Annotated in this window: 57 protein-coding genes and 2 pseudogenes; 30 read left to right on the top strand and 29 right to left on the bottom strand. The window is 60.7% G+C overall.

Annotation, left to right across the window (positions count from 1 at the left end; translation table 11 throughout):
* Positions 1 to 226: 226 nt before the first annotated feature.
* Positions 227 to 1,321 carry a DUF1615 domain-containing protein gene (locus Q7W83_RS07270; RefSeq protein WP_150634815.1) on the bottom strand — a complete coding sequence of 365 codons (1,095 nt, stop codon included), beginning with the start codon at positions 1,319 to 1,321 and terminating at the stop codon, positions 227 to 229.
* Between the two features lie 221 nt (positions 1,322 to 1,542).
* Here Q7W83_RS07270 and Q7W83_RS07265 point away from each other — a divergent pair, with 221 nt between their 5' ends.
* Positions 1,543 to 3,078 (top strand): FAD-dependent oxidoreductase, encoded by a 1,536-nt coding sequence (locus tag Q7W83_RS07265; RefSeq protein WP_473655838.1) that lies wholly within the window; start codon positions 1,543 to 1,545, stop codon positions 3,076 to 3,078.
* Between the two features lie 33 nt (positions 3,079 to 3,111).
* On the opposite strand, the gene hemB is transcribed toward Q7W83_RS07265, so the two are convergent.
* The 3 genes from hemB to Q7W83_RS07250 all read right to left on the bottom strand — a co-directional run bounded on the left by hemB (position 3,112) and on the right by Q7W83_RS07250 (position 5,906).
* Positions 3,112 to 4,086, bottom strand: coding sequence for a porphobilinogen synthase (gene hemB / locus Q7W83_RS07260; protein WP_150634229.1), 975 nt, complete (start codon positions 4,084 to 4,086; stop codon positions 3,112 to 3,114).
* Between the two features lie 245 nt (positions 4,087 to 4,331).
* Positions 4,332 to 5,174 (bottom strand): PhzF family phenazine biosynthesis protein, encoded by an 843-nt coding sequence (locus Q7W83_RS07255; RefSeq protein WP_150634230.1) that lies wholly within the window; start codon positions 5,172 to 5,174, stop codon positions 4,332 to 4,334.
* Between the two features lie 33 nt (positions 5,175 to 5,207).
* Positions 5,208 to 5,906 carry a glutathione binding-like protein gene (locus Q7W83_RS07250; protein WP_150634231.1) on the bottom strand — a complete coding sequence of 233 codons (699 nt, stop codon included), beginning with the start codon at positions 5,904 to 5,906 and terminating at the stop codon, positions 5,208 to 5,210.
* Positions 5,907 to 6,273: 367 nt separating this feature from the next.
* Here Q7W83_RS07250 and Q7W83_RS07245 point away from each other — a divergent pair, with 367 nt between their 5' ends.
* Positions 6,274 to 6,948, top strand: a complete 675-nt coding sequence (locus Q7W83_RS07245; protein ID WP_150634232.1) for a histidine phosphatase family protein — start codon at positions 6,274 to 6,276, stop codon at positions 6,946 to 6,948.
* A 153-nt stretch (positions 6,949 to 7,101) separates the two neighbouring features.
* On the opposite strand, the gene mnmH is transcribed toward Q7W83_RS07245, so the two are convergent.
* The 5 genes from mnmH to Q7W83_RS07220 form a co-directional block, all read right to left on the bottom strand.
* Complete coding sequence (gene mnmH / locus Q7W83_RS07240; protein WP_150653053.1) at positions 7,102 to 8,205, bottom strand: tRNA 2-selenouridine(34) synthase MnmH; 1,104 nt, start codon at positions 8,203 to 8,205, stop codon at positions 7,102 to 7,104.
* Positions 8,205 to 9,239 carry a selenide, water dikinase SelD gene (selD, locus tag Q7W83_RS07235; protein WP_150653052.1) on the bottom strand — a complete coding sequence of 345 codons (1,035 nt, stop codon included), beginning with the start codon at positions 9,237 to 9,239 and terminating at the stop codon, positions 8,205 to 8,207. Before selD ends, mnmH begins: the two co-directional genes overlap by 1 nt.
* A gap of 180 nt (positions 9,240 to 9,419) precedes the next feature.
* A complete protein-coding gene (locus Q7W83_RS07230; protein ID WP_150653051.1) occupies positions 9,420 to 10,376 on the bottom strand; it encodes a quinone oxidoreductase family protein in 957 nt (318 codons plus the stop codon).
* Positions 10,377 to 10,407: 31 nt separating this feature from the next.
* Positions 10,408 to 10,581, bottom strand: coding sequence for a DUF1427 family protein (locus tag Q7W83_RS07225; protein WP_008035179.1), 174 nt, complete (start codon positions 10,579 to 10,581; stop codon positions 10,408 to 10,410).
* A gap of 93 nt (positions 10,582 to 10,674) precedes the next feature.
* Entirely contained in the window at positions 10,675 to 11,445 is a 771-nt protein-coding gene (locus Q7W83_RS07220; RefSeq protein ID WP_191630097.1) for an AraC family transcriptional regulator, read from the bottom strand.
* Between the two features lie 145 nt (positions 11,446 to 11,590).
* On the opposite strand from Q7W83_RS07220, the gene Q7W83_RS07215 reads away from it, so the two are divergent.
* Positions 11,591 to 11,818, top strand: a complete 228-nt coding sequence (locus Q7W83_RS07215) for a DUF6555 family protein (protein WP_150634237.1) — start codon at positions 11,591 to 11,593, stop codon at positions 11,816 to 11,818.
* A gap of 112 nt (positions 11,819 to 11,930) precedes the next feature.
* Here Q7W83_RS07215 and Q7W83_RS07210 read toward each other — a convergent pair whose 3' ends face one another.
* The 3 genes from Q7W83_RS07210 to Q7W83_RS07200 all read right to left on the bottom strand — a co-directional run bounded on the left by Q7W83_RS07210 (position 11,931) and on the right by Q7W83_RS07200 (position 13,149).
* The gene (locus Q7W83_RS07210) at positions 11,931 to 12,095 is read right to left on the bottom strand and encodes a metallothionein (RefSeq protein ID WP_150634238.1); all 165 of its coding nucleotides are present in this window, start codon (positions 12,093 to 12,095) and stop codon (positions 11,931 to 11,933) included.
* A 107-nt stretch (positions 12,096 to 12,202) separates the two neighbouring features.
* The gene (locus tag Q7W83_RS07205; protein ID WP_150634239.1) at positions 12,203 to 12,655 is read right to left on the bottom strand and encodes a DMT family transporter; all 453 of its coding nucleotides are present in this window, start codon (positions 12,653 to 12,655) and stop codon (positions 12,203 to 12,205) included.
* 2 nt (positions 12,656 to 12,657) lie between these two features.
* Entirely contained in the window at positions 12,658 to 13,149 is a 492-nt protein-coding gene (locus tag Q7W83_RS07200) for a DMT family transporter (protein WP_150634240.1), read from the bottom strand.
* Between the two features lie 240 nt (positions 13,150 to 13,389).
* Between Q7W83_RS07200 and Q7W83_RS07195 the strand changes: the two genes are divergently transcribed.
* A complete protein-coding gene (locus Q7W83_RS07195; RefSeq protein WP_150634241.1) occupies positions 13,390 to 14,325 on the top strand; it encodes a LysR family transcriptional regulator in 936 nt (311 codons plus the stop codon).
* A 97-nt stretch (positions 14,326 to 14,422) separates the two neighbouring features.
* Here Q7W83_RS07195 and Q7W83_RS07190 read toward each other — a convergent pair whose 3' ends face one another.
* The 3 genes and pseudogenes from Q7W83_RS07190 to Q7W83_RS07180 form a co-directional block, all read right to left on the bottom strand.
* A complete protein-coding gene (locus tag Q7W83_RS07190) occupies positions 14,423 to 15,178 on the bottom strand; it encodes a methyl-accepting chemotaxis protein (protein WP_412071768.1) in 756 nt (251 codons plus the stop codon).
* Between the two features lie 102 nt (positions 15,179 to 15,280).
* A pseudogene (locus tag Q7W83_RS07185) lies at positions 15,281 to 16,099 on the bottom strand (cache domain-containing protein); the annotation flags it as partial.
* A gap of 196 nt (positions 16,100 to 16,295) precedes the next feature.
* Positions 16,296 to 17,612, bottom strand: coding sequence for a Na+/H+ antiporter family protein (locus Q7W83_RS07180; RefSeq protein WP_191623760.1), 1,317 nt, complete (start codon positions 17,610 to 17,612; stop codon positions 16,296 to 16,298).
* 303 nt (positions 17,613 to 17,915) lie between these two features.
* Here Q7W83_RS07180 and Q7W83_RS07175 point away from each other — a divergent pair.
* Positions 17,916 to 19,205, top strand: a pseudogene (locus tag Q7W83_RS07175) (methyl-accepting chemotaxis protein); the annotation flags it as partial.
* Between the two features lie 102 nt (positions 19,206 to 19,307).
* Positions 19,308 to 20,063, top strand: coding sequence for a methyl-accepting chemotaxis protein (locus Q7W83_RS07170; RefSeq protein WP_412071767.1), 756 nt, complete (start codon positions 19,308 to 19,310; stop codon positions 20,061 to 20,063).
* A gap of 82 nt (positions 20,064 to 20,145) precedes the next feature.
* Here Q7W83_RS07170 and Q7W83_RS07165 read toward each other — a convergent pair whose 3' ends face one another.
* From Q7W83_RS07165 to Q7W83_RS07150, 4 genes are read right to left on the bottom strand one after another with little or no spacing between them, the layout of a single operon-like run.
* Positions 20,146 to 21,459 carry a sensor histidine kinase gene (locus Q7W83_RS07165; protein ID WP_473655837.1) on the bottom strand — a complete coding sequence of 438 codons (1,314 nt, stop codon included), beginning with the start codon at positions 21,457 to 21,459 and terminating at the stop codon, positions 20,146 to 20,148.
* Entirely contained in the window at positions 21,456 to 22,124 is a 669-nt protein-coding gene (locus Q7W83_RS07160) for a response regulator transcription factor (protein WP_150634246.1), read from the bottom strand. The genes Q7W83_RS07165 and Q7W83_RS07160 overlap by 4 nt, the downstream gene beginning before the upstream one ends.
* A gap of 3 nt (positions 22,125 to 22,127) precedes the next feature.
* Complete coding sequence (locus Q7W83_RS07155) at positions 22,128 to 22,433, bottom strand: PepSY domain-containing protein (RefSeq protein WP_150634247.1); 306 nt, start codon at positions 22,431 to 22,433, stop codon at positions 22,128 to 22,130.
* Positions 22,433 to 22,741 (bottom strand): PepSY domain-containing protein, encoded by a 309-nt coding sequence (locus Q7W83_RS07150; protein ID WP_150634248.1) that lies wholly within the window; start codon positions 22,739 to 22,741, stop codon positions 22,433 to 22,435. The genes Q7W83_RS07155 and Q7W83_RS07150 overlap by 1 nt, the downstream gene beginning before the upstream one ends.
* Positions 22,742 to 22,912: 171 nt before the next feature.
* Here Q7W83_RS07150 and Q7W83_RS07145 point away from each other — a divergent pair, with 171 nt between their 5' ends.
* The 7 genes from Q7W83_RS07145 to Q7W83_RS07115 all read left to right on the top strand — a co-directional run bounded on the left by Q7W83_RS07145 (position 22,913) and on the right by Q7W83_RS07115 (position 29,763).
* Entirely contained in the window at positions 22,913 to 23,992 is a 1,080-nt protein-coding gene (locus Q7W83_RS07145) for a patatin-like phospholipase domain-containing protein (protein WP_150634249.1), read from the top strand.
* Between the two features lie 74 nt (positions 23,993 to 24,066).
* On the top strand, positions 24,067 to 24,423 hold the full coding sequence (gene queD / locus Q7W83_RS07140) for a 6-carboxytetrahydropterin synthase QueD (protein WP_150634250.1): 357 nt from the start codon (positions 24,067 to 24,069) through the stop codon (positions 24,421 to 24,423).
* 131 nt (positions 24,424 to 24,554) lie between these two features.
* On the top strand, positions 24,555 to 25,376 hold the full coding sequence (locus tag Q7W83_RS07135; protein WP_150634251.1) for an alpha/beta fold hydrolase: 822 nt from the start codon (positions 24,555 to 24,557) through the stop codon (positions 25,374 to 25,376).
* Positions 25,377 to 25,566: 190 nt separating this feature from the next.
* Positions 25,567 to 26,838, top strand: coding sequence for a cytosine permease (gene codB, locus Q7W83_RS07130; RefSeq protein WP_150634252.1), 1,272 nt, complete (start codon positions 25,567 to 25,569; stop codon positions 26,836 to 26,838).
* 13 nt (positions 26,839 to 26,851) lie between these two features.
* The gene (gene codA / locus Q7W83_RS07125) at positions 26,852 to 28,099 is read left to right on the top strand and encodes a cytosine deaminase (protein WP_150634253.1); all 1,248 of its coding nucleotides are present in this window, start codon (positions 26,852 to 26,854) and stop codon (positions 28,097 to 28,099) included.
* A 325-nt stretch (positions 28,100 to 28,424) separates the two neighbouring features.
* Positions 28,425 to 29,312, top strand: coding sequence for a threonine/homoserine exporter RhtA (gene rhtA, locus Q7W83_RS07120; RefSeq protein ID WP_150632158.1), 888 nt, complete (start codon positions 28,425 to 28,427; stop codon positions 29,310 to 29,312).
* A 169-nt stretch (positions 29,313 to 29,481) separates the two neighbouring features.
* Positions 29,482 to 29,763 (top strand): hypothetical protein, encoded by a 282-nt coding sequence (locus Q7W83_RS07115; RefSeq protein WP_150632159.1) that lies wholly within the window; start codon positions 29,482 to 29,484, stop codon positions 29,761 to 29,763.
* Positions 29,764 to 29,772: 9 nt separating this feature from the next.
* Here Q7W83_RS07115 and Q7W83_RS07110 read toward each other — a convergent pair whose 3' ends face one another.
* Positions 29,773 to 30,333 carry a TetR/AcrR family transcriptional regulator gene (locus tag Q7W83_RS07110; RefSeq protein WP_150632244.1) on the bottom strand — a complete coding sequence of 187 codons (561 nt, stop codon included), beginning with the start codon at positions 30,331 to 30,333 and terminating at the stop codon, positions 29,773 to 29,775.
* Positions 30,334 to 30,423: 90 nt separating this feature from the next.
* Here Q7W83_RS07110 and Q7W83_RS07105 point away from each other — a divergent pair, with 90 nt between their 5' ends.
* Entirely contained in the window at positions 30,424 to 31,152 is a 729-nt protein-coding gene (locus tag Q7W83_RS07105) for an SDR family oxidoreductase (protein WP_150632160.1), read from the top strand.
* 36 nt (positions 31,153 to 31,188) lie between these two features.
* Complete coding sequence (locus Q7W83_RS07100) at positions 31,189 to 31,779, top strand: 2-hydroxychromene-2-carboxylate isomerase (protein WP_150632161.1); 591 nt, start codon at positions 31,189 to 31,191, stop codon at positions 31,777 to 31,779.
* On the opposite strand, the gene Q7W83_RS07095 is transcribed toward Q7W83_RS07100, so the two are convergent.
* A complete protein-coding gene (locus tag Q7W83_RS07095; RefSeq protein ID WP_150635775.1) occupies positions 31,776 to 32,774 on the bottom strand; it encodes a zinc-dependent alcohol dehydrogenase family protein in 999 nt (332 codons plus the stop codon). The genes Q7W83_RS07100 and Q7W83_RS07095 overlap by 4 nt on opposite strands.
* A gap of 104 nt (positions 32,775 to 32,878) precedes the next feature.
* Between Q7W83_RS07095 and Q7W83_RS07090 the strand changes: the two genes are divergently transcribed.
* The gene (locus tag Q7W83_RS07090) at positions 32,879 to 33,799 is read left to right on the top strand and encodes a LysR family transcriptional regulator (RefSeq protein ID WP_458377175.1); all 921 of its coding nucleotides are present in this window, start codon (positions 32,879 to 32,881) and stop codon (positions 33,797 to 33,799) included.
* Here Q7W83_RS07090 and Q7W83_RS07085 read toward each other — a convergent pair.
* The 4 genes from Q7W83_RS07085 to Q7W83_RS07070 all read right to left on the bottom strand — a co-directional run bounded on the left by Q7W83_RS07085 (position 33,792) and on the right by Q7W83_RS07070 (position 37,966).
* A complete protein-coding gene (locus Q7W83_RS07085) occupies positions 33,792 to 35,600 on the bottom strand; it encodes an aminopeptidase P family protein (protein ID WP_150632164.1) in 1,809 nt (602 codons plus the stop codon). The genes Q7W83_RS07090 and Q7W83_RS07085 overlap by 8 nt on opposite strands.
* A gap of 64 nt (positions 35,601 to 35,664) precedes the next feature.
* The gene (locus tag Q7W83_RS07080; RefSeq protein ID WP_150632165.1) at positions 35,665 to 36,822 is read right to left on the bottom strand and encodes a cysteine desulfurase family protein; all 1,158 of its coding nucleotides are present in this window, start codon (positions 36,820 to 36,822) and stop codon (positions 35,665 to 35,667) included.
* 161 nt (positions 36,823 to 36,983) lie between these two features.
* The gene (locus Q7W83_RS07075) at positions 36,984 to 37,598 is read right to left on the bottom strand and encodes a LysE family translocator (RefSeq protein WP_458377174.1); all 615 of its coding nucleotides are present in this window, start codon (positions 37,596 to 37,598) and stop codon (positions 36,984 to 36,986) included.
* Positions 37,599 to 37,696: 98 nt separating this feature from the next.
* Positions 37,697 to 37,966: a hypothetical protein gene (locus Q7W83_RS07070; RefSeq protein WP_150632167.1), complete on the bottom strand. Its 270-nt coding sequence runs from the start codon at positions 37,964 to 37,966 to the stop codon at positions 37,697 to 37,699.
* Positions 37,967 to 38,446: 480 nt separating this feature from the next.
* Here Q7W83_RS07070 and msuE point away from each other — a divergent pair, with 480 nt between their 5' ends.
* The 4 genes from msuE to Q7W83_RS07050 all read left to right on the top strand — a co-directional run bounded on the left by msuE (position 38,447) and on the right by Q7W83_RS07050 (position 42,615).
* Complete coding sequence (msuE, locus tag Q7W83_RS07065; protein WP_150632168.1) at positions 38,447 to 39,010, top strand: FMN reductase; 564 nt, start codon at positions 38,447 to 38,449, stop codon at positions 39,008 to 39,010.
* Positions 39,011 to 39,020: 10 nt separating this feature from the next.
* Positions 39,021 to 40,166 carry an FMNH2-dependent alkanesulfonate monooxygenase gene (ssuD, locus tag Q7W83_RS07060; protein ID WP_150632169.1) on the top strand — a complete coding sequence of 382 codons (1,146 nt, stop codon included), beginning with the start codon at positions 39,021 to 39,023 and terminating at the stop codon, positions 40,164 to 40,166.
* A 136-nt stretch (positions 40,167 to 40,302) separates the two neighbouring features.
* Positions 40,303 to 41,490: an acyl-CoA dehydrogenase family protein gene (locus tag Q7W83_RS07055; protein WP_473655836.1), complete on the top strand. Its 1,188-nt coding sequence runs from the start codon at positions 40,303 to 40,305 to the stop codon at positions 41,488 to 41,490.
* Between the two features lie 21 nt (positions 41,491 to 41,511).
* Positions 41,512 to 42,615: a sigma-54 interaction domain-containing protein gene (locus Q7W83_RS07050; protein ID WP_150632171.1), complete on the top strand. Its 1,104-nt coding sequence runs from the start codon at positions 41,512 to 41,514 to the stop codon at positions 42,613 to 42,615.
* Here the strand turns inward: Q7W83_RS07050 and Q7W83_RS07045 are convergent.
* A complete protein-coding gene (locus tag Q7W83_RS07045; protein ID WP_150632172.1) occupies positions 42,612 to 42,977 on the bottom strand; it encodes an antibiotic biosynthesis monooxygenase in 366 nt (121 codons plus the stop codon). The genes Q7W83_RS07050 and Q7W83_RS07045 overlap by 4 nt on opposite strands.
* Positions 42,978 to 43,071: 94 nt before the next feature.
* On the opposite strand from Q7W83_RS07045, the gene soxR reads away from it, so the two are divergent.
* Positions 43,072 to 43,539, top strand: a complete 468-nt coding sequence (gene soxR, locus Q7W83_RS07040) for a redox-sensitive transcriptional activator SoxR (protein ID WP_150632173.1) — start codon at positions 43,072 to 43,074, stop codon at positions 43,537 to 43,539.
* Positions 43,540 to 43,624: 85 nt separating this feature from the next.
* Here soxR and Q7W83_RS07035 read toward each other — a convergent pair whose 3' ends face one another.
* The 3 genes from Q7W83_RS07035 to Q7W83_RS07025 all read right to left on the bottom strand — a co-directional run bounded on the left by Q7W83_RS07035 (position 43,625) and on the right by Q7W83_RS07025 (position 46,351).
* Positions 43,625 to 44,395, bottom strand: coding sequence for a MetQ/NlpA family ABC transporter substrate-binding protein (locus Q7W83_RS07035; RefSeq protein ID WP_150632174.1), 771 nt, complete (start codon positions 44,393 to 44,395; stop codon positions 43,625 to 43,627).
* 73 nt (positions 44,396 to 44,468) lie between these two features.
* Positions 44,469 to 45,134, bottom strand: coding sequence for a methionine ABC transporter permease (locus tag Q7W83_RS07030; protein WP_150632175.1), 666 nt, complete (start codon positions 45,132 to 45,134; stop codon positions 44,469 to 44,471).
* Between the two features lie 2 nt (positions 45,135 to 45,136).
* Complete coding sequence (locus tag Q7W83_RS07025; protein WP_473655835.1) at positions 45,137 to 46,351, bottom strand: SfnB family sulfur acquisition oxidoreductase; 1,215 nt, start codon at positions 46,349 to 46,351, stop codon at positions 45,137 to 45,139.
* 264 nt (positions 46,352 to 46,615) lie between these two features.
* Between Q7W83_RS07025 and Q7W83_RS07020 the strand changes: the two genes are divergently transcribed.
* The 9 genes from Q7W83_RS07020 (at position 46,616) to Q7W83_RS06980 (ending at position 53,590) form a co-directional block, all read left to right on the top strand.
* Positions 46,616 to 47,074, top strand: coding sequence for a VOC family protein (locus tag Q7W83_RS07020; protein WP_150635794.1), 459 nt, complete (start codon positions 46,616 to 46,618; stop codon positions 47,072 to 47,074).
* A 282-nt stretch (positions 47,075 to 47,356) separates the two neighbouring features.
* Positions 47,357 to 48,559, top strand: a complete 1,203-nt coding sequence (locus tag Q7W83_RS07015) for a PepSY-associated TM helix domain-containing protein (RefSeq protein ID WP_473655834.1) — start codon at positions 47,357 to 47,359, stop codon at positions 48,557 to 48,559.
* Complete coding sequence (locus Q7W83_RS07010; protein ID WP_150632179.1) at positions 48,556 to 49,098, top strand: thiamine pyrophosphate-binding protein; 543 nt, start codon at positions 48,556 to 48,558, stop codon at positions 49,096 to 49,098. The genes Q7W83_RS07015 and Q7W83_RS07010 overlap by 4 nt, the downstream gene beginning before the upstream one ends.
* On the top strand, positions 49,095 to 49,424 hold the full coding sequence (locus tag Q7W83_RS07005) for a hypothetical protein (RefSeq protein WP_150632180.1): 330 nt from the start codon (positions 49,095 to 49,097) through the stop codon (positions 49,422 to 49,424). The genes Q7W83_RS07010 and Q7W83_RS07005 overlap by 4 nt, the downstream gene beginning before the upstream one ends.
* Positions 49,421 to 49,993, top strand: coding sequence for a DUF6162 family protein (locus tag Q7W83_RS07000; RefSeq protein ID WP_473655833.1), 573 nt, complete (start codon positions 49,421 to 49,423; stop codon positions 49,991 to 49,993). Before Q7W83_RS07005 ends, Q7W83_RS07000 begins: the two co-directional genes overlap by 4 nt.
* A gap of 35 nt (positions 49,994 to 50,028) precedes the next feature.
* On the top strand, positions 50,029 to 50,955 hold the full coding sequence (locus Q7W83_RS06995) for a metal ABC transporter substrate-binding protein (protein ID WP_150632182.1): 927 nt from the start codon (positions 50,029 to 50,031) through the stop codon (positions 50,953 to 50,955).
* Entirely contained in the window at positions 50,952 to 51,788 is an 837-nt protein-coding gene (locus Q7W83_RS06990; protein ID WP_150632183.1) for a metal ABC transporter ATP-binding protein, read from the top strand. The genes Q7W83_RS06995 and Q7W83_RS06990 overlap by 4 nt, the downstream gene beginning before the upstream one ends.
* On the top strand, positions 51,788 to 52,687 hold the full coding sequence (locus Q7W83_RS06985) for a metal ABC transporter permease (RefSeq protein ID WP_046049213.1): 900 nt from the start codon (positions 51,788 to 51,790) through the stop codon (positions 52,685 to 52,687). Before Q7W83_RS06990 ends, Q7W83_RS06985 begins: the two co-directional genes overlap by 1 nt.
* The gene (locus tag Q7W83_RS06980; RefSeq protein WP_473655832.1) at positions 52,688 to 53,590 is read left to right on the top strand and encodes a metal ABC transporter substrate-binding protein; all 903 of its coding nucleotides are present in this window, start codon (positions 52,688 to 52,690) and stop codon (positions 53,588 to 53,590) included.
* The last annotated feature ends 96 nt before the right edge of the window (positions 53,591 to 53,686 follow it).

The raw sequence follows: 53,686 nt of genomic DNA, 5'->3' as shown, positions 1-53,686 counted from the left end.
CCGACCGTCTGATCGAAAACCGCGTTGCCGAAGGTGGTTCCGACCGTCTGATCGAAAACCGCGTCGCTGAAGGCGGCTCCGATCGTCTGATCGAAAACCGCGTTGCCGAAGGTGGTTCCGACCGTCTGATCGAAAGCCGTGCGGTATGAATGAATGGCTTTGCAGTAACACTCGACAAAAAACCCGGCCTCACCCGCCGGGTTTTTTATGCATTTTTTGAGACCGGTTACTTCCCTGCCCGCGCCATGCAACGCTGATAACGCTCGTCGACCCGTTTGGCAAACCACGCCGTGGTGAGTTTTCGGGTGATTTTCGGGCTCTGCAACACGATCCCCGGCAATACCGCTCGCGGCAATGAACGGCCTTCGGCCTGCTCGGCCAATTCGAAAACCCGCTGATACAACACGCTGTCCTCGAAATCGAGGCTTTTGCCCTTTTCCAGTTGATCCCGAATGGTCGGATTACGCATGCCCAGTTGCTTGCCGAGCGTGCGCACGGCCAATTCCGTGGTGCCGGGCATTATCGAGTCGTAGCGCACCAGATCACCATCCAGTGCCAAAGGAACCCCCGAAGCACGGCTCACCGCGTTCTGAAACGCGGCGTTTCGGCTGGCGTACCAACCGGCATTGAAATCGGCGAAGCGGTACAGCGGCTGCTTGTAACTCACCGGATAACCGAGCAAGTGGGCGATGCCGAAATACAGGCCGCCGCGACGGCTGAAGACTTCATGCCGAATCGTGCCGTCCACCGGGTACGGATAATTCCGCGCCTGCTGCTCGGCGAAGTCGATGCTGACCTGCATCGGCCCACCCGTGTGCACCGGATTGAAACCACCGAACAGCGTACGGCCCATGGGCACCATGCCGATGAAGTCATCGAAAATCGCGCTCAATTCCTTTTCACTGCGCGCGGCATTCAGCCGGTCGCTGTAGCTTTTGCCGGTGCTGGAACGCACTTGCAGCGCACCGCTTACCAGCAGACCGGGGATGTGGACTTTGGCGGCGCGGCGGTCGATTTCCTCACGGGCGATCTTGCCCAGGCCCGGCACCGGCGGGTCCACCTGAAAGGTCGACTCCTGTTCCGTGACCGCCAGTACCGAGCACAGGTTTTGCGTGGACGGATAAATATTTTGTGCAGCAAACGCCACGTAGATGTCCGTGGCCCAGCCTTGGCGGTCGACGGTTTTTGCCGGCAACAGGCGCACGATCTCGGTCTTGACCTCGTCGGGTTTGCGGGCCGGGGCCTCCTGCGGACGCTGGGTCCCGCAACCGGCCAGCACCAACAGCGCTGCGGCGCTCGTGATCAATCGGTTGGCTTGCATGGCACTCCATCAGATCCGTTGAACCGGGTTAACCATACGATCAATCGCATGGCGCAGGCTATGACTGTGCCGACGCGGTACTGTTCCCGGGGGAACGAGCTTGCTCCCAGTGGCTGACTCGATGTTAACGGACGGACCGGCTGGCGCAGGCGCCATCGATGGCCTTCAATTAAAGCTCACCGCCTGATCCCACGGCGCCTGCCAATGCGTTGGGAACCCCCATGAACCGTAGCGACGTTCTGATCATCGGCGCCGGCCCCACCGGGTTGGTCCTGGCGTTATGGCTTAGCAAACTGGGAATCCGCGTGCGGATTCTCGATAAGACCTCGGCCCCCGGCACCACGTCCCGGGCGTTGGCCGTGCAAGCCCGCACACTGGAACTGTATCGCCAGCTCGACCTTGGCGACGCCGTGATAAAGGGCGGTCATCGCGTGGCGGCGGCCAATTTCTGGGTCAAGGGTGAACCTGTGGCGCGCTTGCCGTTGAACCGGGTTGGCGAAGGACTGACGCCGTACGCGTTCCTCGAAATCTTCCCTCAGGACGAGCATGAGCGGCTGCTGATCGAGCGTCTGGAGACCTTTGGCATCCAGGTCGAGCGCAACACCGAGCTGGAGAGCTTCGAGGAAACCGGCGACGGCATCACCGCAAGGTTGCGCTTGCCCGATGGTCAACAGGAAACCTGTCAGGCCTGTTACCTGACCGGTTGCGATGGCGCCCGCTCGTTAGTGCGCAAAACCCTCGACACCGGATTTCCCGGCGGCACCTACCAGCAGATTTTCTACGTGGCCGACGTGCAGGCCAGCGGTCCGGCGCTCAATGGCGAGCTGCACCTGGACCTTGATGAGGCGGACTTTCTCGCGGTGTTTCCCCTCACGGGCGAAGGTCGCGCGCGGCTGATCGGAACGGTTCGCGACGAACGCGCCGAGCACGCCGAAACCCTGAAGTTTGAAGACGTCAGCCACCGCGCCATCGAACACCTGAAGGTGCAGATCGAACAGGTGAACTGGTTCTCGACCTATCGCGTGCATCATCGGGTGGCCGATCACTTTCGCAGCGGTCGCGTGTTTCTCTTGGGCGACGCGGCTCATGTCCACAGCCCGGCTGGCGGTCAGGGCATGAACACCGGGATTGGCGATGCCATCAACCTCGCCTGGAAACTCGCGGCCGTGTTGAGCGGCGGTGCTGCCCCGCATCTGCTCGACACGTATGAAACCGAGCGCATCGCCTTTGCCCGCAAACTGGTCGCCACCACCGACCGGGTGTTCAGTTTCGTCACGGCCGAAGGACGCATGGCAGATTTGCTGCGCACCCGTCTGGCGCCGTTCCTGTTGCCGAAAATGGCCTCGTTCGAGACCTCCCGGGAATTCCTGTTTCGCACGGTGTCGCAACTCACCCTCAACTATCGTGGAATGCCGTTAAGCACCGGCGTTGCCGGGCACGTTCACGGTGGCGACCGCTTGCCCTGGGCGCACGATGGTGAAGGGGATAATTTCGGGCCCCTGAAGTGCCCGAACTGGCAGGTGCATGTGTACGGCGACACCAGCGACGAAATGATTGCCTGGTGCAATGAACATCATCTGCCGTTGCATGTGTTTGACTGGCGGCCGGCCTTTGAAGCGGCCGGCCTGGGGCGTAACGGTTTTTACCTGTTGCGGCCGGATACCTATGTGGCGATTGCCGAGACCTGCTCGGACCCGAAAGTGATTGCGCGGTACTTCCGGGATCGCGGGATACGGCCGTTTTTTGGTTCTAACTGATTCACACCGTCCCACAGGGTCTTGTGTGTGGATTCAGATCCCGGCCAGGGCCAGGTCCATCGCGAAGTAGGTGAAGATCAAATCCGCCCCCGCCCGCTTGATCGCCCCAAGGCTCTCGCGCACAACGCGATCCTCATCGATTGCCCCGGCCTGCGCGCCGAACTTGATCATCGCGTACTCGCCGCTGACCTGATACGCCGACAGCGGCAGGCGGGAAACCTCGCGAATGTCGCGAATGATGTCGAGGTACGCGCCAGCCGGTTTGACCATCAGTGCGTCGGCACCTTCCTGCTCGTCCATCAGCGATTCACGCACCGCTTCGCGGCGGTTCATCGGGTTCATTTGATAGCTTTTTCGGTCACCCTTGAGCGCGCTGCCGCCAGCCTCGCGGAACGGGCCGTAGAGCGCCGAGGCAAATTTTGTCGAATAGGCCATGATCGCAGTCTGGGTGAAACCGGCGTCATCCAGCGCCCGGCGAATCGCCTGCACCTGGCCGTCCATTGCTGCCGACGGCGCGATCACATCAGCACCGGCACGGGCTGCAGCGACGGCTTGTTTGCCAAGGTTGATCAGGGTCTGGTCGTTGTCGACTTCGTGGTTGTGCAGCACGCCGCAGTGACCGTGACTGGTGTACTCACAAAAGCAGGTGTCGGACATCACGATCATGTCCGGCACTGCGTCCTTGGCGATGCGCGACATGCGCGAGACCAGGCCATTCTCGCTCCAGGTGTCGCTGCCGCTGCTGTCCAGATGATGAGACACGCCGAAGGTCATCACCGACTTGATCCCCGCACGGGCATAACGCTCGATCTCGCCGGCCAGTTTCGATTCCGGTATCCGCATCACGCCGGGCATGCTCTTGATCGGCACGAAGTCGTCGATTTCTTCCTCGACGAAAATCGGCAGCACCAGGTCGTTCAGGCTGAATTCGGTTTCCTGGAACAGGCTGCGCAGGCTCGCATTGCGGCGCAGACGGCGTGGACGTGCTTCGGGGAACTGACTGGACATGGGGTTTCCTGAAAACGGAGGACAAGACGAAAGTCGTAAGGGGGCGAAAGCTTATGCCCTGTGGGTGCCAGTGACAAACCTCGATGTAGGAAAATCCATTACCTGTTTGGCAACAATTCCCGCATCCACACAAAACACTGTGGGAGCGGCGGTGCGACGATTCGACTTGCTCGCGATAGCGGTGGGTCAGTCAACATAGATGCTGGATGATCCGGCCTCATCGCGGGCAAGCCCGCTCCCACAGGTCATAGCGTCAGGGTTCCGGAGATACAGGTCACGACGGAGCCACCAATCCAGATTTCATCGCCTACCTGATCGACCTGAATACGTCCCGCGCGGCCCATCGTCAGGCCCTGGCTGACCACGTAGGACGCCGGCGCCAGCCCCTCGCCGAGCAACCACTGGGCGATCCCGGCATTCAAGCTGCCCGTGGCGGGGTCTTCCGGCATGCCGTCGCCAGAGATGAACGCGCGCACTTCGAACTGTGCGTCATCGCCGTCACGCTCGGGATGCCACGGCGCGATCACGCCGACCGCGAGGCCAAGCATCTGCGTATGGTCCGGTTGCAGGTCCAGCACCTGCTGGCGATCCTCGACCATCACCGCCAGCCAGCCCGCGCCGTTATCAACCCACTGCGCCCGCACGATGGCGTCCGGTTCCAGCCTGAGCCCGCGCCGCACGCGCGCCATGACATCGGCCTCCACCGGTCCGGTCTTGAGCAGTGGCGGTGCGAGAAAAGCCAGCTCCGCGCCTTGTCGACGCACCCGCACCAGGCCAACACCGCATTCCTGAATGATCTCCTCGCCCTTGGGCACGCCACCGGCTTCGAGCCAGGCATGACAAGTGCCCAGGGTCGGGTGACCGGCGAACGGCAATTCGCTCAGCGTGGTGAAAATCCGCACCCGGTAATCGGCCCGAGGGTCCTGCGGTGCGAGGATGAACGTGGTTTCACTGAGGTTGGTCCACGTGGCGAACGCCGCCATGCGCTCATCGCTGAGCTCGTCGGCGCCGAACACAACGGCCAACGGATTGCCCTTGAGCGCGACGCGGCTGAAGACATCTACTTGCTTGAAATCGAATGAATGCATGGCCTGCCTTGGTCCTGATGAAATCGAAACGTCCTATTTGGGAATTTCCAGCCCGCGCATCACTGCTGGACGTGCGAGGAAGCGCTCCAGCACCCGAGTTACGTTCGGGAAATCCTTGATGCCCACCAGATCGCCCGCTTCATAGAAACCGATCAGGTTGCGCACCCACGGGAATGTCGCGATGTCGGCGATGGTGTAGCGCTCGCCCATGATCCAGTCGCGCCCCTGCAGACGTCCATCAAGAACTTTTAACAAACGTTTACTTTCCTCGACATAGCGATCCCGAGGACGTTTGTCTTCGTATTCCTTGCCGGCGAATTTGTTGAAAAAGCCGAGCTGGCCAAACATCGGTCCGATACCCCCCATCTGAAACATCAGCCACTGGATCGTCTCGTAACGCGCCGCCGATTCCTGGGCCAGCAATTGCCCGCTCTTGTCCGCTAGGTAGATCAGAATCGCCCCGGATTCGAACAGCGGCAGCGGCTTGTCGTCCGGGCCGTGGGGGTCGAGGATCGCCGGGATCTTGTTGTTGGGGTTCAGCGAAAGAAACTCGGGCGACAACTGGTCATTGGTGTCGAAGCCCACGCGATGCGGCTCGTAGGGCAGGCCGATCTCTTCGAGCATGATCGACACTTTGACGCCGTTGGGGGTCGGCAGTGAATAAAGCTGAATCCACTCAGGGTATTGGGCTGGCCATTTCTGGGTGATGGGGAAAGCAGAAAGATCGGTCATCGCAAGGATCCACGAAGAGATTGAGAGACACGATCATAGTGTGAGTGGCCGCAGGCTGCGATGTCCGGCGTATCGATATTGATGATTATCAAGATCAATGCATTGCAGCGTTCTGCGGAGCCGACCCGTGTACCGTGTCCACAAATCCGCAACATCCTGTCGATAACCTCTGCTCCAACCCGTTCATGGTTATCGGTAGATTGCTGCGCACGCCGCCGGAATCGAACCAAACGGGCTTCAGTGGACTCTGAGTGTTGCCCTTTCGGAAACGGACCGGCTCAACGACATGGAAAACACCCGACGCTGGGAGCGCGGGGTGTAAAGGTTTGTCAGCCTTAACCGAATGCGCTGAAGAAACCCTTATTCCATGATGAACCCTATGAAACTGGTCCAACGCTTCAAGCATCGCGCTTATGTCGTGCTGCCCACCTTGCTGGCAATCAGTGCGCTATTCCTGTCGCTTGAAGTCCGTGAAAGCCGCGCCCAGCCGGCTGACGGCACCCAGACGCTGGTCTTCCTGCGCCACGCGGAAAAACCCGCCGGCGGCCTCGGTCAGCTCAATTGCCAGGGCCTGAACCGCGCCATCGATCTGGCCACCCTGCTCCCGGAAAAATTCGGCAAGGCCAACTACGTTTTTGCGGCCAACCCGACGCGCAATGTCGAGGAAGGCGAACTGGATAACTCCTACAGCTACATTCGTCCTCTGATGACCATCAGCCCCAGCGCCATCAAGCTCGGTTTGCCGGTGAACATCAATTTCTCGGCCAACGACACCAGCGACCTGGCCGACGAACTGCTCCATGACAAATATCACAACTCGGTGATCTACACCGCGTGGTCCCACGGCTACCTGCCCGAGCTGATCAACAAGGTCGCGGGCGAAGCGGTCGGCAAGAAACAGAACATCACCGATGACTGGGAATCCAGCGACTACGACTCGCTGTATGTACTCACCCTGACCTGGCACAACGGCAAGGCCAGCCTGCAGAGCCACAACTACAAGCAAGGCCTGGATAACGGTCAGGAAACCTGCCCGACTTGAGGGTGATGGTTCAAATCTTGTAGCGGCTGTCAGGGCCCTATCGCGAGCAGGCTCGCTCCCACATTGGATCTTCAGTGGACATGAATTAAGTGTCCGACAGAAACCAAATGTGGGAGCGAGCCTGCTCGCGATGAGGCCGGAAAAATCAACACATCACCCCGGGCGATGGCCACGCGCTTGCAGGTATTCGATAACCGCTCCCCGCTCCCCGGCAAACTCGATCCGCGCCCCCTTCTTCTCCCGCTGAAACGCATACATCGGGTCGTAATACTCACCCAGCAACCCATCAATCCAGCCCCGGTGCAAATCCACCGCCCCGCTGCGCGCCTGCTCCGCCAGCGCATCCTCCATCAGGATCAACATCCGCCGATGACGCTCGCCACCCAGTCGCTTCTGAACGTTGTTCAGGCTCGCCAGCAAACGCTCGGAAAACAGCGCGAAACCTTCTTCGCCATGCACGTCGTTGAACTCGGCAGACAAGTCCACCACGTAATCACGCAGGATGCGTTCAACCCGCCCTGCACGGCTGTCTTCGAGCCAGACCATCGGAAATTGCTGCATGCCCTGATACAGCGCCAACGGCAACGCGCAACTGCCGATCGCACGGCTTTCATCTTCCAGCACAAACTGCTCGATACCGCGGCTGCGCTTCTTCAGCACGTCCACGGCCAGGCGGTTTTCAAAATCGATGTTGGACGGCTGGCCCGTGGCGCGCTTGCCGAAACTGGAGCCGCGATGGTTGGCGTGGCCTTCAAGGTCCAGGCCGTTACGCAGCTGCGTGAGCACTTCGGTCTTGCCGGTGCCGGTCATGCCGCCCAGCAGGACGAAATCACATTGAGCCATCGTCTGATCGATCGTCTCCAACAGGAAACTACGCATGGCCTTGTAGCCACCGCCGACCCGCGGATAATCGATACCCGCCTCACTCTTCAGCCATTGCTGAACGATCTGCGAGCGCAAGCCACCGCGAAAACAATACAAAAGCCCCTCGGGATGAGCCCGGGCAAAATCGGCCCAGGCCTGAATTCGCGCGGCCTGGATCTCGCCAGACACCAACTGATGCCCCAACGTAATGGCCGCCTGCTGACCCTGCTGCTTGTAGCAAGTGCCGACCCGCTGCCGCTCGCTGTCGTTCATCAGCGGCAGATTGATCACTCCGGGGAAGGAACCCTTGATGAATTCGACCGGCGCGCGGGTATCCATCATCGGCCGGTCATTGAGGAAAATGTCGCGGTAATCGGTGAAATCGCTGGACATCAAAACACCTCGACCGCGTTCGTCTGTCGCTCGACCAGTTCACCGATCGGCGCAAGGGTCAGGCCCAGTTCGGCAGCGACGCTGAGGAATTGATCGTTGCCCTCGGGCGTGACCGCCACCAGCAGGCCACCGCTGGTTTGCGGATCGCAGAGCACGAGTTTGTGCATTTCCTGCAGTCGCCCGAGTTTGCTGGCGTAGCTGTCGAAATTGCGCAGCGTCCCGCCCGGCACGCAACCCTGGTCGAGGTAGTACTCGACACCCGGCAGGCGCGGCACGCGGTCGTATTCGATGCGCGCCGTGAGGTTGCTGCCGTCGGCCATTTCCACCAGGTGCCCGAGCAGGCCGAAACCGGTGACATCGGTCATCGCGGTCACGCCGTCGAGCTTGCCGAAACGGCTGCCGGGCTTGTTGAGGGTGCACATCCAGTCGCGGGCCAGGCCGATGTCGGCGTGGCGCAACTTGCCCTTTTTCTCGGCGGTAGTGAGGATGCCAATGCCCAGGGGCTTGGTGAGGTAGAGCAGGCAACCGGCGGTGGCCGTGTCGTTGCGCTTCATGTGGCGCTTTTCCACCAGCCCGGTGACAGCCAGGCCGAAGATCGGCTCCGGCGCATCGATGGAGTGCCCGCCCGCCAACGGGATGCCGGCTTCATCGCACACCGAGCGCCCGCCGCGAATCACTTCCCGGGCAATCTCCGGCGCCAGCACATTCACCGGCCAGCCAAGGATCGCGATGGCCATCAACGGATCGCCGCCCATGGCGTAGATGTCGCTGATGGCATTGGTGGCGGCGATGCGGCCGAAATCGAACGGATCGTCGACGATGGGCATAAAGAAATCGGTGGTCGAGACCACGCCGCGCTCTTCATCGATGGCATACACCGCCGCGTCATCGCGCGAGGCATTGCCGACCCAGAGCCGGGGGTCAAGGTTCTGCGCCCCGCTGCCGGCCAGAATCACTTCCAGCACCTGGGGGGAAATCTTGCAGCCACAGCCTGCGCCGTGGCTGTATTGGGTCAAACGGATCGGCTCGCTCATCGGGTGCACCTTGTGAAGTCAGTGCGGACGAGTCTACAGCAAGGTCATTTTGAGGGGCTTTAACGAACGACAAAACCCTGTGGAAGCTGGCTTGCCAGCGATGAGGCGCTTGAGGCGCTTGAGGCTTGCATCGCTGCCGAAGCCGCCATCGCTGGCAAGCCAGCTCGCACAGTGGTTGGGTTATGGCAACAAAATCACCTTGTCGCCACTGCCCTGATTCACTTCGGCATAACGTTCCAACCCTTCGGCCAGCGGCGATTCAAACAACCCTTGCGGCAACGGCAACAGGTCCTGATCGAAGAACCGGCCGAACTGATCGAGCATCGCCGCGCACGCCTGCACGCCGTACAGAAGCGAGTTGATCCCCACCACCGAACCGCCCTTGCGGTACAGCGCCAGGGCCGGCAACTGCACCAGGCCATCCACCGGCGCGGCAATGATCGCGATACGGCCGAACGCTGCCAACGCAGGGACGGAGGCCGGTAGCCAGAACCCGGTGGTGTCAAAAATCACGTCGGCGCCGCCGGTGTAGACCGCGTTGACCTGTGCTCCCAAGTCCTCGGGTTTATCCAGTTGCAACGTTTGATACCCCTGAGCCTGCAAGTCCTTGACCTGCTCCGGCCGACGCGCCGCCGCCAGCACCTGGGCGCCACGCACCTTGGCCAGCGCCAACGCGGCACTGCCGACCGCCCCGCCACCAATCACCAATAGCCGCGTTTGTGCGTTCACCAGACTGCGTTCCAGCGCATCCCACGCCGTGGTGTAAGGCACGCCGAGGCTGGCGGCCTGGGCAAAACTCAGGTGCGTCGGTTTGCGCGCCACGCCGTTGGCCGGCAACTTGACGAATTGCGCATGGGAGCCGTCGGCGAAAAAGCCCAATTCACGGCCGGTGCCCCACACTTCCTGACCGATCAGCGCCTGCGGGCCTTTGACGACTACACCCGCAAAATCACGCCCGGGAATCCGTGGCAACGTGGTGTAGGGAAAACGCCCCAGCACATTCTTCACATCGCTGGGGTTGAGGCCGGCGGCCTTGATTTGCACCAGCACTTCATCGGCGCCGGGCACGGGGGTTGGAACCTCGACATAGCGCAGGGCCGAGAGGTCGCCGGTTTTGTCGAACTGCAATGCTTTCATGGGAATGTTCCATCGAACCAGGAAGGTGATTTCAGGAGATCCAGCCAGTGACCAGCTGCCGGCCCATAGGCCATAACTTTTCACCGGCGAGCATGCCCAGCAGGCCCACCAGCGCAATGGCCGGTGGTGCGGGGGAACGAAAATCCAGCGCGCCGTAAAGCAAACCGACGCCCAGACCGATGACCAGTGAGATGAGGTAGCTCATGGCAGACTCCGTGGGCAATTGAGGTATGCCCAAAGTCTAAAGGCCGGTATCAGCGAGCATCGGCCAAGTGCTTCTGAATATCGGCCAAAACACCTACAGAGTCGTGCAGAACTGCGAAGGCGCAACCCCCAGTTCCCGACGGAACATGTCACTGAAGCTGCTCGGCGAATAGCCCAGGTCCCGGGCAATCGCACTGACCGGCACACCCTGGATCAACTCCCCGACCGCGGTCGCCAGTTGCACCTGCCGCCGCCACTCGGCGAAGCCCATGCCCAGACCGTCCTTGAACAGCCGCGCCAGGGTACGCACGCTGGCCCCGGCGCTTTGCGCGTGATGTTCGAAGGGAATGTCCAGCGATGGCGCGGCCATGACCGCCTGACACAGGTTCATCAGGCGTCGGTCAGAATCATCCGGTAACGGGATTTTCAGCAGAGAACGCTTGGCGCGCCTGAGCTCCAGCAGTGCCAGGCCGACCAGCGCCTCGTAATACTCCGCCGCACCGTCGTCGCCTTGCTCCACCAGCCCGACGATGAGTTCACGCAGCAACCCGCCCACTTCGATCACCTGAACCGTAGCGTCCAGCGTCGCTGCCAATGACGGCCGCAAGTAGATGTTGCGCATCTGCAGATCCGAGACCACGCGAATGCCGTGGGGCACGCCCGGTGGCAGCCATACCGCCCGTTGCGGCGGCACCACCAACGCCTCATGCGGCGTTTCGACCCACATCACCCCGCTCATCGCATACAACAACTGGCCCCAGACATGCTCGTGGGGCTCAATGAACAACCCGCGCGGATAGGTGCGCGCCAGCGGTTGCACGGGCACATCGGTGTCACTCAGATCGGGGGGCGCGGCAAGGGCCATGGTCAGCATTCATTGGGGTTTTCAGAAAATGCATGGTAACCAGCCGCAAGCCTTGTCGCCACTGGCCGCAGCCGCCTGACAATCCGACTGAATTTTCCGCCCCCCAAATGATCCTTTTAATACCACAGGGAGGAATACGGGCTTTATGAACAACGCAAAACTTTTCGTCATTGAATACACCCTTCATGGCGACCCCAAGTCTTTCATCATTCGCCTGGACAAAATGGACAATGCGGAGGCATGGCATTGGGCGAGTTGCGACGCCGGCGTAGGCCGGATCCCGCGCTTTGGACGGGAGAAGGTGCAAAAGACCAGCAAGCCGATGGCGGAAAAATTCGGCGTGGAAAACGTAACGTGGCGGCCAGCGAGTTAACGCCCCTTATTTTTCAGGAGCGAGCTTGCTCGCGATGGCCTTGAGAGCGGCGCGTACATTCAGAAAATACGCGTTGTCGTTGAGGCCATCGCGAGCAAGCACGCGCCTACAGTCAGCGCTTGGCGCACTTGCAGCCTTTGCTCGCGCATTCTTCACCGTGTTCATGGTGCTTGGCGCAGGCTTCACAGCAGTAGTGTTTGCCGTGACGCGCGATCGGATGCTGGCCGAGTTTGCAGTTACATTTCGGGCAGTCGCAGATGCTTTCACTGTCAATCATGAGTCTGACTCCTGAGGTGGTGGTCGTCGGGGCTTGAAGCTACAACCCGTCTCACCAGTGTAGGAGTTGCCACAAACGACGCATGACAACTGTAGGAGCAACAGCCGTCAGGCCTGGCGGGTATTGCTGCGATACATCAACACCAACGCCAACCCGAGCAACACCATCGCCAGAATCCGGCTGCCGGACAGCTCGATCTGCGGGTTGCCCAGCCAGCCGAAGTTATCGATCAGCATCCCCATGCCCAACTGCCCGACGATCACCGCGACCGTCGCCACCGCCGTACCCACCCGCGGTACCGCTCCCACCATCACCATCATGTACACCACGCCGAACAGCGCGCCGCTGAGCTGCCATTTCGGCACGTCCAGCAGGCTCATGGCATGGGCCGGCTCGAAAAACAGGATTAGCAACCCGGTGCTCACCGCCCCCACCACGAACGTCAGCAAACTGCTGCGCAGCACACCGACCGTTTCGCCCAGACGTCCATTGATGGCGGCCTGAACACTCAACACCGCACCGGCGGCCACGACCACCGCCAACAAAATAATCAGATTCATCATCAACCCCGCGCAATCAGAACAAGTGCCGCGACAATCAGCAGCAAGGCCAGCCAACGTTCACCGTTGACCTTTTTACGGGTGGCGCCGAACCAGCCGAAGTGGTCGATCAACACGCTTTTACCGACCTGCCCGGACAGGATCGCAATCATCGTCATCGCAATGCCGATGTGCGGCGTGGCCAGGGTCAGCACCACCACGTACATCGGCCCGAGGAAACCACCGAGCAACTGCCAGCGCGGCAAGTCGCTGAAGGCCGGCCCTTTTTTCGGACCACTAAACAACAGCAGTAAAAACAGGATCGCCGAGCCGACGCCGAAGATGCTCAACGTCGCCCACAAGTGACCGACCTGAACCCCCAGCGGCCCGAGGAGACCGGCCTCCACGGACAGCCCCATACCGGCCAGGATCACCAGAGGCAGCAGTAAAAGCCGCAACCCCGGTTTGGTCGCTGGTGTTGTGGCAACGCCCACGTCGATTGAAGAAGATTGCATGAATGAACACCTGCCAGTTATCAGAAAAAACACCGTCCCTTGTGGGGGCGAGCCTGCTCGCGATAGCGATTTGTCAGTCACATTGATGTTGGATGTCTGGCCGCTATCGCGAGCAGGCTCGCTCCCACATGGGTTTTGTGGAGTCAGTGGAATAGGCGCGCATTATCGGCTGGCACTGCTTTGCGATAAATGGGAGCATCCTGACAACACTTTTGCGTAACTCGCACAGCAGGACACTTCATGCACGGGCTCCACGAATTGGGATTCAAGGCACTTCGGCTGTTTGTCGCCGTACTCGACCACGGCAGTTTCTCTGAAGTCGCCCGTCGCGAAGGCCTGGCGCCGTCGTCGATTTCCCGGCAGATCCAGTTGATGGAACAGCTGCTGAACCAACAATTGCTCTACCGCCACACCCGCGCGGTCACGCCCACCGAAGCCGGGCGCATGCTCGGCCACCATGCCCGATTGGTGCTGGTGCAACTGGAAGAAGCCGAGCAAGCCTTGCAGGAACAGCAAAGCGAACCCAGCGGGCTGGTGCGTATCAACGCCCCCGTGGTGTTCGGGCAACGGCACCTGACGCCATGGCTGGGGCGTTTATGCGAGCGTTATCCAAAGCTGCAACTGGATATCCAGCAGACCGACAGCTACATCGACCCGCTACAGGAAGGCACCGACCTGCTGTTTCGTATCGGTCCGCTGCACGACTCAAGCATGCAGGCGCGCATTCTGGCGCCGCATCGTTTTCAAGTCGCAGCAAGCCCGGCTTATCTGGAGCGTCATGGCGTCCCGCAACACCCCGAAGACCTCGCGGCCCATCAGTGCCTGGCCTACAAAGGTGTGACAGGCCAGCAGCGTTGGTTTTTCCGCCAGAATCAGCAGGACTGGACGCCCTACTCGGTGAAAGGCCCGATCACCGGCAACCATGCCGACACGCTCACCCAGGCCGCCGAACAAGGTCTGGGGCTGGTGATGTTTCCGTCCTGGCTGATTGGTGAAGCGGTGCGCAACGGCACGCTGGTGCCGGTGCTGGGGGCGTATCAGGTGTCCAACAGCCTCGAACCGCAACAGATCGCCGTGCTCTGGCCCGGGAGCCGGCGGTTGTCGGTCAAGGTGCGCACGGTGATAGATTTTTTTGTCGAATGCTTCGGGACCGTGCCGTACTGGGACAGGCCGTAGAACCTGCAACAACGCAATAACCTGTGGGAGCGGGCTTGCCCGGGTAGAAACCGGAGACATCCTTTACGTTTTAAACCGGAGACATCCTTTACAGGTGTCAGATACGGAACTGTCCGACCAGACTGCCAAGGCGCTGACCCAGATCAGCCAGGCTGCGGGACGTCTGGGCGCCGAGCTGGGTTTCGTCCGCCACGTTGTCCACGGCCACCGCGATCTGATGCACGCTACGGTTGATCTCTTCAGCCACGGCGGTCTGCTCTTCGGCCGCGCTGGCGATCTGCGCGTTCATCGAGTTGATGGTGCCAATCAGCTGAGCCATGGTGTCGAGCGACGCGCCGGCTTGATTGGCCTGTGCGGACGTGCCGTCGCCGGCCTCGCTGGAACGGCGCATCGCTTCCACCGCCGACTGAGTGCCGGCCTGCAAGCGGTCGATCATGCCTTGGATTTCCTGGGTGCTGATTTGCGTGCGGCTGGCCAGCGCCCGCACTTCGTCGGCCACCACCGCGAAGCCACGACCGGCCTCACCGGCGCGAGCAGCTTCGATTGCGGCGTTGAGCGCCAACAGGTTGGTTTGCTCGGCAATTGAACGGATCACCCCGAGCACGCTGACAATCGAAGACACGTCTTTTTGCAGGCTGTCGAGGGACACGCCGCTGCTGCGAATATCGTCGACCAATGCATGAATCTTCACGATGCTGCCGGCCACCACACGCTTGGCGGCCTGGCCTTCTTCGTCGGTCTGCTGCGCCGCCACTGCCGCGTTTTGTGCACTTTTCGCCACTTCCTGCGCGGCGGCCGACATTTCGTTGATTGCCGTGGCCACCTGATCGGTTTCGTGACGCTGACGCTCCATCGCCTGATCCGAACGCTGGGCCTGATCGGACACCTGATTCACCAGCCCGGTCAGTTGCGAAGTCATTTCGGTGATCTGGCGCACCAGGCCGTGGATCTTGTCGACAAAACGGTTGAACGAACCGGCAAGCTCGCCCAGCTCATCCTGGCTGGTAATGGTCAGGCGCCGGGTCAGGTCGCCCTCGCCCGCCGCGATGTCGTCGAGGTTGGCTTTCATCAAATTCAGCGGCCGCAGAATGGTGTTGGCCAGCAGCATGCCGGCGGCGGCAATCAGCAACAGCACGACGACAGCGATGCCGATGATGCTCAACAACACGCCTTCCATACGCTCCTGAACCTTGGCTTCGACCACGGCCACTTGCGCCTCGATGCCGTCAAGATTGACCGATGTGCCGACGGCCATGTCCCACTTCGGCAGGTATTCGGTGTAGCCGAGTTTCGGCACCAGCACCTGAGTGTTGCCAGGCAATGGCGAGCTGTATTGCAGGTAATGCGTGCCGTCCTTGGCGACTTTCACCAGGTCGCGGTTGACGTAAACACCGTTCGGATCGCGGTTGTCCTTGAAGCTCTGGCCCACGCCTTCGGGGCTGTTGGCCTTGAACAGGCGCACAGTATTGGAGTCATAGCCGAAGAAGTAACCTTCCTTGCCGTAGCTGATGCTCGACAGCAATTTGATCACCTGGGCCCGCGCCGCGTCATCGCCAGGGGCGGCGGCGTCGTAGAGCGGTTTGATCGCGGTCATGGCCACGGCGACGTAACTTTGCAGGGTGGCCTTGGCGTCGCTGAGCAGGCGTTGGCGCGTCTCCTCGACTTCCTTGCGGGCCTGTTCCTGGAGAACGAACAACGTGGTCAGGCTGATGACCAACGCAAAGAGCAACACCGGGAGAACGGCAAGGGACAGGACTTTAGCCTTCAGGCTCATGCGCATGACGGTTCACTCTTTTGATTTTATTGGCGTGGTTAAAGGCTTTAACGGCACGCCGGATCAAAAGTTGAGTAAAGGTCACATTGATCCCTGTGGGAGCGGGCTTGCCCGCGATAGCGTCGGAACGTTCAGCATCAATGTGACTGAAAGACCGTCATCGCGGGCAAGCCCGCTCCCACAGAATTTGAGGTGGTTATAGGACCATTGCGGCCACCCAGCCGAACGCCAGCAGCGGCAGGTTGTAATGCAGGAAGGTCGGGACCACGGTGTCCCAGATATGGTGATGCTGACCGTCGATGTTCAGGCCGGAGGTGGGGCCGAGCGTCGAGTCGGAAGCCGGCGAACCGGCGTCGCCCAGCGCACCGGCGGTGCCGACGATGCACACGATCGCGATCGGGCTGAACCCCAGTTGCACGCACAGCGGCACGAAAATCGCCGCCAGAATCGGCACGGTGGAAAACGACGAACCGATGCCCATGGTCACCAGCAGACCCACCAGCAACATCAGCAGCGCACCGACGCCTTTGCTGTGGCCGATCCACGACGCCGACGCCTCCACCAGCGTCTGCACCTGGCCGGTGGCTTTCATCACTTCGGCAAACCCCGAGGCGGCGATCATGATGAAACCGATCATCGCCATCATCTTCATGCCTTCGGTGAACAGGTCATCGGTGTCGCGCCATTTCACGATGCCCGACACCGAGAAAATCAAAAAGCCCGCCAGGGCACCGATAATCATCGAGTCCAGCAGCAGCTGAATAATGAACGCTGCCGCGATGGCCACACCCGCAACCATCAGGCTCAGCGGGTTGTACTGCACCGCGACCTGTTCGACCTGCTCAATCTTTTCCAGGTTATAGACGCGTTTCTTGCGGTAGCTGATAAACGCTGCCCCCAGACCCACCACCATGCCCAGCGCCGGAATGCCCATGGCATGGGTGACGTTGATGCCGCTGATATCAACACCGCTGCGGGCCACATTGGCCAGCAGGATTTCATTGAGGAAGATGTTGCCGAAGCCCACTGGCAAGAACATGTACGGGGTGATCAGGCCGAAGGTCATGACGCAGGCGATTAACCGCCGATCCAGTTGCAGCTTGGTCAGCACATACAACAGCGGCGGCACCAGCAACGGAATAAAGGCGATATGTATCGGCAGAATGTTCTGCGAGGCAATGGCCACCACCCACAGCAGGCCGATCAGCAACCACTTCACCGAACCGCCCCCGTTGGCGTGCTGGCGGTCAACCATCGCCAAGGCTTTGTCTGCCAGCGCATGGGCCAGGCCGGACTTGGCAATCGCCACCGCAAACGCGCCGAGCAAGGCATACGACAAGGCCACCGTGGCCCCGCCGCCAAGGCCGCTATTGAAGGCTTTCAGTGTAGCGTCGATGCCCAGGCCACCGGTCAAACCACCCACCAGAGCGCCGATAATCAGCGCGATCACCACGTGCACGCGGGACAGGCTGAGAATCAGCATGATGCCAACCGCGGCAATTACAGCATTAATCATCGTTACCTCAAGGCAAGCGAAATGAGTCCGGCCGGGAGTCTGCACAAAGCCGCCAGCGGGATAAGGAATGGGTTTTATTAGAGGGCGCGCACTGTGCCGGACGGTCAGCGCCTTGTCAAAGCCAACGGCCAGAACGCTACGCGCACGCCCCCTGTAGGAGCTGGCTTGCCAGCTCCTAGAGAGGTTTGCGTAAGGCTGGGATTTCGAACGTGCCTGTTATTCGTTTAACGACATAAAGAAAGCGGATTTGCCGCCGTTACAGTGCAAAGTCTCAGATATTTATCGAATAAGGACGTCTCCATGTCGCTCAGACAACTTTCCATTCAATGGAAAATCACCCTGCTGGCCGGGCTTTGCCTGGCCGGTATCGTGACCTTGCTGGTAGGTCTTTCCCTCTATCGTATGGAGCACAGCTCCGAGCTGGTGAAAGCCTCGAGCATGGAGATGCTCAATGACGCCGCCCAGGCCCGGATCGAATCCCAGGGCGAAAACCAGGCGTTGATTATTCGCCAGCAGTTCATGGACGCCTATCAATATGGCCACGGCTTTTCGCGTCAGGTGTTGTTCCTGCGCGACCAGGCCGAAAAGCGCTTCCTCGATGCCTTCGACCTGCGTGAAGACCTGACCCGCCAGGTCAAGTCTGCGCTGCAAGCCAACCCGGAACTGCTCGGCCTGTCCCTGGTGTTCGAACCCAATGCGCTGGACGGCAAGGACGACCTGTTCGCCGGCCAGGCTGAGCTGGGCAGTAACGACAAGGGCCGTTTCGCGCTCTACTGGTCGCAACCGACGCCCGGCAAGGTGACATCGATGGCGCTGCCCGAAACCGACATGGCCGACACCAGCACCGGCCCCAGCGGCGAGCCCGCCAACGCCTGGTTCACCTGCCCGCGCACTTCGCTCAAGCCCTGTGTGATCGAACCCTACTTCTATGTGATCGACGGCCAGAACGTGTTGATGACCAGCATCGTGTTCCCGCTGATGGTCAATGGCAAAGTCATCGCATCGCTGTCGGTGGACATCAACCTCAACAGCCTGCAAGCGGTCAGTCAGGGCGCCAGCAAAAAACTTTATGACGGCCAGACCAACGTCAGCATCATCAGCCCGGCCGGTTTGCTCGCCGGCTACAGCCCGGACGCCAGCAAACTCAGCCAGCGCCTGGACGCGGTGGATAAAACCAGCGGCGCCGAACTGATCCGCCTGCTCGCCGCCAGCAGCAAAACCGCAAGCCTGCACAGCCAACAGCAGTTGAAAGTGCTGTCGCCGTTCCAGCCGATCCCCGACGGCAAGTCGTGGGGCGTGTTGCTCGACGTGCCGGAAAAAGTCCTGATCGGCCCCGCCGAAGCCCTGAAAAAACAACTCGATGAAAGCAACACCGCCGGCACCTTGGTCGAACTCGGCCTCGGTGTGCTGGCCGCATTGATCGGCCTGTTGCTGGTGTGGCTGATGGCGCGCAGCGTGACCCGACCGATCCTCGGCGTGGCGCACATGCTCGAAGACATCGCCAGTGGTGAGGGCGACCTGACCCGGCGCCTGGCGTATGACAAGAAGGATGAACTGGGCCAGTTAGCCGGCTGGTTCAACCGTTTCCTCGACAAGTTGCAACCGATCATCGCCGAGGTGAAACGCTCGGTGCAGGACGCACGCAGTACGGCGGACCAGTCTTCTGCCATCGCCACGCAGACCAGCGCCGGCATGGAACAGCAATACCGTCAGGTCGATCAAGTGGCGACCGCCTCCCACGAAATGAGCGCCACCGCCCAGGACGTTGCCCGCAGCGCGGCACAAGCGGCACAAGCGGCGCGCGATGCCGATCACGCCACCCGCCGTGGCTTGACCGTGATCGACCAGACCACCACCAGCATCGATAACCTCGCCGCCGACATGAGCGCAGCGATGGTGCAGGTCGAAGGCTTGGCGGCCAACAGCGAGAAAATCGGCTCGGTGCTGGAAGTGATCCGCGCCATCGCCGAACAGACCAACCTGCTGGCCCTGAACGCCGCAATCGAAGCGGCCCGTGCCGGTGAGGCCGGGCGCGGTTTTGCCGTGGTCGCCGACGAAGTGCGCAACCTCGCGCGGCGCACACAGGAGTCTGTGGAGGAAACCCGTCTGGTGATCGAGCAGTTGCAGAGCGGCACGCAGGATGTGGTGGGGTCGATGAACAACAGTCACCGTCAGGCCCAGGGCAGCGTCGAGCAGGTGGGCCAGGCTGTCACAGCGTTGCGCCAGATCGGCGACGCAGTGACAGTGATCAGCGACATGAACCTGCAGATTGCCTCCGCGGCGGAAGAGCAAAGCGCGGTGGCGGAAGAGATCAACAACAACGTGGCGACGATCCGGGACGTGACCGAATCGTTGTCGGGACAGGCGAATGAGTCGGCGCGGGTGAGCCAGTCATTGAATAGTCTGGCGAATCAGCAGCAGAGTCTGATGGATCAGTTCCGCGTTTAACGCAGATTTGTATCCACAGAAACTACCTGTGGGAGCGGGCTTGCCCGCTCCCACAGATTACTCGGTGGTTTTCAGAACAGTGTCAACGCTTGGGCAGTTCGATGACAACGCTCAACCCGCCCCACTCGCTCTCCTCCAGCCGCAACACCCCGCCCCATGTGTCGACAATGTCGCGCACAATCCCCAGTCCCAACCCATGCCCATCCGTCTGCTCATCCAGCCGCGTGCCCCGGCTGAACACCTGATCACGCTGGTCCTCGGGAATGCCCGGTCCATCATCTTCCACGTTTAACTCAAACCCTGCGGCCGTCTCCACCACGCTCAACCGCACCTCGGCATCCGCCCATTTGCAGGCGTTGTCCAGCAGATTGCCCAGCAGTTCCAGCAAGTCTTCGCGATCCCACGGCAACTGCAAACCGGCCGGCGCGCCATAGCTCAGTTCAAGGTGTTCGCCGTGGATCATGTTCAACGTGGCGAGCAATCCCGGCAGTTGCGCATCGCAATCAAACAAGGCCCCCGGCAGCGCATCGCCGGACAGCCGCGCGCGGTTGAGTTCGCGATTGAGGCGTTGTTGAACCTGTTCCAATTGGTCTTTGAGGAGCTTGCGCAGCTCGGGATGGGCGTCGAGTTTCTCGCTGGACGCCACGCTCAACAACACCGCCAGCGGGGTTTTCAAGGCGTGCCCGAGGTTGCCCAGCGCATTGCGCGAACGCTTGAGGCTGTCTTCGGTGTGGGCGAGCAAATGGTTGATCTGCGCCACCAGCGGCTCAAGTTCCACCGGCACCTGATCATCCAGTTGCGAACGCTGGCCTTGCTGCAACTGAGCAATCTGCTCTCGGGCCTTTTCCAGCGGACGCAAGGCGCGGCGCACGGTGATCCGCTGCAACAGCAGAATCAACAGCAGTCCCGCCAACCCCAGTCCCAACCCCACTTGCTGCATGCGCTTGAAACTGTCGCGCACCGGCGTGTAATCCTGGGCGACGCTGATGGAGATCGACTGGCCGAGTCGGCGATAGTCCGAACGCAAGACCAACAACTGCTGGCCTTCCGGCCCCAGTTGCAGGTTGCTGTGCAAGCCTGGATGTTCGAGTCGCGGCAATTCCTGATCCCACAATGAACGGGAGCGCCAATGGCTGTCGGCAAAATCAATGCGGAAGTAGTGCCCGGAAAACGGCCGCAGGTAGGCCGGTGACAGATGTCGCTCATCCAGCTGCAAGCCCTGCGGCCCGCGCACCAGCGCCACCAGCAGGTTTTCACTGTCGTTGCGCAGCCCCGCTTCGAGGTAGCGCTGCAAGCCCATTTCGAACAACCACAGGCTGGTTTGCGCCAGCACCAGGCCGACGATCACCATCACGCTGATCAACCCCAGACTCAAGCGGCGCTGGATCGACCTCACTGCGCTTGCCCGCCGAACAGGTAACCCTGGCCGCGACGGGTTTCGATCACGCTGCGCCCGAGCTTGCGCCGCAGGTGATTGACGTGGACTTCCAGCACGTTGGAGTCGCGTTCGGTTTCACCGTCGTAGAGGTGTTCGGCGAGGTGGCTTTTGGAGAGGATCTGCTCGGGGTGCAGCATGAAATAGCGCAGCAGACGGAATTCCGCAGCGGTGAGCTGAATGTCGGCGCCGTCGCGGGTCACGCATTGGCGGCCTTCGTCCAGGTGCAATCCGGCCGACTGCAGCGTCGGTTGATTGACCTGGCCATGGGATCGGCGCAACAACGCCTGAATGCGCAAATGCAGCTCTTCAGGGTGGAAAGGCTTGGTCAGGTAGTCGTCGGCGCCAGCCTTGAGGCCTTCGATCCGTTCGGCCCAGGAACCGCGTGCGGTGAGGATCAGCACGGGCGTGGCCAGCCCCCCCGCCCGCCATTGCGCCAACACCTCGAGCCCCGGCAAACCGGGCAGACCGAGATCGAGAACGATCAGGTCATAAGGTTCACTGCTGCCCTGATACACCGCGTCGCGACCGTCGGCCAGCCAGTCCACGGCATAGCCCTGGCGGTTGAGGCCGGCCATCAGTTCGTCGGCCAGAGGCACATGGTCTTCCACCAGCAGCAATCGCATCGGTCAATCTTCCTTGTCTTTCAGTAACTGGCCAGTGGTGGCATCGAGGTCCAGTTCACGGACCACACCTTCAGTGGTCAGCAGCTCGACTTCATAAATGTAGACGTCGTGTTTCTCTTCGAGCTCGGCTTCCAGCAGTTTGGAGCCGGGATAACGGTCCAGCGCCTGCTTCACCACGTGTTCGAGCGGCAGGATCACGCCCTGCTGGCGCAGGCGCAGGGCTTCGTCCTGATCAAGGTCGCGGGCCATGACGACCGAGCAAAACGCCAGAAGCACCAGCGCCATGCGTGAAAATGAACACACCTTCATTACGTATCCTGATGATCCTTGAGTACTTGCCCGCTTACGGCGTCCAATTCCAGGTCCCACTCAATGCCTTGTGGGTCACGCAACTCCACCTGATAAATGTACTTGCCGTACTCTTCTTCCAGCTCGGTTTCGGTGACCGTCGAGCCTGGGTGTTTGGCCAGCGCCGTGGCGTTGAGCTTCTCGAAAGACACAATGGTACCAGCGTCGCGCAGCCGCAGGGCTTCGTCCGGGCCCAGGTCGCGGGCATGGGCGAGGCTGGCGGTCATGGCAATGATGGAGGCGGTGAACAGGGCAGTCAGGGTTTTCATGGGGTGTCTCCGTATTTTTTATGTGTTGCGTACGGCGGCCACCTTAGCGAGTCGAACTTAATTGAAACTGAATTGCCATCATCATGGATGGCAACTCGACATCGCAGGTCCTGTGTTTGCAGCACGCACAGCTGTTTATAATCCGCCCGCTTGCCAGACATCGAGACCGGTATGACTGCTATCCACATCAAGTTCCCCTCCCTGACCCTCAAGGCCGGCCCGCGTGCCTTCGCGCGCATCCGTGAAAACGGTTTGAACGCCGCCGATGTCGGCACGCTGCCGGGCGCCGCCGGTGGGCCAAAGGCGTTGGGGATTCAAGGTCTGGACCTGGCGCTGTTCGGCGAATGGCTACCCGCCGCGCCGCGTGAACGGTCGCTGATCGGCGCCTCGGTGGGTTCCTGGCGCTTTGCCAGTGCGTGCCTGCCGGACGCAGCCGAAGGCATTCGCCGTCTCGGCCACCTGTACACCGAGCAGAATTTCGCCAAGGGCGTGACCATGGCGCAGATCAGCCAGAGCTCGCAGCGCATGCTCGATGACCTGCTCGACGGCCGCGATGCGGCGATTTTGAACAACGCCCATTACCGACTCAACATCATGGTGGTCAAAAGCCACGGCCTGCTCGCGGACGATCATCGCGGTCGTCTCGGGTTGGGCCTGTCGTCGGTGATCGCCGACAACCTGCGCGGTCGCGCACGGCTGTCGCGGCATTTCGAGCGGCTGATCATCCACGACCCGCGCCTCGCGCCGCCGGTCAATGCGCTGAACGATTTCCCCTCGCGCTTCGTCGCGTTGAATGCCGGCAACCTGCGCCAGGCCCTGCTCGCCTCGGGCTCGATCCCGATGGTCATGGAAGGCGTGCGCGACCTGCCCGGCGCCGGCGCCGGAACCTTCCGCGACGGCGGTCTGCTGGACTATCACCTCGACCTGCCCTACAGCGGCAACGACATCGTGCTGTATCCGCACTTCACCGACCGGGTGATTCCCGGCTGGTTCGACAAGACCCTGCCATGGCGCCGCGCCTGCCCTGCACGGTTGCAGGACGTCTTGTTACTGGCGCCATCGAAGGAATACCTGGCACGCCTGCCCTACGGCAAACTGCCGGACCGCAACGACTTCAAGCGTTTCATGGGCGATGCGCCGAGCCGGCAGAAATACTGGCGTGCGACGATGGAGGAAAGTCGCAGGCTGGGCGATGAGTTTCTCGAACTGGCCGCCAACGGTCGACTCGGCGAACGCTTGCTGACCCTTTAGTCAGGACAAACTGTTAAACTCGCCGCCTGCCCACATCGCTGCGGCGATCGCCACCTGACAGAGCTGAAACCACTGTGGAAATCTTCAAAGAATTTACCTTCGAGTCCGCCCACCGCCTGCCCCACGTCCCGGAAGGCCACAAGTGCGGCCGCCTGCACGGTCACTCGTTCAAAGTGGCGATTCACCTGAGTGGCGACCTTGATCCGCATACCGGCTGGATTCGTGACTTCTCGGAGATCAAAGCGATCTTCAAGCCGCTGTATGAGCGACTGGATCACAACTATTTGAATGACATTCCCGGGTTGGAGAATCCGACCAGTGAAGTGCTGGCCAAGTGGATCTGGGTTGAGTTGAAGCCCTTGTTGCCTGAGCTGAGTGCGATCCGTATTCACGAGACGTGCACCAGCGGTTGCATCTATCACGGCGAATAAATCCATGCAGGAGCGAGCAAGCTCGCTCCTGCAGAGAAGTGCTTTTCGTCAGTGATGTAAAAAAACAGCCTTCATAGGCTGTTTTTTTATGCCTATGCTTTTGGGTTCGTACCTGCCAAGAGGACGTCCCCATGACTGACTGGCCGCTGGCTCAAACCTATCGCTTCAACGGGCACTCCGTCCGTTACGCCGTGCGTGGCGACGGCCCGCCGTTGGTGTTCGTGCATGGCACACCGTTCTCTTCCTATGTGTGGCACCGGATTGCGCCGCACTTCATCACGTCGCACCGGGTGCATTACTTCGACCTGCTGGGTTATGGGCTGTCCGAAAAGGTCGAGGGTGATGTGTCGCTGGGGGTGCAGAACGAACTGTTGACGCAACTGCTGGAGCACTGGGGCCTGGACTGCCCGGATGTGGTGGCCCACGATTTCGGCGGCGCGACGGTGCTGCGTGCGCATCTGCTGAACGGCAAAGACTACCGCAGCCTGACGCTGATCGACCCGGTGGCGTTGACGCCGTGGGGTTCGCCGTTTGTGCAGCATGTGCGCCAGCACGAAGCGGCGTTCAGCGGCGTACCCGATTACATTCAGCGGGCGATTGTGCCGGCCTATGTTCGCGGGGCGATCAAGCGCGACATCCCCGATGATGAACTCGCGCCGTATGTGCAACCGTGGCTGGGCGATCCGGGGCAAGCGGCGTTTTACCGGCAGATCGCGCAGATGGATCAGCGCTATACCCGTGAGATCGAAGGGTTGTACCCGACGATTCGTTGCCCGGTGCAGATTCTCTGGGGTGAAGATGATCAGTGGATTCCCATCGAACGTGGCCGCGCGCTGCAGCAGATGATTCCGGGGGCACAGTTTCACCCAATCCCCAATGCCGGGCATCTGGTGCAGGAAGATGCGCCTGAAGCCATCGTCGCGGCGTTGTTGCGGTTCCTACCCTCCTCCTGAAGAAACCAACCTGCCCCTGTGGGAGAGAGCCGGCTCGCTCCCACATGGCACTTGTGTTCCTGCACTTGCACCGGTTTCGTGCCCTTCCCCGCTCCAGTCATCTCCGCCCGTCTATACATAACGACATCCACCCGCTTGGCACGACCACTGCAGCCCCCCTCCGCGTTACCCATTCAGCAAGGAGCGCCACATGACGCAGAACGATCCTGGCAACGACTACCCCCTCAGCGAAGTGCCAATGCAGGCCCGCAAAGGCCTCGCCTCCACGGCCATGGTGCTGCTGGGTTTCACCTTCTTCACCGCCACCATGTTTGCCGGCGGCAAGCTCGGGGTGGCGTTCAGTTTCAGCGAGATGATGGCGGTAATCGTCGTCGGCAATCTGCTGCTGGGCATCTACGCCGCAGCGCTGGGCTACATCGCCTTCAAGAGCGGCCTCAATTCGGTGCTGATGGGGCGTTTCTGCTTCGGTGAAATAGGCAGCAAGCTCAGCGACCTGATCCTCGGTTTCACCCAGATCGGCTGGTACGCCTGGGGCACGGCCACGGCGGCCGTGGTGCTGGGCAAATACTTCGAGTTGAGCGATGGCACGGTTCTGGGCCTGATGGTGGTGTTCGGCCTGGTGTTTTGCGCCACGGCGTACGTCGGTTATCGCGGACTCGAGATTCTGTCGTACATCGCGGTGCCCGCCATGATGTTGCTGCTCATGCTGTCGATGTGGGTTGCGACGGTGAAAGTCGGCGGGCTCGATGGATTGCTGGCCGTCGTCCCGACCGGCGCCCTGGACTGGTCGACCGCGATCACCCTGGTGTTTGGCACCTTCGTCAGCGGCGCCACGCAAGCCACCAACTGGACGCGTTTTTCCCGTTCGGCGCGCGTCGCGGTGCTGGCCAGCCTGATCGGTTTCTTCATCGGCAACGGCCTGATGGTGCTGATCGGCGCTTACGGGGCGATCGTCTACCAGCAACCGGACGTGGTTGAAGTACTGCTGATACAAGGTTTCGCCATGGCCGCGATGGCGATGTTGCTGCTCAACATCTGGAGCACCCAGGACAACACCATCTACAACTTCGCCGTGGCCGGCTGCAATCTGTTGCGCACCGGCCGACGCAAGACCGTGACCCTGGCCGGCGCAGTTATCGGCACGTTGCTGGCGCTGCTAGGCATGTACGACCTGCTGGTGCCGTACCTGATTCTGCTGGGCACGGTGATTCCGCCGATCGGCGGTGTGATCATGGCGGACTTTTTCTTTCGCTACCGTGGTCAATATCCTCGACTGGCCGATGCGCAATTACCGGCGTTCAATGGGTCCGGTTTGGGCGCTTATGCGGTTGGCACAGTCGCCGCTTTCGGTTCGCCATGGGTCGCGCCGCTGGTAGGGATTGCCGCTGCCGCGCTAACGTATGTGCTACTGACCAGCCTGCTCGGTGTCCGCAGCGCCAACGCACCATTACAAGATCTCTAAAAGGATTCACCTGATGCATATCATCAACGCCCGTCTGCGCAACCAAGAAGGCCTGCATGAGTTGCACCTGGAAAACGGCCTGATCAGCAACATTGCCCGTCAGACCGAAGCGCCGACCCTGGGTCCCGATGATCTGGACGCTGGCGGCAATCTGGTGGTGCCGCCCTTCGTCGAACCTCACATTCACCTCGACGCCACGCTGACCGCCGGCGAACCGCGCTGGAACATGAGCGGCACGCTGTTCGAAGGCATCGAATGCTGGGGCGAGCGCAAGGTGACGATCACCGAGGAAGACACCAAAACCCGCGCCAGGAAAACCATCCAGACCCTCGCCGCCCACGGCATCCAGCATGTGCGCACCCACGTCGACGTGACCGACCCGCAGTTGACGGCGCTGAAGGCGATGCTCGAAGTGCGCGAGGAATCCCGACACCTGATCGACATGCAAATCGTCGCATTCCCCCAGGAAGGCATTGAGTCGTATCGCAACGGTCGTGAGCTGATGGAAGAAGCGATCCGCATGGGCGCGGACGTGGTCGGCGGGATTCCGCATTTCGAATACACCCGCGATCAGGGCGTAAGTTCAGTGAAATTCCTGATGGACCTGGCCGAACGCACCGGTTGCCTGGTGGACGTGCATTGCGATGAAACCGACGACCCGCACTCGCGGTTTCTCGAAGTGCTCGCCGAAGAAGCCCGCAGCCGCGACATGGGTTCGCGGGTCACGGCCAGCCACACCACGGCCATGGGTTCTTACGACAACGCGTACTGCGCCAAACTGTTTCGCCTGCTCGGGCATTCGGGGATCAGTTTTGTTTCGTGCCCCACCGAAAGCATCCACCTGCAAGGGCGCTTCGACAACTTCCCGAAACGTCGCGGCGTCACCCGAGTGAATGAACTGCTCGAAGCGGGGATGAACGTGTGCTTCGGCCAGGATTCGATCGTCGACCCGTGGTATCCGCTGGGTAACGGCAACATCCTGCGGGTGCTCGAAGCGGGTCTGCACATCTGTCACATGCTCGGGTATCGCAACCTGCAAAGTGCGCTGGACCTGGTCACCGACAACAGTGCCAAGGCCATGGCGTTGGGTGAGCGTTATGGATTGGAACGCGGACGGCCGGCGAATTTGCTGATTCTTTCGGCGGACAGCGATTACGAAGTCATTCGCAGTCAGGGCTTGCCGCTGTATTCGGTGCGCGGTGGGAAAGTGTTGATGAAGCGCCAGATGCCGGTGGTGGAGTTTTTTGGCGAGCAGGGCTGAGCTTTGCGTTGACAGGACTGACGCCATCGCGGGCAAGCCCGCTCCCACAGGGTTTCATGTCGTACACAAATCTTTTGCACGCCACACAAACCTGTGGGAGCGGGCTTGCCCGGGTAGAAACCGGAGACATCCTTTACGTTTTAAACCGGAGGGAAGTGGGGCGAATTATAGACTTCCAGAATCTGCCGTCAACACCTAATTACGCTTTTCTATCAGGATGTTCAAAAACCCCGCTTATATATAGACGCGACCTCCAGGAATGCGCAGTATATTGCCCAACACACAAAGCAACACTCTTGCTTCCTGCCTTGGACGATGCCACGCAATGAATAATCAACCTCGCAGCCTTGCCTCGACCCTGTTCTCGGTTGGCCTGCTATTAATAGCCATGGCGTCGATCCAGTCCGGAGCCTCCCTGGCCAAGAGCATGTTCCCTGTTATCGGTGCGCAGGGGACAACGACTCTGCGGTTGATTTTCGCCAGTGTGATCATGCTGGTGCTCCTGCGCCCATGGCGTGCGAAGCTCACAGCAAAATCCTTGCGCACTGTCATTGTGTACGGGATGGCACTTGGCGGCATGAACTTCCTCTTCTATATGTCCCTACGCACCGTCCCTCTGGGCATCGCGGTAGCACTGGAATTCACCGGGCCATTGGCGGTCGCCATTTATGCCTCACGGCGCGCGATCGACTTTCTATGGATCGCCCTGGCCGCCGTCGGATTGCTGCTGTTAATACCTACGGGTGCCACGACTGCCGGCATTGATCTGGTCGGTGCGGGTTATGCCTTGGGCGCAGGGGTCTGTTGGGCGTTGTACATTCTATTTGGCCAGAAGGCCGGTGCAGACAATGGCGTACAGACTGCCGCACTGGGCGTCATGATCGCCGCACTGTTCGTAGCGCCGATCGGCATTGTGCATGCTGGCGCGGCACTGCTGACGCCATCGCTGATCCCTGTAGCGATTGGCGTCGCCCTGTTGTCCACAGCCCTGCCCTATACGCTGGAAATGGTCGCCCTTACCCGAATTCCAGCTCGGACCTTCGGCACGCTGATGAGTATTGAACCTGCATTCGGTGCACTATCAGGCCTGTTGTTCCTCCATGAGTACCTCTCACTGTCACAGTGGATGGCTATCATGTGCATCATTCTGGCTTCCGTGGGCGCGACCATGACCATGGGCAGTACCGCCAAGCCTGCGGTTGCGGTGGATTGATACAGGATTTGACGAAGGTCTGGTATTTACCCCGCAATTAGGCCATGTTTAGGTCCGCAACCCAGTGTCAGACATGGATTTTTCACGACAGGGATACCAGAACGCTTCAAGCTTAAGCGAACACAGCCAGACCCGGGCACAAAGATCCGGGGACGCTATAAGGACAGCAATGAAACGAATTGTGCTACTGATCGCCGTACTTGCAGTTGCGGGCTGCGCAGCGACTTCGGAAACTCATACCAAACGCGGCAAGAAAGGATTGCATATCAACTGTTCCGGACTGTCGTCATCCTGGGATAAGTGTTACACCAGCGCAGCCAACTCCTGCGCGCCCAAGGGATACAAGGTCATCGCGAAGTCAGGGGATGGCGTGGAAGAACCTGGCGATTATCCGTTTGGTCTCAACCCGGCTGGCTATACCAGCCGCAGCATGATTGTCATCTGCAAATAGGCCGCCTCTTCAGGTCCGCGGACCGGCGATCTGACGGCTGATCTCATCGTAACTGGACTTCAGTACCGTACGCTGGATGTCAGGGGTGGCCAGCATTCGCGCCACAACCAACGCCCCGATGCATTGCGACAGAATCGCCCATGCCAGGCTGTCGCTCTCCAGAATCCGCGCCCAACTCTCTTGTAGCCGACAAATCCAGTTCTCCGCCTGCTGGCGAATCAATATGTCTGAACGGGCTATTTCCGCGCCCAATGCCGGCAAGGCACAACCCGATTCAGGGTGTTCAACATGGGACATACTCAAATAGTGCCTCAGGCAGCGTTCGAGCCTCTCACGGCCCTGATCCGCCCCCAATCGTTCCAGACTTTGAGCCAGCTCACGCTCGACAATTGAAGCGAACAGCTCATCCTTCGACGAAAAGTGGCTGTAAAAAGCACCGCCACTCAAGCCGATCGCTTTCATCAATGCATCAACACCCACTGTTGCGAAACCCGACTTCTTCGCCGACACCGCACTGCTTTCCAGCAACTTCTGTTTGGTTTCCAGTTTGTGATTGGCCGAGTAACGCATTGTCTTGCCCTCAGTGTTGATCATCTTGACGCTTGCCGAATCGTAGCATAACGTTCGTTTAGTTAACGATCGTTTAGCAAAGGAGCCACCATGAATAACAAGAAGGTCGTACTGGTTGTCGGCGCCGGTGATGCAACGGGCGGCGCTATTGCCAAACGTTTTGCTCGAGAAGGATTTGTCGCGTGCGTTACCCGACGCAGCGCGGACAAACTCCAACCGTTGGTGGACGCCATCAACGCCGAGGGCGGTGAAGCTCATGGTTTTGCCTGTGATGCGCGCAAGGAAGAGGAGGTAATTGCGCTGGTCGAGCAGATTGAAAACCAGATCGGGCCCATCGAAGCATTTGTGTTCAACATCGGCGCCAATGTGCCTTGCAGCATTCTCGAAGAAACCGCCCGCAAGTATTTCAAGATATGGGAAATGGCTTGTTTCTCAGGCTTTCTCAACGCCCGTGAAGTAGCCAAGCGCATGGCCCAGCGCCAACGGGGCACCATCCTGTTTACCGGCGCGACCGCCGGCCTGCGTGGTGCCGCCGGTTTTGCAGCGTTCGCCGGTGCCAAGCACGGCATTCGTGCGTTGGCTCAAAGCATGGCCCGCGAATTGGGACCGATGAATATCCACGTTGCCCACGTCGTCATCGACGGCGCCATCGATACCGACTTTATCCGTGAGACCTTTCCCGAGAAGTACGCCACCAAGGATCAGGACGGCATCCTCAATCCCGAGCACATCGCCGAAAACTACTGGTACCTGCACAGTCAGCCCCGCGACGCCTGGACTTTCGAGCTGGACCTGCGCCCCTGGAACGAACGCTGGTAAGCCCTCCCCTATAACAATAAACAGAGCGCATTGAACATGAGCAAAACCGTGGAGTTCTACTTCGACCTCGGCAGCCCTGCCACCTACCTGGCCTACACCCAACTGCCGAAAATCTGCGAGCAGACCGACAGCCAATTGATCTTCATTCCGATGTTGCTGGGCGGTGTTTTCAAAGCCACCGGCAACGCGTCCCCCGCGACCATTCCGGCCAAAGGCCGCTACATGTTTCAGGACCTGGACCGCTACGCCAAACGTTATGGCGTGCCTCTGAAGTTCAATCCACACTTTCCCATTAATACATTGATGCTGATGCGTGCCGTCACGGGCATGCAATTGCGCCATCCCGAGCGCTTTCAGGCATTCATCGACTGCCTGTTTAAAGCACTTTGGGTCGAGGGACGCAGCCTCGATGACCCGGCGACCGTCGCTTCAGTGCTGGCGCAGAACGGCTTTGATGCCAATGAAGTGCTGGCCCTGACCGCCGATGACGACGTCAAGGCAGCGCTCAAGGACAACACCGATAAAGCGGTGCAACGCGGCGTGTTCGGCGCCCCCAGCATGTTCATCGATAACCAGCTGTTCTTCGGCCAGGATCGACTGGACTTCGTGATTGAAGCCCTGCGTTAGATCTCGATGACCAACCGCCCCTGAGCCGCTCCGGAAACCAGCAGCTCATGGGCGGCCTCCGCGGTTTGCAGGGTGAACGCCCGAGGATCCATTAACGGCTTCAGCTTGCCCGCCTCGATCAAGCGCGCGGCCTCACCAAGAATCTCCCCGTGATGCTCGCGCCCGACACCGGTGAGCAACGGCAACAACGTGAACACGCCAGAATAGGTTGCACCACGAAACGAGAGCGGCGCCAAACTGTGTTGCCCCCACCCCAGGCAACTCAACACATGGCCGTGATAAACCCGCGCGGCCTTGAATGACGCATCCAGAGTCTCGCCGCCCACCGTGTCGTAGACGATATCGAAGCCCTCCCCATCCGTATGTTGCGCTACATACTCCTCGACCGAAGACTGGCGGTAATCGATAAACGTTGCGCCGAAGCCTTCGATGATTGCCTGATGCCTGGCAGAACCGGTGGCAAACACCTGGGCGCCGAAGGCGCGGGCAATTTGCACCGCCACATGCCCAACACCACCCGCACCGCCATGAATCAGCACCTTTTGCCCCGCACGCACCCGCGCCCGGTCCACCAACCCTTCCCACGCCGTAATCAATACCAACGGCAACCCCGCCGCCTCACGCATACTCAAATTGCCTGGCTTGCGCGCCAGCAGTCTGGCATCGACCGCGGCGTACTCCGCCAACGAACCCTGCGCACCGCCAATTCCCGTGGCCATGGCATAAACCTCATCACCCGGCAGCCATCCACTGACACCCTCCCCCACTGACTCGATGGCTCCCGCCAGATCTATGCCCAACACCGCCGGCAATGGCTGACGCGCATGAGCGGCCTGGCCCGAACGAATCTTCCCATCCAGAGGATTCACCCCACTGGCGTTGATCCGCACCAGCACCTGCCCCGCTTCCGGCACTGGCCGTTGAATGGAAGCCAAGCGTAGCGGCGCGTTGGCCGAGTCGACAATCAGAGCGCGCATTTCAAGTGAGTCAGTCATTTCGCATATTCCCGTCAGAGGTGGCTGTGGGATAAATCTTCGCCCCAGCGCCCCATGCTGATAAGACGCTAAATAGCTATAGTGATCATGCCTGTCTGGCATCAATGAGAGATCCCGTGGACAAACTCAATGCAATGGCGATCTTCGTAAGGGTCGTCGAACGCGGCAGCTTTTCTGCCGTTGCCCGAGAGATGCAGACCAGCCAGCCCACCATCAGCAAAGTGTTGAAGGCGCTCGAGACCAGGCTGGGTGGAAAACTGATTACCCGCAGCACCCGTCAGCTTTGCCTGACGGATGAAGGTCTGCGGTACTTCAACGAATGTCGACGAATCCTCTCAGCCGTCGACGCGGCCGAGCACAGTTTCCAGTCCGGCCGGGAGCGCATTGCCGGTCACCTGCGCATCGGCTCCTCAGTCAGCTTCGGGCGTTTGCAGATTGCCCCGCGCCTGGCGCAATTTCTCGAACGTCATCCCGACATAGAAATCGACTTGCAACTGAGTGATCAAAACCAGGACCTGGTCAGCGAAGGGCTGGATGTCACGTTCAGAATCGGTGAGCTGAATGACAGCGGCCTCATCGCCCGCCGCATCGGCACCACCCACCGCGTAACCGTCGCAGCGCCCGCCTATCTCAAAAAATACGGCCAGCCGCACAGCCCGGCAGAATTAAACGGACACAATTGCCTGCAGTTCAATCTGCTGAACAGTCAGAATTTATGGGTGTTCGAGAAGAACAATCAACGTCACGACGTGCGGATCAAGGGCAATGCGCAAAGCAACAACTCGGAGGCGATCCGCGAGATGGTGTTGGCGGGAATGGGAATTGCGCTGTCGCCAGTGTGGCTATTCAGCGAAGATCTGCAGGCCGGGCGAGTGACCGCGATCTTGCAGGACTACACCGCGCAGTCACTGCCGATGCATGCCGTGTCCCCGGCGAATCGTCGCCAATCCGCCAGGGTCATAGCCTTTGTCGACTACATGAGTCAGGCGCTGGCGTCAGCGCCTGAACTCAAGCCGATCAGATAGCGGCGGTACGGGTGTTCAACCACTCAAGGGCCGCACCGTCGAGCAACGGGCTCAAGCGCTCGCGCACTTCGGCGTGGTAGGCGTTGAACCACTGTTTTTCGTCCTGAGTCAGCAGCGACGACTCCAGGCAACGCGTGTCGATCGGGCACAGGGTCAGGGTTTCGAATTTCAGGAACTCACCGAATTCGCTCTTGCCCGCTTCACGGTTCAACACCAGGTTTTCGATCCGCACGCCCCAACGGCCCGGACGGTAGGTGCCCGGCTCGATGGAGGTGATCATGCCCGGCTGCATCGCGGTTTGCGGCGCAGCAACAGCTTGATAGGCAATCACTTGCGGGCCTTCGTGAACGTTGAGGAAATAGCCGACGCCGTGACCGGTGCCGTGACCGTAATCAACGTTCTCCGCCCAGATCGGCGCGCGGGCGATGGCGTCCAGCAACGGCGACAAAATACCCCGAGGGAATTGCGCACGGGACAGAGCAATTACGCCCTTCAATACTCGCGTGCAATCGCGCTTCTGCTCATCGGTTGGCGTACCGACCGGGACCATCCGCGTGATGTCGGTGGTGCCGCCCAGATATTGACCGCCGGAATCGATCAGCAACAGACCGTCGCCCTCGATCACCGCGTGTTCTTCTTCGGTCGCGTGGTAATGCGGCATCGCCCCATTGGCGTTGAACGCGGCAATGGTATTGAAGCTCAACGACACGTAATCCGGACGACGCGTGCGTGCTGCGGTCAGGTGTTCGTCGATGGTCAGTTCGGTGATGCGTTCGCGGCCCCACGCCGACTCCAGCCAGGCGAAGAATTCGCACAACGCCGCGCCGTCCTGCTCCATGGCACGACGGATGTGCTCGGCATCGGCCAGGCTTTTCTGCGATTTGGCCAATGTCGTCGGGTTCAGGCCTTCGACCAGTTTCACGCCGCTGTCCAGGTTATCCAGCAGACCGGCGGTGACACGTGCCGGGTCGACTTGCAGGCTCGCGCCGCTCGGCACGGCGCGCAACGCGTCGGCCACTTCGCGGTAATCGCGCAGGGTCACGCCGTCCTGTTCAAGGATCGCGCGCAGCTCGGCGCTGACTTTGCTCAGGGCCACGAACAGGGTCGCCTGCTGTTGGCTGATCAACGCGAACGAGACGAACACCGGGTTGAAGGACACATCGCCGCCGCGCAGGTTGAACAGCCACGCGATGTCATCGAGGGTGGCAATGAAATGCCAATCGGCGCCCCGCTCTTTCAGCACTTCACGCAGGTTGGCGAGTTTTTCGCCACGGCTGACCGTCGCCTGGGGCGGCAAGTGTTGATAGATCGGCTCGTTCGGCAGCGTCGGGCGGTCGCTCCAGACTTCGCTCAACAGATCGATGTCGGTGCGCAGACGGGCACCGCGCTCTTCGAGCTTGCTGCCCAACGTGCGTGCCGAGGCCACGGCCATCACCGCACCGTCGACGGCGACGACGCCACCTTCAGGGGTTTGTTCGGCCAGCCAGTCCAGCGGGCTGGGCTGGCCCGGTTGCAGCTTGACCAGTTCGATGCCGCTGCCTTTGAGTTCCTTGCTCGCTTGTTCCCAATAACGGCTGTCGGCCCAGACACCGGCAAAGTCCGGCGTGACGATCAGCGTACCGACCGAGCCATGGAAGCCCGACAGCCATTGCCGACCTTGCCAGTAGCCCGGCAGGTATTCCGACAGGTGCGGATCGGCCGACGGCACCAGCAGGGCATGAATACCCTCCCGGCTCATCAGCTCGCGGGTGTGTGCCAGGCGCTCGGGCACCGACCCTTTGATCGAAGGCTGCGTACTCATCATGTCTCCTGCTAATCACTTCATCATTATTGTTGAGTGCCGATCAACGTCGGCACTTAAGGCCTTATTGCCAGAATGCCGGAGCACTGGCGCAGACCGACTTAATCAGTTGGGCCGCCTGATCGATGTCCTGCTCGGTGGTGAAACGTCCCAGGCTCAAGCGAATGGTGCGGCCCGCCGAGCGAGCGTCATGCCCCAGTGCCAGCAGCACATGGGACGGAGCATTGCTCGCGGAGTTGCAGGCCGAAGTCGCGGAAAACGCGATCGAGGCGCTCAACGCCGCGGAATTGAACTCACCTTCGCTGAAGGTCAGGCTCAAGGTGTGAGGGATGCGCTGGGTCGCACTGCCATTGAGGCGAACGCCGGGAATACTCAGCAGGTGTTCAAGCAAGCGCTCCCGCAGACGCGCGATAGTGGCTTTCTCTTCATCGAACAGTTGCGCGGCCAAGGCGAACGCCACGCCCATGGCAGCAATCTGGTGCGTCGCGAGGGTCCCGGAGCGCAAGCCACCTTCATGGCCTCCACCGTGAATCTGTGCCTGCAAACGCTGTTGCGCTCGAGGCCCGACATACAGCGCGCCGATGCCTTTGGGACCATAGATCTTGTGCGCCGAAAACGACATCAGGTCCACCGGCAAGTGCGCCAGGTCGATCGCCACTTTTCCCGCGCCCTGAGCGGCGTCGACATGGAACAACGCCTCGCGGGCCCGCACGACCTCGCCGATGGCCGCGATGTCATTGACCGTGCCCAATTCGTTATTGACCAGCATCAGCGACACCAGAAAGGTGTCCTCGCGCAGCGCTTCGCTGACCGCTTGCGGGGTAATCAAACCTTGCGCGTCGGGCACCAGATACGTCACGGCAACGCCGGCATCCTGCAATTGCTTCGCGGTGTCGAGAATTGCCTTGTGTTCGATCTGGCTGGTGATGATGTGGCCGCCGGACACTCCGCGCGCCTGGGCTACGCCCTTGAGGGCGAGGTTATTCGATTCGGTAGCGCCGGAAGTCCAGACGATCTGCTCCGCTTGCGCACCCACGAGTGCGGCAACTTGCAGTCGCGCCTGCTCGACCGATTGCCGGGCCTGTTGGCCGAATGCATGGGAGCTGGACGCAGGATTGCCGAAATTCCCGGCAAACCCCAGACACTCGACCATGACCTTGATGACCCGCTCATCCACCGGCGTGGTGGCGGCGTAGTCGAAATACAACGGACGTTTATTCATAAAAGACTCGCAGAGCTTGTTCCGGGATCAGGTGCTGGGAACCAGTCAACCAGCAATACCTGATCGGATGCGTAATAGAAGTACGACTTCATTGAAAAGTGCGTAGGAACGCTCCTGAAGTCGAGCTTAACAGGCATCGGGCAACCGGATGAAGCAATGCGTCAGCTAAAGCTTTCGAGCAACAACGGATACAGCGAAACCACCAGCAACGCGGCCATGCCCCAATTGAACACGCGCAACCAGCGGCGGTCCTTGAGCACATTGCGCAGCAGTGTGCCGCACGCGGCCCAGACGCCGACGCTCGGCAGGTTGATCACGGCGAAAACCGCCGCAATCACGATGACGTTGGTGAAATAGCCCTGCATCGGCGTGTAGGTGCTGATTGCACCGATGGCCATGATCCAGGCCTTGGGGTTGACCCACTGAAACGCTGCCGCGCCGAGGTAGCTGATCGGTTTGCTTTCACCGTTATCACCATCGGATACCGGCCCGGAATGCGCGATTTTCCATGCCAGGTACAGCAAATACGCCGCGCCGACGTAGCGCAGCACGGTGTAGAGCAACGGATAGGTTTGAAACACCGCGCCCAGACCAAAACCCACCGCCACCACGAGCACAAAAAAGCCGCAGGTTATGCCAAGCATGTGGGGGATGGTGCGGTTAAAGCCGAAGTTCACGCCCGATGCCAGCAACATGGTGTTGTTCGGACCAGGGGTGATCGAGGTAACGAGGGCAAACAGGGCGAAGCCCAGCAGCAGATCGAACGAGAGCGTCATCGGTGGCAGTCCATCAGGGTCAGTCAGGTATTGACCCTATCGCACACCTTCAGCGAAACCCATGGACAGTTGGGTGAAACTTCGAGCGGTACAGTCGCTCAGCTTGGGCGGCCGTGCAGTTGAACAGCGCGCTCGGCATTCATTTCGCCTTGTTTGTCGAAACGGAAAGATTTCTGCGGCTGACCGAGCAATGCGGCTTTTTGCGCATGGTACTCATCGAAAGACAAACCGCGACGATTCAGCGATTCCAACGCCAGTTGCCGGGTTTCTTCAGCGGTGTAAGGCCGCAACTCCGGGGACACGTGGCTGGCACATCCGGCGAGAACGGAGACCGCGAGCAGCAAGAAAGTGGCGATTAGAGGTTTCATGATGTGGCGTCCTGGCATCTGGGTTCGGGGCAATGAACACAGGCTACTCGCGCCTTTGGATGGGCAGAAATCAACGCGCTCGATAGTGGGTATTGAGGCTGGATCACTCCCCCTTGTAGGAGCCGGCTTGCTGGCGATGACGGCCGTAAAACACTGCATTGCTCAAGGGCGTCTTCGCCGGCAAGCCGGCCCCTACAAAACCGCTCATATTCATTAATGATCTATAAATATCAATCAATGATCTTTTGAGGAATAACAAACAACCTTTATAACAACCCCATCGCCGCAAACAACTGTTGCCCACGCAACTGTTTGCCAGGCAACAGTCATTCAACAAACAGTCCTTAAAATCGAACAGCACGCAGGCATCAATACGCTGCAAGCCACGCAAAACGTGGGCTCGATGGATTGGTACAGCTCTTGCTCAAGCCCTGTGACTACTCACTGCTCGCTGAGCAACTGTTTAAAAAGGAACTGATCATGTCGCGTCCATTGAAAGTCGTTGCCCTCTCCGGCGGTACCTGGCGTCCGTCCCGCACGTTGGTGCTGACCCAGGCGCTGTTGGCCGAACTGGCCGAGCAATTGCCGATCGAGAGCAAGCTGATCGAACTGGGAGACATCGCCCGGCCACTGGGCGCTGCACTGTCGCGTCAGGAACTGAGCGCCGACATCGAAGCCGAGCTGCAAGCCATCGAGCACGCTGATCTGCTGATCGTCGCCGCGCCGGTTTATCGCGGCTCCTACCCGGGCCTGCTTAAACACCTCTTCGACCTGATCGACTTGAACGCGCTGATTGATACGCCGGTACTGCTCGCTGCCACCGGTGGCAGCGAACGGCATGCGCTGGTGCTCGATCATCAACTGCGGCCGCTGTTCAGTTTCTTCCAGGCGCTGACCCTGCCGATCGGCGTCTACGCCACCGAAGCCGATTTCGCCAATTACCAAATAACCAGTGAGCCCTTGAAGGCCCGCATTCGTCTTGCTGCAGAACGCGCAGCGCCGTTGTTCGGCGTGCACCCCAAAAATCTGCTGAAAATCGCTTAAGGATCTCTTCATGGATGTTTTCTGGTTTCTGCCGACCCACGGCGATGGCCACTACCTGGGCACCACGCAGGGCGCTCGCCCGGTGACGCTCAACTATCTGAAACAAGTGGCTCAGGCCGCTGACAGCCTCGGCTACCACGGCGTGCTGATTCCCACCGGGCGTTCCTGCGAGGATTCGTGGGTGATCGCCTCGGCGCTGGTGCCGTTGACCGAGCGCCTGCGCTATCTGGTGGCGATTCGTCCGGGGATTATTTCGCCGACGGTCTCGGCGCGCATGGCCGCGACCCTGGATCGTCTGTCCAACGGCCGCTTGCTGATCAACGTAGTGACCGGTGGCGACCCGGACGAAAACCGTGGCGACGGGATCTTCCTCGATCACAGCGAACGCTATGAAGTCACCGACGAATTCCTGCACATCTGGCGTCGCGTGCTGCAAGGCGAAGCGGTGGATTTCGAAGGCAAACACCTGCAGGTGCAAAACGCCAAAGCCCTTTATCCGCCGGTGCAGAAACCCTATCCACCGTTGTACTTCGGTGGTTCGTCCGAAGCCGCCCATGAACTCGCCGCCGAGCAGGTTGATGTCTACCTGACCTGGGGCGAACCACCGGCCGCCGTCGCGGAAAAACTCGCCGATGTGCGTGAGCGCGCGGCACGCAACGGGCGCACGGTGAAGTTCGGGATTCGCTTGCACGTGATCGTTCGCGAGACGGCCGAAGAGGCGTGGAAAGCCGCCGACAAACTGATCGAACACATCAGCGACGAGACCATCGCCGCGGCGCAAAAGTCGTTCTCGCGCTTCGACTCCGAAGGCCAGCGGCGCATGGCGGCGTTGCATGACGGACGTCGCGACAACCTGGAAATCGCCCCCAACCTGTGGGCCGGTGTCGGCCTGGTGCGCGGCGGTGCCGGCACGGCGCTGGTGGGTGATCCGCAGCAAGTGGCGGCGCGCATCAAGGAATACGCGGACTTGGGGATCGAGAGCTTCATCTTCTCCGGTTATCCACACCTCGAAGAGGCGTATCGCTTTGCCGAGTTGGTGTTCCCGCTGTTGCCTGAACCGTACGCGAGCCTGGCGGGGCGCGGTGTCACCAACCTCACCGGGCCGTTTGGCGAAATGATCGCCAATGATGTGCTGCCCGCCAAAGCCACGGCCTGACCACCCAATACCTGTGGGAGCGAGCCTGCTCGCGAAAGCGTCCGTACCGTCGACACTGATGTTGAATGTACCGGCCCCTTCGCGAGCAGGCTCGCTACCACAGCGGATTGGTGCTGAATTCACTGAGGAACCCCGCGTGACTGCCAAGCCGCTAAGCGCCCTGATATCCCCCTTGCAAACCGCCCGCCAGTTGGCTGCCGAGTTTGCCTTGACCGCGGTCGAGCGCGACGAACGTGGCGGTACGCCGAAAGCCGAGCGTGACGCCCTGCGCCGCAGCGGCCTGCTCGCCTTGAGCATTCCCACCCAGTACGGCGGCCTCGGCGCCAGCTGGAGTGAAACCCTGACCATCGTGCGCGAGTTCGCCAAGGTCGACAGTTCGATCGCCCACGTCTTCGGTTTTCATCACCTGATGCTCGCCACCGTGCGCCTGTTCGCCCGGTCCGAGCAGTGGCAGCCGTGGTTCGAACAGACCGCGCGCAAGAACTGGTTCTGGGGCAATGCCCTCAACCCGCTGGACACCCGCACCGTGGTGAAAAAACTCAGCGGCTGGCGCGAGTTTTCCGGCAAGAAAAGTTTCTGCTCCGGCGCCAGCGATTCGGAAATGCTGATTGCCTCGGCGGTGGACGAAAACGCCGGCGGCAAGCTGTTGATCGCCGCGATCCCCAGCGGCCGCAGCGGCATCACCCTGCACGACGACTGGAACAACATGGGTCAGCGCCAGACCGACAGCGGCAGCGCTTCGTTCGAACGGGTGCGGGTCGAAGAATCGGAATTGCTGCTCGACCCGGGTCCGCTGAGCACACCGTTCGCCTGCCTGCGGCCATTGATCGCGCAGCTGACGTTCACCCACATGTTCCTCGGCATTGCCGAAGGCGCCTTCGAGGAAGCGCGGCAATACACCCTCACCGAAACCCGCCCGTGGCACAAATCCAGTGCGCAGGATGTGCGCCAGGACCCGTATGTCCTCAGCCATTACGGCGAATTCTGGGTCGCACTTGAAGGCGTTCGCTTGCTGGTGGAACGCGCCGCCGACCTGCTCGACAAGGCGTGGGCGAAAGGCCCGAACCTCAGTGCCGAAGAACGCGGTCACCTGGCCACCGCCATCGCCACGGCCAAGGTCGCCGCCACCCGCAACGGCCTTGAACTCTGCAGCCGGCTGTTCGAAGTGACCGGCGCGCGCTCGACTCACGCCTCACTGCGACTGGACCGCCACTGGCGCAACCTGCGCACGCAAACCCTGCACGACCCGGTGGATTACAAACTCCATGAACTGGGCGACTGGGCATTGAACCAGTCCCTGCCGATTCCGACTTTCTATTCATAGCCTTCTCATGGAGCCTGCCCCATGCAACTGCTGACCTTACCGCCCTCGCCCGCCCTGGCCACGTCGATCCGCGCCACGGCGCAGGTGTTCGAAGACCCGAAATCCCAGGCCTTGCTCGCCCACATCCAACAAGTCGCGCCCAGCGAAGCCAGCGTGCTGATCATTGGCGAAACCGGCACTGGCAAAGAGTTGGTGGCGCGACATATCCACAACCTCAGCGCCCGGCGTAACCGACCGTTCGTGGCGGTGAACTGCGGTGCGTTCTCCGAATCCCTGGTCGAGGCCGAGTTGTTCGGCCACGAAAAAGGTGCGTTCACCGGTGCCTTGAGCGCCAAGGCCGGCTGGTTCGAAGAGGCCGATGGCGGCACCTTGTTCCTCGATGAAATCGGTGATCTGCCGATGGCGATTCAGGTGAAATTGCTGCGGGTGTTGCAGGAGCGCGAAGTGGTGCGCCTGGGTTCGCGCAAGAGCATTCCGATCAACGTGCGGGTCCTCGCGGCGACCAACGTGCAACTGGAAAAAGCCATCAACGCCGGGCATTTCCGCGAAGACCTGTATTACCGCCTCGACGTGGTCAGCCTGGAACTGAGCCCGCTGCGTGATCGCCCCGGCGACATCCTGCCGCTGACCCGTCACTTCGTCGAAGCCTACAGTCAGCGCCTAGGCTACGGCACCATCACCATCAGCAAAGACGCTGAACTGAAACTGCGCAGTTACAGTTGGCCGGGGAACATCCGCGAGCTGGAAAACGTCATTCACCACACCCTGCTGATTTGCCGGAACGGCGTGATCGAGCGCGATGACTTGCGGCTGTCGAACATGCGCATCGAGCGTCAGGACGACTACCACAGCCAACTCGACGATTCCCCGGAAGCCCTGCTCGACCGGGCCTTTCAGAAGCTGTTCGAGGAACAGGCCGGCGCGCTGCACGAGAAAGTCGAGGACGCCTTGCTGCGTGCGGCTTACCGTTTCAGCCATTACAACCAGGTGCACACCGCCGCGCTGCTGGGCTTGAGCCGCAACGTCACGCGCACACGCCTGATCAAGATCGGTGAGCTGGCGGTGAACAAACGCCGCCCCACGGAAAACGTGCAGGGCGAGCGCTTGATGCAACTCTCGATCTAAGCCACCAGATTGCAGTGCAGCGCGTTGTCGTGGCTGCGCTCCAGACTGTGCAGCACCTGGAACGAGCCGAAGGTCACGGTTTTCGCCTGATGGGCGCGGATCAGTTGCCAGAAATCCTGCTCGCCGCTTTCAAAACTCTGAAACGCGGCTTCCCCCGCCTCACGCGATTGCCATTGCAGGTAATTGAGCACCCGCCGGCCATCGTCGCTGGCCTGGATGCTCGCGCTGAGAAAACCGCTGTAGCGCTGAGCCAGGCGTTCGGTTTGTAACGACAGCGCCGAGACCAGTGCGGGCTGCTGATGGGGTTCGATCTCGAATTCGATCAATTGGGTGAAGCTGCGATTTTTCTCTGGTGCTTGCATGAAAAGTCCCCACTGACGTGTCAGGCGGATCTTGCGATCCGAAGGCCTGCAGGGTAAAACCTTGAGTTAACTAGAGGTCAAGGGCATTTTTCACATGATCACCTCGGAACACCTGCATCAAGAACTGACCGTCGGCCAGGTCGCCGCCCGCAGCGGCGTGGCGGTCACGGCGCTGCACTTTTATGAATCCAAAGGGCTGATCAAAAGCAATCGCAATCAGGGCAACCAGCGGCGTTATCCACGGGAAGTATTGCGGCGGGTGGCGCTGATCAAAGTCGCACAGCGCCTGGGGATTCCGTTGGCGGAGATTGGTGAGGCGTTGAAAACCCTGCCGGATAACCGGGCGCCGACGGCGGCGGACTGGAAGGTGTTGTCGGCGCAATGGAGTCGCGAGCTGGATGAGCGGATCAATCAGTTGACCTTGCTGCGGGACAAGCTCAATGGCTGTATCGGCTGTGGGTGTTTGTCGATGGAGGCGTGTCCGTTGCGCAATTTTGGGGACGTGTTGGGGGAACAGGGGCCGGGCGCGCAGCTTCTTGAATCGGGGACAGATCCTAAATAACGGCGCGGCCATCACGGGCAAGCCCGACACAAAACCTGTGGGAGCGTGTGTTGCCCGCGATGGCGTCCTGTCTATCAACGAAAATTTAGAACCCCGGCGCAATCTGCCCTTTGTAACGGGTCAGGATGAACTGGCGGACCTCGTCGGAATTCAACGCCTTGGCCAGTTTCTGCAAACCCGGGTCGTTGATGTTGTCCGGCCGGGCCACCAGAAACTCGATGTACAGGCTCTTGCCCTTCTCGACGATCAACGCGCTGTTGGTGTCGATCCCCGCTTCCAGGGCGTAGTTGGCGAACACGAACGCCAGGTCCACCTGGCTCACCGAACGCGCCAGCAACGCGCCTTCCAGTTCACGGATTTTCAGGTGCTTGGGGTTTTCCGCGATGTCGCGCGGAGTGGCCAGGGTATTGATCGGGTCCTTGAGTTTGATCAGCCCGGCCTCGTGCAGCAGCACCAGCGCGCGGCCGGTGTTCACCGGGTCGTTAGGGATGGACACGGTGGCGCCATCCTTCAGCTCGGTAATGTTTTTGATTTTGGTCGAATAAGCCCCGAACGGCTCGATGTGCACGCCGACCACTGGCACCAGATCGGTGTGGCGGGTTTTGTTGTAGTCATCGAGAAACGGCCGGTACTGGTAATAGTTGGCGTCAAGGTTCTTCAGCGCAAGCTGCTGGTTGGGCTGGATGAAATCAGTGAAGACCTTGATGTCCAGGTCCACGCCTTCCTTGGCCAGGGTTGGTTTGACGAACTCGAGGATCTCCGCGTGCGGCACCGGCGTGGCACCGACGGTGAGTTTTTCGTTGGCGTGAACGCTTAACGAGACGAGGGCAGCCAGAATGGCCAGGGTCTTTTTCATGTTGTGCTCCTAGGCAGATTGAGTGGCCGTCGTGGGGTGGACGTGGGCCTGCGTGTTTTTTTGAGTCGAATATTTATCGTCGGCTGTACCGCGCCACCAACCGGTCGCCGGTCATTTGCAGGGCCTGGACCAGAATCAGTAAAAGCACCACGGTGACCACCATCACGTCAGTCTGGAACCGCTGGTAGCCGTAGCGGATCGCCAGGTCGCCCAGACCGCCGCCGCCAATCACCCCGGCCATCGCCGTGTAATCCACCAGCACAATCGCGGTCACGGTGACCGCCGCCAGCAACCCGCCGCGAGCCTCGGGCAACAAGGTGTGACGGATGATTTGCCAGGTGGTGCCGCCCATGGCCTGGGTCGCTTCCACGACGCCGCGATCGACTTCGCGCAAGGCGGTTTCCACCAGCCGCGCGAAGAACGGCGTGCAACCGACCACCAGCGGCGGAATGGTCCCCGGCACGCCCAGCGAAGTGCCGACCAGCAGCGTGGTCAGCGGAATCAACACAATCAGCAAAATGATGAACGGCAGCGAACGCAGCATGTTCACGATGACCGACAACACCCGGTAAACGCCGATGGCTTCGTGCAACTGGCGCTTACCGGTGAGGAACAGCACCACGCCCAGCGGCAACCCCAACAGCACGGTAAAACCGAGGGCCGCACCGAGCATGCTCAACGTGTCGAGACAGGCCTGGCCGATGTCGGCCCAGTAAATGTTTTTGAACAGTTCGGCCATGATCAGGACCAGTCGTGGCGCGGCGGTTTCACGCCGTTGAGCAGCCAGTTGCCGACCACGTGGTATTTCCAGCGCACAGGATCATGCAGGGTGTGCACGCGAGCGTTGCGCCAGTGCCGGTCGAAGTTGTGCTTCTTCAGGGTCGAACGGGTGCCGCCGAGTTCGAACAGCTTGTTGCTGGCTTCGATGGCGATTTCGGTGGTCAGCACTTTGGCCTTCGCGACGGCGAGGGACGCGTGGGCGACGTTGTCTTCATCGGGCGCCGAACGTGCCGCATCCAGCGCCCAACCGGCGCGCTCCAGCAGGGCTTCGGCGGCTTCCAGGCGAATCTCCAGGCCGCCGACCTGAATGATGGTCAACGGATCTTCGCTGGCCTTTTCCACCCCGGCATCGATCCATGGCCTTGCGAATTGCTGAACGAAGGCGATGGTGTCGCGCAGCGCTGCGCGGGCGATTCCGGCGTCGATGGCGGCGGTGGTCAGTTGCGCGAACGGACCGGCCAGAGTCGGGCTTTCATAGGAGCGCCAAGTCGGGAACACGTTGAACGCCGGGACGTGCAGGTCCTCGGCCAGCACGGTGCCGCTGGAGGTGGTGCGCTGACCGATGCTGTCCCAGTCGTCGACGATCACCAGCCCTGGGGTGCCGCGTTCGACGAAGGACAACTGGCCTTTCAGCTCTTCATCCAGCGCCAGCACCGCCAGCCAGTGGGCGTAAAGCGAACCGGTGCAATAGCCCTTGCGGCCGTTGATCACATGGCCGTCACCATAGCGGCGGATGGTCGCCTGAATGTCCTGCACGTTCTTGCCGCCGGTTTCCGACAAGGCATTGGCGAACCGATGTCCTTGCAACGCCAGGCCGAAGAAGTGCGCCTGCTGCTCGGGCGTGCCTTGCAGGCGGATGTCTTCCAGCAGGCAATAGTGGTTTTGCGGGATTTGGCCCAGCGACGGATCGGCCGCCGAGATGATCGCGATGACCTGCGCCAGCACCGCGTATGACACCTGCGCGCCACCGAATGCTTTCGGCACGCTGATGCCCCACAAGCCACTGTTGGAATACAGATCGACGATCTCGGCTGGCACCTGGCGCGTGCGGTCGCGCTCGGCGTCCTGTTCCAGCAGGACCAAAGCGACGCGCTCGGCCACGCGCAAGGCTTCGGCTTCATCGGCGATCCGATGGGCGGCCGGCGGGCTGATCGGATAAACGGCAGATTCAGGCATATGTCTCTCGGCAACAGTGTTTACCGGAGGACATTGCAGCTTCTGTGCCTGACCGCCTCGGCCAGTGTTTTCGGGTAGTTGCGGGGTTTTCAACAGCCTTGCAATGAGAAACCCGAGCATTCTGTTGCTTCACTGTTTATGGCCGAACAGTGGCGCTGCTGCTCGTCGGGCACTCGGTTGCGTAAAAGCCGCTGACCTATAGTTATCCGGCCGGAATCGGCGAAGGACTATCTTCAACCAGAACAATAGACAGGGAGAATCGTCATGAGCGTCAAACCCATTCCAGAGGGTTATCACAGCATCACCCCCTATCTGGGCATTCAAAAAGCGGCCGAAGCCATCGAGTTCTACAAGAAAGCGTTCGGCGCAACCGAAGTCATGCGCCTGTCCATGCCCGACGGCAGCATCGGTCACGCCGAACTGCGCATCGGCGACTGCCCGATCATGCTCGGCACGCCGTGCGATCAGGGGCCGTTGAGCAATCCCGATAAATCACCGTCCGTGGGCTTGCACCTGTATGTGAACGATGTGGACACGTCTTACAAGCAGGCCATTGCGGCCGGCGCCACGGTGGTGTCCGAGGTCAAGGATCAGTTTTACGGCGACCGTTCGGGAACGTTGAAAGATCCGTATGGGCATTTGTGGTTTCTGGCCACGCGCAAGGAGGATTTGACCCAGGAGCAGATTGAGCAGCGGGCGCAGGAGATGTTTAAGCAGGGTTGAGATCTTCCGTACCTGACCAGGCCCCATCACGGGCAAACCACGCTCCCACAGGTTTTGTGTGCGCCGCAGATCAACTGTGGGAGCTTGCCCGCGCCCACAGTTAACTGCATTCACGGAACGCGAAACATTTACTTTCATATCCCGGTTCGGGATTTCTGATTCTCATTCGTCTTATATAGATGCAGACGGTTCGCGTAGGCAAAAGCCACGACCGTACTTTTCATGGACCCCACGCTGGGAAGCCCGCAGCAGAGGCCCTCTCATCGATACAAGACCTTAATCATGTCGAAGAAATCCCGTTCAAAACTCTGGTTTCTGGTCCATAGCTGGCTGGCACTGCCCATCTGGTTTTTTGTCCTGATCGTTTGTGTGACCGGCACGCTGGCGGTGATCAGCCAGGAAATCGTCTGGCTGGCCAACCCGCAAATGCGCGCCAGCCAACCCTCCGATGATGCGCCGCTGTTGAGCTATGACCAGCTCATTGCCGCGATCAAGCAGGCCGAACCGCAGATCCTGGTCGAGAGCATCAGCCGACCTGACGAAACGCATTTCGCCCTGGATGTGGAAGTGACCTACCCCGACGGCCGCTCGGTGGTGGTGTACGTCAACCCGTACAGCGGCGTGATCCAGGGTACGGCCCCGCAATTCAACTTCAGAGCCTTCACCCGCGCCTTGCATGGCTGGTGGCTGGTGCCGTTCACCAATGGCTACAGTTGGGGCTGGTACCTGGTGTCGTTCCTCAGCCTGCCGCTGCTGGCTTCACTGATTACCGGGTTGGTGGTCTACAAGCGCTTCTGGAAAGGTTTTTTGCGACCGACCCTGCGCATTCGTCATGGCGCACGGATTTTCTGGGGCGACTTTCACCGCCTCAGCGGCATCTGGTCGATCTGGTTCATCGCGGTAATTTCCGTGACCAGCACCTGGTTCCTGATCGAAGCGTTCATGTTCGATAACCAGATCACGATTTCCACCGCCCCGGTGGCGCCCGTGGTCCCGCGAGAGAGCGTGCCCCTCACCGCCGATGGTTCGCCGGCACCGATGATCAGCCTGGAAACGGCGATCCGTGAAGCGAAAGCACGTATTCCCGGCCTCGAAGACAGCTTCGTCAGCCTGCCCGCCAATGCCTACAGCTACCTCTCGGTGGGCGGCCGCAGTTGGTATCCGCTGATGTTCCAGACTGCTGAAATCAATCCGTACACCGGCGACGTCGCCGTCACCCGCCTGCTCTCGGACCGCTCGGGGCTGGAGCTGGTGACCGAATCAATGCGGCCGCTGCACACCGGTGATTTCGGCGGGATCTGGATCAAGCTGATCTGGTTCTTCTTCGGTCTGCTCCTGAGCATGATGGTCCTCAGCGGACTGCTGATCTGGACCAAGCGCACCGCCCTGGCCACCGCCAATGCGCTCAAGCGCAGCAACAAACGTCCCCGCGCTGCCGATGCCACTCAAGTCACGAGCCGCGACAGCGCGGAGGTCAGCCCATGAGCCTGTTCGCCGCCGAAAAACCGGGCTCCAGACTGAGCCGCTTCTGGCACAAATGGCGCTTCCACATCAACGTCCTGCTGTTGCTCGTGCCCCTGGGCTTTATGCCCAAGTACTTTGCCGATGCCGCCCTCTTTCGCGGGGACACCGGCCTGGGTGAGCGGGAAATCGGGGAAGTTCAGGTCGGGCCGTGGAGTCTGCGCCTGGCGGAATTTCGCAACGAAGCACCGCGGCCCGATGGCCCGGCCGGTTACATGAAGAGTTTCAACGCGGCGCTGTGCGACAGCTGCCGCGAGCAGGTCAAGGCGACTTACCTGCGCATCGGCAAACCGCGCAGCCTGCGCGCCGCCGGGGTGATTTTCTTCGGCACACCATACCGCATGGGCGCCATGCTGCCGATCCCGGAAAAAACCAAGGCCGACGCCGAGCTGTGGATCACCATGGAAGGCTGGGACGGCGCGATGCATCAAGCCTCCATCCCGCTGAGCCAGGCATCCCCCGCCACCCTTGAGTGGCTGACCAAACAAGGAGGCAAACCATGAGCAACGCCTTTCGCCCTCTCCACGCTGTTTTGCTGGTGCTGTGCGTCGGCTTCAGCGCCAGCGCCCTGGCCCACAACCCGATGTGCGAGTGCAAGGCCATCGACGCCGAGCAGATCCAGTGCACCGGCGGTTTCTCCGACGGCAGCGGCGCACCGGGCGTGACCCTGGATGTGATCGGCTACGACGAAACCATTCTGGTGCCGGGCAAGCTCGGGGCCGATTCCAAGTTGACCTTCAAGAAGCCCAGCGCCGAGTTTTACGTGCTGTTCGACGCCGGTCCCGGCCACGTTGTCGAGATCGACCAAGCGGACATCGAAGCCCCATGAGTACACCCACTACGCACGTCGTCCGCCCGGCCGGTGCCGGCCATGAAACCCTGTATGTGTTGCTGTTGTGCCTGATGATTCTGGCGGTCGCCGGTTCGGTGGTCGCCTGGCGTCATGAGTCCCAGGAAACCAGTAACGTCAGCAGCCATCAACTGGATGCCCGCCGCGACCTGAGCGCTTCCGAGCAAGGCATCTACGCCGATTTGCGGGTGACGCTGGACGAGATTCACCTGCTGCGTCAGGAACAGCAAACCCTGCCAACGCCCGAAGTTCTCGCCGACGAGGGTTTTGCGCCGTTTGCCCAGGACGCCAGTTCCGTCAGCCGTGGCGCTCATGCCTGGCAATTGCTCGACGCCAAGGCGTATTTCGGTCAGAGCCAGACGCCCGCCGTGGCCGGATCGTTTCTGATGCGCCTGACCGCCGACGATGATGCGCCTGACATCTGGCTCAACCGCGCCGCCGACCTCAAAGCCCCGATCGACATGGCCGACACCGCGCTGGAAAGCGCTGGCTGGCAGCAGATCGTCGCGCAATTCGATGCCGGCGTGACCCGCCAGCACCGGCACTGAACCCTCGCCTTCACCCGAGAGAAGACCGCTTTCCCATGCCAATTTCATCTCAACGTTCTTACTTGCGCCCGCTGCTGGTCGGCCTGCTTGCCTTGCTGCTGACCCCACTGGCCAGTGCCGACGAAGCCAAGCGCCTGCGCATCGGTATCACCCTGCACCCTTATTACAGCTACGTGGCCAACATCGTCGGCGACAAGGCCGAAGTGGTGCCGCTGATTCCGGCCGGTTTCAACCCGCATGCCTACGAGCCCCGCGCCGAAGACATCAAGCGCATCAGCGGGCTGGACGTGGTCGTGCTCAATGGCGTCGGCCATGACGACTTCGCGGACCGCATGATCGCTGCCAGCGAAACGCCGAACGTTACGGTGATCGAAGCCAACGAAAACGTACCGCTGTTGGCGGCCACCGGCACGGCCGCGCGCGGAGCCGGCAAGGTGGTGAACCCGCACACGTTCCTGTCGATCAGTGCCTCGATTGCTCAGGTCAACAACATTGCCCGTGAACTCGGCAAGCTCGACCCGGACAACGCCAAGACCTACACCCAGAACGCTCGCGCCTATGGCAAACGCCTGCGGCAGATGCGCGCCGACGCCCTGGCGAAACTGACCCAGGCGCCGAATGCCGAACTGCGGGTGGCCACGGTTCACGCGGCCTACGACTACCTGTTGCGTGAATTCGGCCTGGAAGTGACCGCCGTGGTCGAGCCGGCGCACGGCATCGAGCCGAGCCCGAGCCAGTTGAAAAAGACCATCGATCAACTGCGCGAACTGGATGTGAAAGTGATCTTCTCGGAGATGGATTTCCCGTCTACCTACGTCGAGACCATCCAGCGCGAATCCGGGGTGAAGCTGTACCCGCTGTCGCACATTTCCTATGGCGAATACACCGCCGACAAGTACGAAAAGGAAATGACCGGCAACCTCAACACCGTGGTCCGGGCGATTCAGGAGTCTGGCGCATGACGGCTAAAGAAACCCTCAGCGAATCCCCTGTGGAAGCGAGCCTGCTCGCGAAAGCGTCAGGTCAGTCCGCACATTCGTTAAATGACACAGCGCCTTCGCTGGCAAGCCAGCTCCCACAGGTTTCGGGACCGACGCTGGATTTTGCGGAGGTCAGCTTGACGCTGGGCCGCACGACGATCCTCGACCAGGTCACGTTTCAGGTCCAGCCCGGCAGCGTGCATGCGCTGGTCGGCCCCAATGGGGGCGGCAAGAGTTCGTTGATCAAGACCCTGCTCGGGCAGATGCCGCATCAGGGTCGCTTGAGCCTGCAATGGCCTGGCGAACCCGGCACCATCGGCTACGTGCCGCAAGCGCTGGAGTTTGATCGCGGCTTGCCGATGACCGTCGACGACTTCATGGCCGCCATGTGTCAGCGACGCCCGGCGTTTCTCGGGTTGAGCAAGCATTACGCGGCGGCGATTGGTGAAGCGCTGGAGCGGGTCGGCCTGCAGGACAAGCGCAAACGGCGCATGGGCGCCCTGTCCGGCGGCGAGCGTCAGCGCGTGTTGCTGGCGCAGGGGCTGATTCCGGCACCGCAGTTGCTGGTGCTCGATGAACCGATGTCGGCCCTCGACGAGGCGGGCATTCAGGTGTTCGAACGGTTGCTCGGTGACTGGCGTCAGAGCGGGATTACCGTGCTGTGGATCGAGCATGATCTGGAAGCGGTCGGACGTCTGGCGGACCGCGTTACCGGTCTCAATCGCCGGGTGTTGTTCGATGCCACGCCGAAACAGGCACTGACCCCAGACCGTTTGCTGACCCTGTTCTCGACCCATCCACGGAGCGCTGCCTGATGAGTTACGAAGCCTTTCGTTTGATGGTTCAAGGCTGGGCATCTTCAGGTTATCTGCCTGAAGCGCTGGCCTATGGATTCGTGGTCAACGCCCTGCTCGCCGGTTTGCTGATCGGCCCGGTACTCGGTGGTTTGGGCACGCTGGTGGTGGTCAAGCGCTTCGCGTTTTTCTCTGAAGCGGTGGGTCACGCGGCACTGACGGGCGTGGCCATCGGCATTCTGCTCGGCGAGCCCTACACCGGGCCATATGGCAGCCTGTTCGGTTACTGCCTGTTGTTCGGCATTTTGCTCAATTACCTGCGCAACCGTACGGGTCTGGCGCCGGATACATTGATCGGTGTGTTCCTGTCGGTGTCGTTGGCGCTGGGCGCGAGTCTGCTGCTGATTCTGGCGGGCAAGATCAACGTGCACATTCTGGAGAACGTCCTGTTCGGCTCGGTGCTGACGGTCAACGGTAATGATCTGCTGGTGTTGGCCATCGTCGGTTCGCTGGTCATGGCGCTGGCGTTGCCGCTGTACAACCGCATCATGCTCGCCAGTTTCAACCCGCAACTGGCGGCGGTGCGCGGCGTGGCGGTGAAGACCCTGGATTACCTGTTCGTGATTCTGGTGACGCTGATCACTGTGGCGGCGGTGAAAGTCATCGGTGCGATTCTGGTCGGTGCATTGCTGGTGATTCCGGCAGCAGCGGCGCGGTTGCTCAGCCAGTCGCTGAAGGGTTTCTTCTGGTGTTCGGTGCTGATCGCCACGGTCAGCACGCTGTGCGGGATTCTTGCGCCGATTGTCTTCGACCTGCCGATCCCCTCCGGTGCCGCGATCATTCTGGTGGCCGGTATCGCCTTCGCCCTCGCCGCCATTGCGCGCGGTGTCGTACCAAGTCTGAAAGGGAATATTGGATAAATGTCATTTTCTCTGCGTCAACTGACCCTGGCCGTTGCCCTGTGCGGGCTGGTTAATACCTCGTTTGCGGCAGACAGCGCCAAGCCGCTGCAGGTGCTGGCGTCCCTGCCGATCACTTATGGTTTGGGCGAGGTGTTGCTCAAGGGCACTAACGTCAACCTTGAACGGGCGGCGCCGGCGAACTTGCCCGGCAGCCGTCAGACCGCTTATTTCACCGGGCGTGGCGCGCCGGCGCTGGCGAAACTGGCGACGGACGCCGATGCGGTGATTGGTCTGCGTTCGTTGTGGGCGGATGATCCGCTGTACCCGATCGCCCGGCGCAGCAACATTCGCATTGTCGAAGTCGACGCCGCGCGCCCGGTGGACGGCGCCCTGCCCGGCATCGCCGTGCAGCCGGGCAACAAGGTCGATGGCTTGAACAGTCAGCCGTGGTTTTCCAGCAACAACATGGGGCGCATGGCAGACGTGATGGCGGCGGACCTGGTGCGCCTGGCCCCTGCTGCAAAGCCTGTGATCGAGGCAAACCTGGCGGCGCTCAAGCAGCGCTTGCTCAAGTTCAGTGCCGACAGCGAAGCGCGGCTGGCCAGTGCCGATAATCTGAGTGTGATGAGCCTGAGCGATCATTTTGGCTATCTGATTGGGGGGCTCAACCTGGAGCTGATCGGCCTCGATGCGCGGCCGGATGCCGAGTGGACACCGGAAGCGTTGAAGCAATTGGGCGTGACGCTGAAGGACAATGATGTGGCGGTGGTGTTGCATCATCGGCAGCCTTCGGAGGCGGTGAAAGCGGTGATTAATGAGGCCGGTAGCCGGTTGGTGGTGTTGAGTTTGGATGCGGAGGATCCGGTGGGTGAGCTGGAGGGGAATGTGGATTTGGTGATTAAGGGGTTGAGTGGGGCGTAGCTGGCCAATTTTTTCGGGCTTACATATCCGTTGCTGCGGTAACGGCGGCTATTGGTTCCGCCTTTACGGCGGCACCGCAAGGCGGCCTACCGGCCT

This window comes from Pseudomonas sp. 300 (assembly GCF_055803035.1).
Note: the sequence above shows the minus strand (reverse complement) of the source record. Positions and strands in the feature narration are given on the sequence as shown.

Bases quoted from the DNA above. Each gene is read 5' to 3' on its own strand.
- Q7W83_RS07270 (WP_150634815.1), bottom strand. From the start codon at position 1,321: ATGCAAGCCAACCGATTGATCACGAGCGCCGCAGCGCTGTTGGTGCTG.
- Q7W83_RS07265 (WP_473655838.1), top strand. From the start codon at position 1,543: ATGAACCGTAGCGACGTTCTGATCATCGGCGCCGGCCCCACCGGGTTG.
- hemB (WP_150634229.1), bottom strand. From the start codon at position 4,086: ATGTCCAGTCAGTTCCCCGAAGCACGTCCACGCCGTCTGCGCCGCAAT.
- Q7W83_RS07255 (WP_150634230.1), bottom strand. From the start codon at position 5,174: ATGCATTCATTCGATTTCAAGCAAGTAGATGTCTTCAGCCGCGTCGCG.
- Q7W83_RS07250 (WP_150634231.1), bottom strand. From the start codon at position 5,906: ATGACCGATCTTTCTGCTTTCCCCATCACCCAGAAATGGCCAGCCCAA.
- Q7W83_RS07245 (WP_150634232.1), top strand. From the start codon at position 6,274: ATGATGAACCCTATGAAACTGGTCCAACGCTTCAAGCATCGCGCTTAT.
- mnmH (WP_150653053.1), bottom strand. From the start codon at position 8,205: ATGTCCAGCGATTTCACCGATTACCGCGACATTTTCCTCAATGACCGG.
- selD (WP_150653052.1), bottom strand. From the start codon at position 9,239: ATGAGCGAGCCGATCCGTTTGACCCAATACAGCCACGGCGCAGGCTGT.
- Q7W83_RS07230 (WP_150653051.1), bottom strand. From the start codon at position 10,376: ATGAAAGCATTGCAGTTCGACAAAACCGGCGACCTCTCGGCCCTGCGC.
- Q7W83_RS07225 (WP_008035179.1), bottom strand. From the start codon at position 10,581: ATGAGCTACCTCATCTCACTGGTCATCGGTCTGGGCGTCGGTTTGCTT.
- Q7W83_RS07220 (WP_191630097.1), bottom strand. From the start codon at position 11,445: ATGGCCCTTGCCGCGCCCCCCGATCTGAGTGACACCGATGTGCCCGTG.
- Q7W83_RS07215 (WP_150634237.1), top strand. From the start codon at position 11,591: ATGAACAACGCAAAACTTTTCGTCATTGAATACACCCTTCATGGCGAC.
- Q7W83_RS07210 (WP_150634238.1), bottom strand. From the start codon at position 12,095: ATGATTGACAGTGAAAGCATCTGCGACTGCCCGAAATGTAACTGCAAA.
- Q7W83_RS07205 (WP_150634239.1), bottom strand. From the start codon at position 12,655: ATGAATCTGATTATTTTGTTGGCGGTGGTCGTGGCCGCCGGTGCGGTG.
- Q7W83_RS07200 (WP_150634240.1), bottom strand. From the start codon at position 13,149: ATGCAATCTTCTTCAATCGACGTGGGCGTTGCCACAACACCAGCGACC.
- Q7W83_RS07195 (WP_150634241.1), top strand. From the start codon at position 13,390: ATGCACGGGCTCCACGAATTGGGATTCAAGGCACTTCGGCTGTTTGTC.
- Q7W83_RS07190 (WP_412071768.1), bottom strand. From the start codon at position 15,178: ATGGAGCGTCAGCGTCACGAAACCGATCAGGTGGCCACGGCAATCAAC.
- Q7W83_RS07170 (WP_412071767.1), top strand. From the start codon at position 19,308: ATGGAACAGCAATACCGTCAGGTCGATCAAGTGGCGACCGCCTCCCAC.
- Q7W83_RS07160 (WP_150634246.1), bottom strand. From the start codon at position 22,124: ATGCGATTGCTGCTGGTGGAAGACCATGTGCCTCTGGCCGACGAACTG.
- Q7W83_RS07155 (WP_150634247.1), bottom strand. From the start codon at position 22,433: ATGAAGGTGTGTTCATTTTCACGCATGGCGCTGGTGCTTCTGGCGTTT.
- Q7W83_RS07150 (WP_150634248.1), bottom strand. From the start codon at position 22,741: ATGAAAACCCTGACTGCCCTGTTCACCGCCTCCATCATTGCCATGACC.
- Q7W83_RS07145 (WP_150634249.1), top strand. From the start codon at position 22,913: ATGACTGCTATCCACATCAAGTTCCCCTCCCTGACCCTCAAGGCCGGC.
- Q7W83_RS07135 (WP_150634251.1), top strand. From the start codon at position 24,555: ATGACTGACTGGCCGCTGGCTCAAACCTATCGCTTCAACGGGCACTCC.
- codB (WP_150634252.1), top strand. From the start codon at position 25,567: ATGACGCAGAACGATCCTGGCAACGACTACCCCCTCAGCGAAGTGCCA.
- codA (WP_150634253.1), top strand. From the start codon at position 26,852: ATGCATATCATCAACGCCCGTCTGCGCAACCAAGAAGGCCTGCATGAG.
- rhtA (WP_150632158.1), top strand. From the start codon at position 28,425: ATGAATAATCAACCTCGCAGCCTTGCCTCGACCCTGTTCTCGGTTGGC.
- Q7W83_RS07115 (WP_150632159.1), top strand. From the start codon at position 29,482: ATGAAACGAATTGTGCTACTGATCGCCGTACTTGCAGTTGCGGGCTGC.
- Q7W83_RS07110 (WP_150632244.1), bottom strand. From the start codon at position 30,333: ATGCGTTACTCGGCCAATCACAAACTGGAAACCAAACAGAAGTTGCTG.
- Q7W83_RS07105 (WP_150632160.1), top strand. From the start codon at position 30,424: ATGAATAACAAGAAGGTCGTACTGGTTGTCGGCGCCGGTGATGCAACG.
- Q7W83_RS07100 (WP_150632161.1), top strand. From the start codon at position 31,189: ATGAGCAAAACCGTGGAGTTCTACTTCGACCTCGGCAGCCCTGCCACC.
- Q7W83_RS07095 (WP_150635775.1), bottom strand. From the start codon at position 32,774: ATGACTGACTCACTTGAAATGCGCGCTCTGATTGTCGACTCGGCCAAC.
- Q7W83_RS07090 (WP_458377175.1), top strand. From the start codon at position 32,879: ATGAGAGATCCCGTGGACAAACTCAATGCAATGGCGATCTTCGTAAGG.
- Q7W83_RS07085 (WP_150632164.1), bottom strand. From the start codon at position 35,600: ATGAGTACGCAGCCTTCGATCAAAGGGTCGGTGCCCGAGCGCCTGGCA.
- Q7W83_RS07080 (WP_150632165.1), bottom strand. From the start codon at position 36,822: ATGAATAAACGTCCGTTGTATTTCGACTACGCCGCCACCACGCCGGTG.
- Q7W83_RS07075 (WP_458377174.1), bottom strand. From the start codon at position 37,598: ATGACGCTCTCGTTCGATCTGCTGCTGGGCTTCGCCCTGTTTGCCCTC.
- Q7W83_RS07070 (WP_150632167.1), bottom strand. From the start codon at position 37,966: ATGAAACCTCTAATCGCCACTTTCTTGCTGCTCGCGGTCTCCGTTCTC.
- msuE (WP_150632168.1), top strand. From the start codon at position 38,447: ATGTCGCGTCCATTGAAAGTCGTTGCCCTCTCCGGCGGTACCTGGCGT.
- ssuD (WP_150632169.1), top strand. From the start codon at position 39,021: ATGGATGTTTTCTGGTTTCTGCCGACCCACGGCGATGGCCACTACCTG.
- Q7W83_RS07050 (WP_150632171.1), top strand. From the start codon at position 41,512: ATGCAACTGCTGACCTTACCGCCCTCGCCCGCCCTGGCCACGTCGATC.
- Q7W83_RS07045 (WP_150632172.1), bottom strand. From the start codon at position 42,977: ATGCAAGCACCAGAGAAAAATCGCAGCTTCACCCAATTGATCGAATTC.
- soxR (WP_150632173.1), top strand. From the start codon at position 43,072: ATGATCACCTCGGAACACCTGCATCAAGAACTGACCGTCGGCCAGGTC.
- Q7W83_RS07035 (WP_150632174.1), bottom strand. From the start codon at position 44,395: ATGAAAAAGACCCTGGCCATTCTGGCTGCCCTCGTCTCGTTAAGCGTT.
- Q7W83_RS07030 (WP_150632175.1), bottom strand. From the start codon at position 45,134: ATGGCCGAACTGTTCAAAAACATTTACTGGGCCGACATCGGCCAGGCC.
- Q7W83_RS07025 (WP_473655835.1), bottom strand. From the start codon at position 46,351: ATGCCTGAATCTGCCGTTTATCCGATCAGCCCGCCGGCCGCCCATCGG.
- Q7W83_RS07020 (WP_150635794.1), top strand. From the start codon at position 46,616: ATGAGCGTCAAACCCATTCCAGAGGGTTATCACAGCATCACCCCCTAT.
- Q7W83_RS07015 (WP_473655834.1), top strand. From the start codon at position 47,357: ATGTCGAAGAAATCCCGTTCAAAACTCTGGTTTCTGGTCCATAGCTGG.
- Q7W83_RS07010 (WP_150632179.1), top strand. From the start codon at position 48,556: ATGAGCCTGTTCGCCGCCGAAAAACCGGGCTCCAGACTGAGCCGCTTC.
- Q7W83_RS07005 (WP_150632180.1), top strand. From the start codon at position 49,095: ATGAGCAACGCCTTTCGCCCTCTCCACGCTGTTTTGCTGGTGCTGTGC.
- Q7W83_RS07000 (WP_473655833.1), top strand. From the start codon at position 49,421: ATGAGTACACCCACTACGCACGTCGTCCGCCCGGCCGGTGCCGGCCAT.
- Q7W83_RS06995 (WP_150632182.1), top strand. From the start codon at position 50,029: ATGCCAATTTCATCTCAACGTTCTTACTTGCGCCCGCTGCTGGTCGGC.
- Q7W83_RS06990 (WP_150632183.1), top strand. From the start codon at position 50,952: ATGACGGCTAAAGAAACCCTCAGCGAATCCCCTGTGGAAGCGAGCCTG.
- Q7W83_RS06985 (WP_046049213.1), top strand. From the start codon at position 51,788: ATGAGTTACGAAGCCTTTCGTTTGATGGTTCAAGGCTGGGCATCTTCA.
- Q7W83_RS06980 (WP_473655832.1), top strand. From the start codon at position 52,688: ATGTCATTTTCTCTGCGTCAACTGACCCTGGCCGTTGCCCTGTGCGGG.